Source organism: Pseudonocardia cypriaca (genome assembly GCF_006717045.1).
Taxonomy (GTDB): Bacteria; Actinomycetota; Actinomycetes; order Mycobacteriales; family Pseudonocardiaceae; genus Pseudonocardia; species Pseudonocardia cypriaca.
On record NZ_VFPH01000002.1, the window covers coordinates 1887404 to 1945074 of the forward strand.

47 protein-coding genes and 1 pseudogene (2 of these 48 running past the window's edge) are annotated in these 57671 nt (G+C 72.2%); 19 read left to right on the forward strand and 29 right to left on the reverse strand.

The genetic code is table 11. The features are described from left to right. Window positions 1–274 carry the 3' portion of a RidA family protein gene (locus tag FB388_RS26500; RefSeq protein WP_142104863.1) on the forward strand. It extends 116 nt beyond the left edge of the window, so the window shows 274 of its 390 coding nt (coding positions 117–390); its start codon lies off the left edge, out of view; the stop codon is at window positions 272–274. Between the two features lie 19 nt (window positions 275–293). Here the strand turns inward: FB388_RS26500 and FB388_RS39625 are convergent, their stop codons facing one another. The 7 genes from FB388_RS39625 to FB388_RS26530 form a co-directional block, all read right to left on the reverse strand. Beyond that, window positions 294–431 (reverse strand): MFS transporter small subunit, encoded by a 138-nt coding sequence (locus tag FB388_RS39625; RefSeq protein ID WP_170225841.1) that lies wholly within the window; start codon window positions 429–431, stop codon window positions 294–296. Then, a complete protein-coding gene (locus FB388_RS26505; RefSeq protein WP_142104864.1) occupies window positions 428–1819 on the reverse strand; it encodes an OFA family MFS transporter in 1392 nt (463 codons plus the stop codon). Before FB388_RS26505 ends, FB388_RS39625 begins: the two co-directional genes overlap by 4 nt. Before the next feature lie 253 nt (window positions 1820–2072). Then, window positions 2073–3356 (reverse strand): ATP-dependent Clp protease ATP-binding subunit ClpX, encoded by a 1284-nt coding sequence (clpX, locus tag FB388_RS26510; RefSeq protein WP_142104865.1) that lies wholly within the window; start codon window positions 3354–3356, stop codon window positions 2073–2075. Between the two features lie 180 nt (window positions 3357–3536). Then, the gene (locus FB388_RS26515) at window positions 3537–4184 is read right to left on the reverse strand and encodes an ATP-dependent Clp protease proteolytic subunit (protein WP_142104866.1); all 648 of its coding nucleotides are present in this window, start codon (window positions 4182–4184) and stop codon (window positions 3537–3539) included. Then, window positions 4181–4789 (reverse strand): ClpP family protease, encoded by a 609-nt coding sequence (locus FB388_RS26520; protein ID WP_142106301.1) that lies wholly within the window; start codon window positions 4787–4789, stop codon window positions 4181–4183. Before FB388_RS26520 ends, FB388_RS26515 begins: the two co-directional genes overlap by 4 nt. A 167-nt stretch (window positions 4790–4956) precedes the next feature. Further along, the gene (gene tig, locus FB388_RS26525; RefSeq protein WP_142104867.1) at window positions 4957–6369 is read right to left on the reverse strand and encodes a trigger factor; all 1413 of its coding nucleotides are present in this window, start codon (window positions 6367–6369) and stop codon (window positions 4957–4959) included. Between the two features lie 96 nt (window positions 6370–6465). Beyond that, a complete protein-coding gene (locus FB388_RS26530) occupies window positions 6466–7185 on the reverse strand; it encodes a (2Fe-2S)-binding protein (RefSeq protein ID WP_142104868.1) in 720 nt (239 codons plus the stop codon). Window positions 7186–7661: 476 nt separating this feature from the next. On the opposite strand from FB388_RS26530, the gene gltB reads away from it, so the two are divergent. Then, window positions 7662–12197, forward strand: a complete 4536-nt coding sequence (gene gltB / locus FB388_RS26535; protein WP_142104869.1) for a glutamate synthase large subunit — start codon at window positions 7662–7664, stop codon at window positions 12195–12197. After that, on the forward strand, window positions 12190–13644 hold the full coding sequence (locus FB388_RS26540; RefSeq protein WP_142104870.1) for a glutamate synthase subunit beta: 1455 nt from the start codon (window positions 12190–12192) through the stop codon (window positions 13642–13644). The genes gltB and FB388_RS26540 overlap by 8 nt, the downstream gene beginning before the upstream one ends. Before the next feature lie 58 nt (window positions 13645–13702). On the opposite strand, the gene FB388_RS26545 is transcribed toward FB388_RS26540, so the two are convergent. Together FB388_RS26545 and FB388_RS26550 are read right to left on the reverse strand one after the other, a co-directional pair. After that, a complete protein-coding gene (locus FB388_RS26545; protein WP_142104871.1) occupies window positions 13703–15094 on the reverse strand; it encodes a S1 family peptidase in 1392 nt (463 codons plus the stop codon). A 112-nt stretch (window positions 15095–15206) separates the two neighbouring features. Further along, complete coding sequence (locus tag FB388_RS26550; RefSeq protein ID WP_142104872.1) at window positions 15207–15833, reverse strand: DedA family protein; 627 nt, start codon at window positions 15831–15833, stop codon at window positions 15207–15209. A 310-nt stretch (window positions 15834–16143) separates the two neighbouring features. On the opposite strand from FB388_RS26550, the gene chvE reads away from it, so the two are divergent. The 4 genes from chvE (at window position 16144) to FB388_RS26570 (ending at window position 21302) form a co-directional block, all read left to right on the forward strand. Beyond that, window positions 16144–17277, forward strand: a complete 1134-nt coding sequence (gene chvE / locus FB388_RS26555; protein WP_142106302.1) for a multiple monosaccharide ABC transporter substrate-binding protein — start codon at window positions 16144–16146, stop codon at window positions 17275–17277. A 134-nt stretch (window positions 17278–17411) separates the two neighbouring features. Further along, window positions 17412–18950 carry a multiple monosaccharide ABC transporter ATP-binding protein gene (mmsA, locus tag FB388_RS26560; RefSeq protein ID WP_142104873.1) on the forward strand — a complete coding sequence of 513 codons (1539 nt, stop codon included), beginning with the start codon at window positions 17412–17414 and terminating at the stop codon, window positions 18948–18950. Then, window positions 18947–20191, forward strand: coding sequence for a multiple monosaccharide ABC transporter permease (gene mmsB / locus FB388_RS26565; protein ID WP_142104874.1), 1245 nt, complete (start codon window positions 18947–18949; stop codon window positions 20189–20191). Before mmsA ends, mmsB begins: the two co-directional genes overlap by 4 nt. A 232-nt stretch (window positions 20192–20423) precedes the next feature. Beyond that, the gene (locus tag FB388_RS26570; protein WP_142104875.1) at window positions 20424–21302 is read left to right on the forward strand and encodes a hypothetical protein; all 879 of its coding nucleotides are present in this window, start codon (window positions 20424–20426) and stop codon (window positions 21300–21302) included. Between the two features lie 73 nt (window positions 21303–21375). On the opposite strand, the gene FB388_RS26575 is transcribed toward FB388_RS26570, so the two are convergent. Continuing rightward, a complete protein-coding gene (locus FB388_RS26575) occupies window positions 21376–24516 on the reverse strand; it encodes a polysaccharide deacetylase family protein (protein WP_142104876.1) in 3141 nt (1046 codons plus the stop codon). A gap of 167 nt (window positions 24517–24683) precedes the next feature. Here FB388_RS26575 and FB388_RS26580 point away from each other — a divergent pair, with 167 nt between their 5' ends. Then, window positions 24684–27602, forward strand: a complete 2919-nt coding sequence (locus FB388_RS26580; protein WP_211362228.1) for an AfsR/SARP family transcriptional regulator — start codon at window positions 24684–24686, stop codon at window positions 27600–27602. Between the two features lie 66 nt (window positions 27603–27668). Beyond that, window positions 27669–28256, forward strand: a complete 588-nt coding sequence (locus FB388_RS26585) for an RNA polymerase sigma factor (RefSeq protein ID WP_142104878.1) — start codon at window positions 27669–27671, stop codon at window positions 28254–28256. Here the strand turns inward: FB388_RS26585 and FB388_RS26590 are convergent. Together FB388_RS26590 and FB388_RS26595 are read right to left on the reverse strand one after the other, a co-directional pair. Further along, entirely contained in the window at window positions 28235–28696 is a 462-nt protein-coding gene (locus FB388_RS26590) for a hypothetical protein (protein ID WP_142104879.1), read from the reverse strand. The genes FB388_RS26585 and FB388_RS26590 overlap by 22 nt on opposite strands. Before the next feature lie 80 nt (window positions 28697–28776). Further along, the gene (locus tag FB388_RS26595) at window positions 28777–29595 is read right to left on the reverse strand and encodes an LLM class flavin-dependent oxidoreductase (protein WP_142104880.1); all 819 of its coding nucleotides are present in this window, start codon (window positions 29593–29595) and stop codon (window positions 28777–28779) included. A gap of 76 nt (window positions 29596–29671) precedes the next feature. Here FB388_RS26595 and FB388_RS26600 point away from each other — a divergent pair, with 76 nt between their 5' ends. The 4 genes from FB388_RS26600 (at window position 29672) to FB388_RS26615 (ending at window position 34202) form a co-directional block, all read left to right on the forward strand. After that, the gene (locus FB388_RS26600; protein WP_246122421.1) at window positions 29672–30133 is read left to right on the forward strand and encodes a MarR family winged helix-turn-helix transcriptional regulator; all 462 of its coding nucleotides are present in this window, start codon (window positions 29672–29674) and stop codon (window positions 30131–30133) included. Between the two features lie 120 nt (window positions 30134–30253). Further along, a complete protein-coding gene (locus tag FB388_RS26605; protein ID WP_142104881.1) occupies window positions 30254–31006 on the forward strand; it encodes a 3-hydroxybutyrate dehydrogenase in 753 nt (250 codons plus the stop codon). Between the two features lie 71 nt (window positions 31007–31077). Continuing rightward, on the forward strand, window positions 31078–32355 hold the full coding sequence (locus tag FB388_RS26610) for an MFS transporter (RefSeq protein WP_142106304.1): 1278 nt from the start codon (window positions 31078–31080) through the stop codon (window positions 32353–32355). A gap of 41 nt (window positions 32356–32396) precedes the next feature. Further along, window positions 32397–34202 (forward strand): helix-turn-helix domain-containing protein, encoded by a 1806-nt coding sequence (locus FB388_RS26615; protein ID WP_142104882.1) that lies wholly within the window; start codon window positions 32397–32399, stop codon window positions 34200–34202. Window positions 34203–34529: 327 nt separating this feature from the next. Here FB388_RS26615 and FB388_RS26620 read toward each other — a convergent pair whose 3' ends face one another. Continuing rightward, window positions 34530–34976 (reverse strand): nitroreductase/quinone reductase family protein, encoded by a 447-nt coding sequence (locus FB388_RS26620; RefSeq protein WP_142104883.1) that lies wholly within the window; start codon window positions 34974–34976, stop codon window positions 34530–34532. Window positions 34977–35065: 89 nt separating this feature from the next. Then, complete coding sequence (locus tag FB388_RS26625; protein WP_142104884.1) at window positions 35066–35668, reverse strand: DedA family protein; 603 nt, start codon at window positions 35666–35668, stop codon at window positions 35066–35068. A gap of 192 nt (window positions 35669–35860) precedes the next feature. Between FB388_RS26625 and FB388_RS26630 the strand changes: the two genes are divergently transcribed. Then, the gene (locus FB388_RS26630; RefSeq protein ID WP_246122423.1) at window positions 35861–36667 is read left to right on the forward strand and encodes a serine protease; all 807 of its coding nucleotides are present in this window, start codon (window positions 35861–35863) and stop codon (window positions 36665–36667) included. Between the two features lie 595 nt (window positions 36668–37262). On the opposite strand, the gene FB388_RS26635 is transcribed toward FB388_RS26630, so the two are convergent. From FB388_RS26635 to FB388_RS26650, 4 genes are all read right to left on the reverse strand, one after another. Continuing rightward, window positions 37263–38063, reverse strand: a complete 801-nt coding sequence (locus FB388_RS26635; protein WP_142104885.1) for an NAD(P)H-binding protein — start codon at window positions 38061–38063, stop codon at window positions 37263–37265. A 47-nt stretch (window positions 38064–38110) separates the two neighbouring features. Beyond that, window positions 38111–39700, reverse strand: coding sequence for a benzoylformate decarboxylase (gene mdlC / locus FB388_RS26640; protein ID WP_142104886.1), 1590 nt, complete (start codon window positions 39698–39700; stop codon window positions 38111–38113). After that, window positions 39697–40890: an MFS transporter gene (locus tag FB388_RS26645; RefSeq protein ID WP_246122425.1), complete on the reverse strand. Its 1194-nt coding sequence runs from the start codon at window positions 40888–40890 to the stop codon at window positions 39697–39699. Before FB388_RS26645 ends, mdlC begins: the two co-directional genes overlap by 4 nt. Window positions 40891–41036: 146 nt before the next feature. Then, the gene (locus FB388_RS26650) at window positions 41037–41756 is read right to left on the reverse strand and encodes an IclR family transcriptional regulator (protein ID WP_246122427.1); all 720 of its coding nucleotides are present in this window, start codon (window positions 41754–41756) and stop codon (window positions 41037–41039) included. Between the two features lie 88 nt (window positions 41757–41844). Here FB388_RS26650 and FB388_RS26655 point away from each other — a divergent pair, with 88 nt between their 5' ends. Beyond that, window positions 41845–42252, forward strand: coding sequence for a DoxX family protein (locus FB388_RS26655; RefSeq protein ID WP_142104888.1), 408 nt, complete (start codon window positions 41845–41847; stop codon window positions 42250–42252). A 72-nt stretch (window positions 42253–42324) separates the two neighbouring features. On the opposite strand, the gene FB388_RS26660 is transcribed toward FB388_RS26655, so the two are convergent. The 3 genes from FB388_RS26660 to FB388_RS26670 all read right to left on the reverse strand — a co-directional run bounded on the left by FB388_RS26660 (window position 42325) and on the right by FB388_RS26670 (window position 44480). Next, window positions 42325–42636 carry a hypothetical protein gene (locus FB388_RS26660; protein ID WP_142104889.1) on the reverse strand — a complete coding sequence of 104 codons (312 nt, stop codon included), beginning with the start codon at window positions 42634–42636 and terminating at the stop codon, window positions 42325–42327. Window positions 42637–42905: 269 nt separating this feature from the next. Next, window positions 42906–44123 (reverse strand): RNA polymerase sigma factor, encoded by a 1218-nt coding sequence (locus FB388_RS26665; RefSeq protein WP_142104890.1) that lies wholly within the window; start codon window positions 44121–44123, stop codon window positions 42906–42908. Between the two features lie 6 nt (window positions 44124–44129). Then, entirely contained in the window at window positions 44130–44480 is a 351-nt protein-coding gene (locus FB388_RS26670) for a YciI family protein (RefSeq protein ID WP_142104891.1), read from the reverse strand. Between the two features lie 97 nt (window positions 44481–44577). On the opposite strand from FB388_RS26670, the gene FB388_RS26675 reads away from it, so the two are divergent. Then, window positions 44578–45234, forward strand: coding sequence for a class I SAM-dependent DNA methyltransferase (locus tag FB388_RS26675; RefSeq protein WP_142104892.1), 657 nt, complete (start codon window positions 44578–44580; stop codon window positions 45232–45234). A 41-nt stretch (window positions 45235–45275) separates the two neighbouring features. On the opposite strand, the gene FB388_RS26680 is transcribed toward FB388_RS26675, so the two are convergent. The 7 genes and pseudogenes from FB388_RS26680 to FB388_RS26710 all read right to left on the reverse strand — a co-directional run bounded on the left by FB388_RS26680 (window position 45276) and on the right by FB388_RS26710 (window position 53440). Further along, entirely contained in the window at window positions 45276–45788 is a 513-nt protein-coding gene (locus tag FB388_RS26680) for a hypothetical protein (protein WP_142104893.1), read from the reverse strand. Beyond that, entirely contained in the window at window positions 45785–47056 is a 1272-nt protein-coding gene (locus tag FB388_RS40025; RefSeq protein ID WP_211362229.1) for a hypothetical protein, read from the reverse strand. The genes FB388_RS26680 and FB388_RS40025 overlap by 4 nt, the downstream gene beginning before the upstream one ends. Beyond that, window positions 46957–47829, reverse strand: coding sequence for an ABC transporter ATP-binding protein (locus FB388_RS40560; RefSeq protein ID WP_142104894.1), 873 nt, complete (start codon window positions 47827–47829; stop codon window positions 46957–46959). Before FB388_RS40560 ends, FB388_RS40025 begins: the two co-directional genes overlap by 100 nt. Beyond that, complete coding sequence (locus FB388_RS40565) at window positions 47826–49457, reverse strand: dipeptide/oligopeptide/nickel ABC transporter permease/ATP-binding protein (RefSeq protein ID WP_142104895.1); 1632 nt, start codon at window positions 49455–49457, stop codon at window positions 47826–47828. The genes FB388_RS40560 and FB388_RS40565 overlap by 4 nt, the downstream gene beginning before the upstream one ends. Then, window positions 49454–50443, reverse strand: coding sequence for an ABC transporter permease (locus tag FB388_RS26700; protein ID WP_142104896.1), 990 nt, complete (start codon window positions 50441–50443; stop codon window positions 49454–49456). The genes FB388_RS40565 and FB388_RS26700 overlap by 4 nt, the downstream gene beginning before the upstream one ends. Then, window positions 50440–52071 carry an ABC transporter substrate-binding protein gene (locus FB388_RS26705; RefSeq protein WP_142104897.1) on the reverse strand — a complete coding sequence of 544 codons (1632 nt, stop codon included), beginning with the start codon at window positions 52069–52071 and terminating at the stop codon, window positions 50440–50442. The genes FB388_RS26700 and FB388_RS26705 overlap by 4 nt, the downstream gene beginning before the upstream one ends. 153 nt (window positions 52072–52224) lie before the next feature. Then, window positions 52225–53440, reverse strand: a pseudogene (locus FB388_RS26710) (glycosyltransferase). 270 nt (window positions 53441–53710) lie between these two features. Between FB388_RS26710 and FB388_RS26715 the strand changes: the two are divergent. The 3 genes from FB388_RS26715 (at window position 53711) to FB388_RS26725 (ending at window position 56703) form a co-directional block, all read left to right on the forward strand. Beyond that, window positions 53711–54868 (forward strand): hypothetical protein, encoded by a 1158-nt coding sequence (locus FB388_RS26715; protein WP_211362230.1) that lies wholly within the window; start codon window positions 53711–53713, stop codon window positions 54866–54868. Between the two features lie 173 nt (window positions 54869–55041). After that, the gene (locus FB388_RS26720) at window positions 55042–55641 is read left to right on the forward strand and encodes a GrpB family protein (RefSeq protein ID WP_142104898.1); all 600 of its coding nucleotides are present in this window, start codon (window positions 55042–55044) and stop codon (window positions 55639–55641) included. A 99-nt stretch (window positions 55642–55740) separates the two neighbouring features. After that, a complete protein-coding gene (locus tag FB388_RS26725; RefSeq protein ID WP_246122429.1) occupies window positions 55741–56703 on the forward strand; it encodes an aminoglycoside phosphotransferase family protein in 963 nt (320 codons plus the stop codon). Window positions 56704–56739: 36 nt separating this feature from the next. Here FB388_RS26725 and FB388_RS26730 read toward each other — a convergent pair whose 3' ends face one another. Continuing rightward, window positions 56740–57671, reverse strand: partial view of a hypothetical protein gene (locus FB388_RS26730; RefSeq protein ID WP_142104899.1) — the 3' portion only. The gene runs 7 nt beyond the window's last position; 932 of the gene's 939 nt are visible here — the last part of the coding sequence; its start codon lies off the right edge, out of view — the gene reads right to left on this strand; it ends in the stop codon at window positions 56740–56742.

The following is a 57671-nucleotide window of genomic DNA, read 5'->3' on the forward strand; positions in this document are numbered from 1 at the left end:
CACCACCATGACGATCTCCGACGACGTGGTGGAGCAGGCCGAGCAGTGCCTGGTGAACATCGAGGCCGCCCTGGCCGCGGCGGACTGCACGTTCGCCGACGTCGTGCGGGTGCGGTACCTGCTGCCCGAGCGGGACGACTTCGAGCCCTGCTGGCCGGTCCTGCGCCGCCGCTTCGGTGCCGTGCGGCCGGCCGCCACCATGCTCGTGTGCGGCCTCGCCGATCCCCGCATGAAGATCGAGATCGAGGTGTACGCGCGGCGCCCCGCCGCGTAGCGGGGAACCGCGACGCGCGTCAGCCCCCGAACAGTGCGGGGATCTTGATCACGAGCTGGTACAGGCCGTACAGGAACGGGATCAGCACCCATGCCCAGGCCAGCCACGCGACCGGCGGTGGACCGGAGTGGGCCCCTGCGGTGTCGGACTGCGTCATGCCGCCTTCGCTCCCGTCGCGCCGATGGCCTGCTCCTCCGCCGGCTCGTGGTACCGCTCGTCCACCGGCCGGATGAGCTCATTGCAGATGAAGCCGATCACGAGCAGCCCGATCATGATCGAGAACGCCACCGTGTACCGGCCGGGCCCCTGCACGCCCGCCGCGATCTGCGCGTCGGCGATCGCGTTGACGATCACCGGCCCGAGCACGCCCGCCGTGGACCACGCCGTGAGCAGGCGCCCGTGGATCGCTCCGACCTGGTACGTGCCGAACAGGTCGCGCAGGTACGCGGGCACCGTGGCGAAGCCGGCGCCGTAGAACGACAGGATCAGCATCGACGCGATGAGGAACACCGCCTGGTTGGCGTTGCCCAGCAGCGTGATGAGCAGGTAGAGCAGGGCGCCGACGCCCAGGTAGACCCGGTAGATGTTCTTGCGGCCGATGAGGTCGGACGTCGAGGACCAGACGATCCGGCCCACCATGTTCGACAGCGACAGGATCGCGACGAAGCCGGCCGCCGCGGCGGCGATCTCGGTGCCGGCGTCGGGGAAGTAGTCCTGGAAGATCGGCGAAGCGCGCTCGAGGATGCCGATGCCCGCGGTGACGTTGAAGCACAGCACGACCCACAGCAGCCAGAACTGGGGCGTGCGGATCGCGTTGTTCGCCGACACGTTGGCCGTGGTGATCAGCGCGTGCGTCTTCGCCTCGGAGGGGTGCCAGCCCGCGGGCCGCCAGCCGTCCGCCGGGACGCGCACGAGCAGCCAGCCCACCGACATGAACACCGCGTAGGCGAGCCCGTGGACGAGGAAGGCGAGCGCGACGCCGCTGGCCTGGGCGTTGTCGCCCGTCGCCCCGAACGCGGAGAGCATCGACGCCGACCACGGGGAGGCGATCAGCGCGCCGCCGCCGAAGCCCATGATCGCGAGGCCGGTGGCCATGCCGGGACGGTCGGGGAACCACTTGATGAGCGTTGACACCGGCGAGATGTAGCCGATGCCGAGCCCGATCCCGCCGATCACCCCGTAGCCGAGGACGACCAGCCAGTACTGGCCGATCGACACGCCCAGCGCCGACACCAGGAAGCCGGTGCAGAAGCAGACCATCGAGATGAACATGGCCCAGCGCGGCCCATTGCGGTCGACCGCGGTGCCGAACACGGCCGCCGAGACCCCCAGCATCACGATGCCCAGCGTGAACGGGAGCGCGGTGAGCGTGCCCGCGGCCGGGTTGCCCTGCAACATCGTGGCGGCGAGCGGGTTCTTGAAGACGCTCCAGGCGTACGCCTGCCCGATCGCGAGGTGGATGGACAGCGCAGCGGGTGGGATCAGCCACCTGCTCCAGCCCGGCGGCGCGATGATGCGCTCGCGTTGCAGGAAACCGACTGCCATGGGGGCTCCCTCGCCACCTCATCCCGACAGGACCGCGTGAACGTAGATCACGTCGGGTACCCCTGCAACCGCGGCTGGGCCATACGGTATGCAGCCGAGCCCAGCGGTCGACGAGCGGCCGACGAACGTTCCGACGAGCGGCGCGTTCGTCGGATAGGTTCCGACCGATGCGCCGTTCGTCGGAATCGGCCTGAGCGCACAACGCAGCAACGCCGGCCCGCGTGGCGCAGACCGGCGTTGCTTCGTGGAAGGTTCAGGCAGAACGCTCCCGGCGCTCCCGGCGGGCCGGGGTGCGGGGAACGATCGTGGGGTTGACGTTGCTGCGCACCGTCTGACCGGTGACGACGACCTTGGCCACGTCGTCGCGGCTCGGGATGTCGTACATGCAGGGCAGCAGCACTTCCTCCATGATCGCCCGGAGGCCGCGGGCGCCGGTGCCGCGCAGGATGGCCTGGTCGGCGACCGCTTCGAGGGCGTCCTCGGTGAACTCCAGCTCGACGCCGTCCATCTCGAACAGCTTGCGGTACTGCTTGACCAGTGCGTTGCGCGGCTCGGTGAGGATCTTGACGAGGGCGTCCTTGTCCAGCGAGGTGACCGAGGCGACGATCGGCAGGCGGCCGATGAACTCGGGGATCAGGCCGAACTTGATGAGGTCCTCTGGCAGGGTCTCGGTGAAGCTCTCGGAAGGGTCGAGGTCGCGCTTGGAGCGGATCTCGGCGCCGAAGCCCAGCCCGCGCTTGCCCACCCGGTCGCCGATGATCTTCTCGAGACCAGCGAACGCACCCGCCACGATGAACAGCACGTTGGTGGTGTCGATCTGGATGAACTCCTGGTGGGGGTGCTTGCGCCCGCCCTGCGGCGGCACGCTCGCAGTGGTGCCCTCCAGGATCTTCAGCAGCGCCTGCTGAACGCCTTCACCGGAGACGTCGCGCGTGATCGACGGGTTCTCCGACTTGCGGGCGATCTTGTCGACCTCGTCGATGTAGATGATGCCGGTCTCGGCGCGCTTGACGTCGTAGTCGGCGGCCTGGATCAGCTTCAGCAGGATGTTCTCGACGTCCTCACCCACGTACCCGGCCTCGGTGAGCGCCGTGGCGTCGGCGATCGCGAACGGGACGTTGAGCAGCTTGGCCAGCGTCTGCGCGAGGTAGGTCTTGCCGCAGCCGGTGGGTCCGAGCATGAGGATGTTGGACTTGGCGATCTCGATACCGTCGCCACTGTCGCCGCCACCGCGGCGTTCGCCGGCCTGGATGCGCTTGTAGTGGTTGTAGACCGCCACCGACAAGGTGCGCTTCGTCTGGGTCTGCCCGACGACGTACTGGTCGAGGAACTCGTGGATCTCCGCCGGCTTGGGCAGCTCGTCGAGCTTGACCTCACCCGCTTCGGCCAGCTCCTCCTCGATGATCTCGTTGCAGAGATCGATGCACTCGTCGCAGATGTAGACCCCAGGGCCGGCGATCAGTTTCTTGACCTGCTTCTGGCTCTTCCCGCAGAACGAGCACTTGAGCAGGTCACCGCCGTCGCCGATGCGTGCCATGAGTGCAGACCCCAAATCCTTCTCTGCGCTGCCCCGGCGGGTCCGGGAGGCGCGCTCTCTGGACGGTACCCGTCCTACCCGGTCCCCGGGGAGCTTCGTGCACCGGAGATTCGGTGACGGGTCGGCGGACGGTCGGCGCAGGCCCGGAAAGGCCTGGCGCCGACCCGCCTCGTGAAGTTGTCAGACCGCGGAGAGCTTGCGGCTCTGGATGATCTCGTCGACGATCCCGTACTCCTTGGCCTCTTCGGCCGTGAGGATCCGGTCCCGCTCGATGTCCTCGTGCACCTGCTCGGGGGTGCGGTGGGTGTGGTGGGCCAGCGTGCTCTCCAGCAGCCTGCGCATGCGGGAGATCTCGGCCGCCTGGATCTCCAGGTCCGACACCTGGCCGTAGAAGCCCTCGGTGGCGGGCTGGTGGATCAGCACGCGCGCGTTCTGCACGGCGAGGCGGCGCCCCGGCGTGCCGGCCGCGAGCAGCACGGCCGCTGCGGACGCGGCCTGCCCGAGGCAGACCGTCTGGATGTCCGGGCGGATGAACTGCATCGTGTCGTAGATGGCCATGAGCGACGTGAACGAGCCACCGGGCGAGTTGATGTACATGCTGATCTCGCGGTCCGGGTCGGCCGACTCGAGGCACAGCAGCTGCGCCATCACGTCGTTGGCGGACGCGTCGTCGATCTGCACCCCGAGGAAGATGATGCGCTCCTCGAAGAGCTTGTTGTACGGGTTGGACTCCTTGACCCCGTAGCTCGTGCGCTCGACGAAGGAGGGCAGCACGTACCGCGACTGGGGCGCCTCGGGCGCCCGGCCACCCGGCATCTGGAAACTCATCGGGCGCTCCCGTTCTGGTTCGTGTCGGGAATCTGGCTGGCGCGGGTGATGACGTGGTCGACGAAGCCGTACTCGAGCGCCTCCTGCGCCGAGAACCACCGGTCGCGGTCGAAGTCGGCGACGATCCGCTCGACGGTCTGCCCGGTGTGCTCGGCGATCAGCTCCGCCATCTCGCGCTTGTGGCGCCTGAACAGCTCCGCCTGGATGGAGATGTCCGACTCGGTGCCACCGACACCCGCCGACGGCTGGTGCATCAGGATCTGGCAGTGCGGCAGCACGTACCGCTTGCCGGGCGTGCCCGCCGAGAGCAGGAACTGCCCCATGGAGGCGGCCATGCCCATCCCGTAGGTCGCGACGTCGCACGGGATGAACTGCATCGTGTCGAAGATCGCCATGCCGTCCGGCACCGAGCCGCCCGGCGAGTTGATGTACAGGGAGATGTCGGCCTCGGCGTCCTCGGCCGCGAGCAGCAGCATCTGTGCCGCGATGCGGTTCGAGATCTCCGAGTCCACCTGCTGGCCGAGCACGATGATCCGCTGCTGCAACAGCCGCTCGTACACCGAGTCGGACAGCGTCATCGAGGCGGGCGCGCCGCCCCGCCGCATCGTCTCCCCGACGAGTCGGTCCGCCGTACGCGGGCCGATGTCCTCTGGCCTCACTTCACCCTGCCTTCTGCTGGTTCGGCTCGCGTGTCCATCGGTTCCGACCCTACGCGGACGAACTTCTCATCCGCCGCGTACGGCCAGGTTGTTCGCTGTGGGCGTGGCGCGCCTCAGGAAGAGGCGGCCGCCTTCTCCTCGGAGGTGGCCGGAGCGTCCTCGCTCACCTCGGGAGCTTCGGTGGTCTCCGCGTCCTCTTCGTCATCCGGGCCCAGGAGGTCGGACATGTCGACCTCGCTGCCCGACGCGTCGGTGACGGTGGCCGCGCGCACGGCCGCGATGAGCGCCTTGCTGCGGCGGACGTCGGAGTAGACGGCACCCAGCTGGCCGGCCTCCTGGATGCGGCGCACGAACTCCTCGGGCTGCATCTGGTACTGCTGGGCCTGGAAGACGATGCGCTCGGTGAGCTCCTCTTCGCTCACGGTGGTCTGCTCGCGGTCGGCGAGCGCGTCGAGCACGAGCCGGGTGCGCACGGACTTCTCCGCCGCCTCCTTGGTCTCGGCGTCGAACTGCTCGCGGCTGCTCCCCTGCGAGACGAGGAACTCCTCGAACTTGGCCTCGTCGTGGTCGAAGGGGTGCACGGCGTCGTGGAGGGCGGAGTCGATCTCGGCCTGCACGACGGACTCCGGCAGCGGCACCTCGGTGGCCTCGACGATGGCGTCGAGCACCTTGTCGCGCGCCTGCGTGACCTGCTCCATCCTCCGGACCCGGCCGAGCCGCTCCCGCAGGTCGGCGGTGAGCTCCTCGAGGGTGTCGAACTCGCTGGCCAGCTGGGCGAACTCGTCGTCGGCCTCGGGGAGCTGGCGCTCCTTGACGGCCGTGACCTTGACGGTGACCTCGGCGTCCTTGTCGGCGAACTCGCCGGCCACCAGCTTGGTGGTGAAGGTCCGCTCCTCGTCCGCCGAGAGGCCCTCGATCGCCTCGTCGATGCCGTCGATGAGGCCGCCCTGGCCAACCTGGTACGAGAAGCCGGTGGTGGTGGCGTCCTCGACGGGCTCGCCGTCGACGGTGGCCGACAGGTCGATGAGGACGAAGTCGTCCTTCTGCGCGGGCCGCTCCACACCGGTGAGGGTGCCGAAGCGGGCGCGGAGGTTCTCCAGCTGCTCCTGGACGTCGTCCTCGCTGACCTCGACGTCGTCGACGGAGACCGAGAGCGAGGCGAGGTCGGGCAGGTCGATCTGCGGGCGGACGTCGACCTCGGCCTTGAACGAGAGCTTGTCGCCGTCGGCGATCTCGGTGACCTCGATGTCGGGGCGACCGATCGGGGTGAGGTCCTCGGCGCTGGTGATGGCCTCGCTGTACTTGGCCGGCACCGCGCCGTTGACGACCTCCTCGAGCACGACGCCGCGGCCGAGCCGGGCCTCGATGATGCGGGCCGGCACCTTGCCCGGGCGGAAGCCCGGCACCCTGACCTGCTGCGCGATCTTCTTGTAGGCCCGGTCGAAGTCCGGCTTCAGCTCGTCGAAGGGCACCTCGACGTTGATGCGGACTCGCGTCGGGCTCAGCCGCTCGACGGTGCTCTTCACGGTGGGACTACTCCTCGGTTGGTACTGGGATGTGCGCGGACCGCAGGCGACGTGGGTCCGCTGGCGGGCCGCGCCCGGCCGTTCGTCCTCGCGAGTCTACGGGTCCGGCAGGCCGCTCCCCTGGCGGGCTGTGGCCGCGCCTTGCGGGCCGGAGCGCGGCGGCGGCAATCGAACGCAGTCGTCGCAGAGGCCGCCACCCGGCACCCGGTAGTAGAGGCAGCAGCTGCGGCGGCGGAACGTCCAGACCAGATCGGGGTCCCGCGGCGGCAACAGCTCCCCCGTGCCTGCGAACCGGCCGTGGGCGAGCACCGCCTCCGCCACCTCTGCCGCCCGGCCGGCCGCCGCGGGCCGCTGCACCACGAGCAGCCGCTTGGCGGCCGCGACCGTGGAGGCCGCGTTGCCCCACAGCAGCCGTTCGGCCACCGGGACCTGCGCCCGTACCGCCCCGACGAGCGGTGCGAGCAGGCCGTCGAGCAGCGCGGGGAGCTCGTCGACGCCGACGACGGCCGTGCCGTTGGTGCGGGGCGTCCAGCCGCCGTCGCCCGCACGCGTCCACCACACCGTTGCCGGACCGAGCGCCGGGACGGCCCCGTGCACCACGGCGGCCGCGTACGGAGCGGACGCCAGCTGGGCCGCGAACCCCTGGAACGCGAGCGAGGCCGCCACCCGCTCCGCGCACCGCAACGCGCCGCGGACGCGCTCGATCCGGTCGCGGACCAGCTCCGCGTCGGCCAGCGGGCGCTCGCCGGAGCCGCTGCCGAGCGTGAAGAACGGGCCGAACCCGGCCACGTCGGCGAGCAGGGAACGTGCGTCCACACCCGCAGTGTGCCCCGATCACATCCTGCGCCCGGTCGCTCACGGGGCGAGTAGGGTGGGCGGCGCCACGAGGTCACGCCGAGGAAACCGGCCGTACACATTACAGGGCGTACGGTCGATCTCGCGCGTTCGAGGCCGGTCACTGTGGTCACTGCGGCTCTCTCTGGCGAATCGCCGCTCCCACGTGCGACATTGTTCCGGCGAAACCGCACCCGCTGACGCGTGCGCGCTCGCACCCGTGCGGAGAACTCCGGGATGCCCCACGACGGCGACCGGTCGTCGTGCCGGTGTCCGAGGCCCACCACGTCCGGACGCACGGTGCTGCGCCGCACGCGGACGGGGGCGCCAGAACCGGCGGCGCGGGCAGGTCGGACCGATACTCCCCTTTCCCCTGAACGTCCACCACCACACACTCGTCTACACCGTCGTCCCGATGCTGGTGTCGGGGTGCACCGAGACGACAACAGGAGGCACTCTTGGCTGCGATCCCAGCGGGTACCTCGTCCGGGCTCTACGACCCGGAGTTCGAGCACGACGCCTGCGGCGTCGCCTTCGTCGCCGATCTCGCCGGTCGCCGCGACCACGGCATCGTCCGCAAGGCGCTCACCGCGCTGCTGCGGATGGAGCATCGCGGCGCGCGCGGCGCGGAGGCCAACACCGGGGACGGCGCGGGCATCCTGATCCAGGTGCCCGACGAGTTCTTCCGGGCCGTCGTGGACTTCCCGCTGCCCGACGAGGGCGCCTACGCCGTCGGCACCGCGTTCCTGCCCGCTGACGCGGCCGATGCGGACGTCGCCGTGGCCGAGATCGAGAAGATCGCCGCCGAGGAAGGCCTCGAGGTGCTGGGCTGGCGCGAGCTGCCCACCGATCCCGACGCCGCCGACCTGGGCCCGATGGCGCGCGACGCCATGCCGAGCTTCCGCCAGCTGTTCGTGGCGGGGCCCGCCGGCGAGACCGGCATCGACCTGGAGCGCCGCGCGTTCTGCCTCCGGAAGCGCGCCGAGCACGCCACCGGCGCCTACTTCCCGAGCCTGTCGCCGCGCACCATCGTCTACAAGGGCATGCTCGCCGAGCCGCAGGTCGAGGCGTTCTACCCGGACCTGTCCGACGAGCGCGTCACGAGCGCGCTCGCCGTCGTGCACTCCCGGTTCTCCACCAACACGTTCCCCGCGTGGCCGCTCGCCCACCCGTACCGCTACGTCGCCCACAACGGCGAGATCAACACGCTGCGCGGCAACCGCAACTGGATGGCCTCGCGCGAGGCGCTGCTGGAGTCCGACCTCATCCCGGGTGACCTCGCACGCCTGTCGCCCATCGTCACGCCGGACGCGAGCGACTCCGCCACGTTCGACGAGGTCCTCGAGCTGCTGCACCTGGGCGGCCGGAGCCTGCCGCACGCCGTCCTGATGATGATCCCGGAGGCGTGGGAGAACCACGACGAGATGGACCCGGCCCGCCGGGCCTTCTACGAGTTCCACTCCACTCTGATGGAGCCGTGGGACGGGCCCGCGCTCGTCGCGTTCACCGACGGCACCCAGATCGGCGCCGTGCTCGACCGCAACGGTCTGCGCCCCGCCCGCTACTGGATCACCGAGGACGGCACGGTCGTGCTCGCGTCCGAGGTGGGTGTGCTGGACGTCGAGCCGTCGGCCGTGGTGCGCAAGGGCCGCCTCGAACCCGGCCGCATGTTCCTCGTGGACACCGCGCAGGGCCGCATCCTCGACGACGCCGAGATCAAGGGCGCGCTCGCGGCCGAGCACCCGTACGCCGACTGGCTGCACGCCGGCCTGATCCACCTCGACGAGCTGCCGACGCGCGAGCGCGAGATCTACGACCACTCCGCGATCACCCACCGGCAGCAGTCGTTCGGCTACACCGAGGAGGAGCTCAACATCCTCCTCAAGCCGATGGCCACCAGCGGGGCCGAGCCGATCGGCTCGATGGGCAACGACGCGCCGCTCGCGCCGTTCTCGTCGCGCCCGCGGCAGCTGTTCGACTACTTCACCCAGCTGTTCGCGCAGGTCACCAACCCGCCTCTGGACGCGATCCGCGAGGAGCTGGTCACGTCGCTGCAGAGCCTGCTCGGCCCTGAGCAGAACCTGCTCGACGCCACCCCGGCGAACTGCAGGACGATCGTCGTGCCGTTCCCGGTGCTGGGCAACGACGACCTCGCCAAGATCATCCACATCAATGACGACGGCGAGCTGCCCGGCTTCGCCAGCGTCACGGCCAAGGGCGTCTTCAAGGCCGCCGACGGCGGGGCGGGGCTCTCCCGGCGGCTCAAGGAGATCTGCACCGAGGTCTCGGAGGCCATCGAGGACGGCGCACGGCTCATCGTGCTGTCCAACCGGGGCGTCACGAAGGACTTCGCCCCGATCCCGTCGCTGCTGCTCACCGGCGCGGTGCACCACCACCTGGTGCGCGAGAAGACCCGCAGCCGGGTGGGGCTCATCGTGGAGGCGGGCGACGCGCGCGAGGTGCACCACATCGCGCTGCTGCTCGGCTACGGCGCCGCGGCCGTCAACCCGTACCTGGCGATGGCCACCGTCGAGGACCTGGCCGCGCGCGGCGACATCCCCGGTGTCACACCGGAGCAGGCCGCGTACAACCTGGTGAAGGCGCTCGGCAAGGGCGTCCGCAAGACGATGTCGAAGATCGGCGTCTCGACGGTCGCGTCCTACACGGGCGCGCAGATCTTCGAGGCGATCGGCCTCGGGCCCGACGTCATCGACTCCTGCTTCGCGGGCACCACGTCGCGCCTCGGCGGTGTCGGGTTCGACGAGCTGGCCGAGGAGGTGCTGATCCAGCACCGCCGCGCCTTCCCGTCCGACGACGTCCGGCCCAACCACCGCACGCTCCCGGTTGGCGGCGAGTACCAGTGGCGCCGCGAGGGCGAGCTGCACCTGTTCAACCCGCAGACGGTGTTCAGGCTGCAGCACTCGACGCGCCAGGGGCGCTACGACGTCTTCAAGGAGTACACGCGCGCCGTCGACGAGCAGGCGGGCAGGCTCATGACGCTGCGCGGCCTGTTCCGGTTCAAGGAGGGCGTGCGGCCGCCGGTGCCGATCGACGAGGTCGAGCCCGTCGAGGAGATCGTCAAGCGGTTCGCGACCGGCGCCATCTCCTACGGCTCGATCTCCAAGGAGATGCACGAGACCCTCGCCATCGCGATGAACCGCCTCGGCGGCAAGTCCAACACCGGTGAGGGCGGCGAGGACGCCGACCGCTACACGGTCGAGGCGAACGGCGACTCCCGGCGCAGCGCGATCAAGCAGGTCGCGTCCGGCCGTTTCGGCGTCACCAGCGAGTACCTGGTCAACGCCGACGACCTGCAGATCAAGATCTCGCAGGGCGCCAAGCCGGGCGAGGGCGGGCAGCTGCCCGGCGCGAAGGTCTACCCGTGGATCGCGAAGACCCGGTTCTCCACGCCGGGGGTCGGGCTGATCTCACCGCCGCCGCACCACGACATCTACTCGATCGAGGACATCAAGCAGCTCATCCACGACCTCAAGAACGCCAACCCGCGCGCCCGCGTCCACGTGAAGCTGGTGAGCCAGGTCGGCGTCGGCACGGTCGCGGCCGGCGTGGCGAAGGCCTACTCCGACGTCGTGCTCATCTCGGGCCACGACGGCGGCACCGGCGCTTCACCGCTGTCGTCGATCAAGCACGCGGGCGGGCCGTGGGAGCTGGGGCTCGCGGAGACCCAGCAGACCCTGCTGCGCAACGGCCTGCGCGACCGGATCGTCGTGCAGGCCGACGGCCAGCTCAAGACCGGCCGCGACGTCGTCATCGCTGCGCTGCTCGGGGCCGAGGAGTTCGGCTTCGCCACCGCGCCGCTGGTGGTGTCGGGCTGCATCATGATGCGGGTCTGCCACCTCGACACCTGTCCGGTCGGCGTCGCCACGCAGAACCCGGAGCTGCGCAAGCGGTTCGACGGGCGCCCGGAGTACGTCGTCAACTTCATGCGGTTCGTCGCGGAGGAGGTGCGCGAGTACCTGGCGCGGCTCGGGTTCCGCTCGATCGCGGAGGCCGTCGGGCACGCCGAGATGCTCGACACCGACGACGCCGTGCGGCACTGGAAGACCGAGGGGCTCGACCTCTCGCCGATCTTCCACATGCCGCAGCTGCCGGCCGGCACCGCGCGCCACCGCACGAAGCAGCAGGACCACGGCCTGGAGAAGGCGCTCGACAACACGCTGATCCAGCTGTGCGAGGGCGCGCTCGCGTCCGGCGACAAGGTGCGGCTCGACCTGCCGGTCCGCAACGTCAACCGCACCGTCGGCACGATGCTCGGCTACGAGCTCACCCGGCGCTGGGGCGGCGAGGGCCTCCCCGACGACACGATCGACGTCACGCTCACCGGCTCGGCCGGGCAGAGCTTCGGCGCGTTCGTGCCCAAGGGGATCACGCTGCGGCTGGTCGGTGACAGCAACGACTACTTCGGCAAGGGCCTCTCGGGCGGGCGGCTCACGCTGCGCCCCGACCCGGCGGCCCCGTTCGCGGCCGAGGAGAACGTCATCGCGGGCAACGTCATCGGCTACGGCGCCACCTCGGGCGAGATGTTCATCCGCGGTGTCGTCGGCGAGCGGTTCTGCGTGCGCAACTCGGGCGCTCTCGCCGTCGTCGAGGGCGTGGGCGACCACGGCTGCGAGTACATGACCGGCGGCCGCGTGGTGGTGCTCGGCAAGGTCGGGCGCAATTTCGCGGCGGGCATGTCCGGGGGCGTCGCGTACGTCCTCGACCTGCCCCGGCACCGGGTCAACGGCGAGATGGTCGACATCGACCCGCTCGACGACGACGACCGCGCATTCCTGCGCGACACCGTCGCGCGCCACCACGCCGAGACCGACTCGGCGGTCGCGTGGAACCTGCTGACCCACTGGGACGACGCCGTCGAGCGGTTCGGCAAGGTCATGCCCAAGGACTACAAGCGGGTCCTGGACGCCCGCGCCGCGGCCGAGCGCGACGGCCGCGACGTCAACGAAGCAATTATGGAGGCCGCGCATGGCTGACCCGAAGGGCTTCCTGAAGGTCCCCCGCGAGACCCCGACCCGCCGTCCCGTCCCGCTGCGGCTCATGGACTGGCGGGAGGTCTACGAGGAGTTCCCGGACAACGAGCTCGAGCGGCAGGCCAGCCGCTGCATGGACTGCGGCATCCCGTTCTGCCACCAGGGCTGCCCGCTCGGGAACCTCATCCCGGAGTGGAACAACCTCGTCTACCGCCACGACTGGCGCGAGGCGATCGAGCGGCTGCACGCCACCAACAACTTCCCGGAGTTCACCGGGACGCTGTGCCCCGCCCCGTGCGAGGCGGCGTGCGTGCTCGCGATCAACAGCGACGCGGTCACGATCAAGCAGGTCGAGCTGCAGATCATCGACCACGCGTTCAAGGAGGGCTGGGTCGCGCCACAGCCCCCGACGAAGAAGACCGGCAAGAAGGTGGCCGTCGTCGGGTCCGGGCCTGCCGGGCTCGCCGCCGCGCAGCAGCTCACCCGCGTCGGGCACGACGTCGTGGTGTTCGAGCGTGCCGACCGCATCGGCGGCCTCCTGCGCTACGGCATCCCCGAGTTCAAGATGGAGAAGAACCGGCTCGACCGGCGCCTCGACCAGATGCGGGCGGAGGGCACGCAGTTCTGCGCCTCCGTCGACGTCGGCAGCGACGTCACGGCCGAGCAGCTGCGCGAGGAGTACGACGCCGTCGTGCTCGCGGGCGGGGCCACCGCATGGCGCGACCTGCCGGCGCCCGGCCGCGAGGTCGAGGGTGTCTACCAGGCGATGGAGTACCTGCCGTGGGCCAACCACGTGCAGCAGGGCGACATCGACGCCCCGCCGATCACCGCGGCGGGCAAGGACGTGGTGATCATCGGTGGCGGCGACACCGGCGCCGACTGCCTCGGCACCGCCCACCGCCAGGGCGCCCGCTCGGTCACGCAGCTGGAGATCATGCCCACGCCGCCGGAGAAGCGCACCGAGGGCATGCCGTGGCCGACCTACCCGATGGTCTACCGGGTGTCCTCGGCCCACGAGGAGGGCGGCGAGCGGCTGTTCTCGGTGAACACCACCGAGTTCGTCGCCGACTCCGACGGCAAGCTCGCGGCGCTGCGGCTCGTCGAGGTCACGCGCGACGAGACCGGCCGCTTCGTGCCGGTCGAGGGCACCGAGAAGGAGCTGCCCGCCCAGCTCGTGCTGCTCGCGATGGGCTTCGTCGGGCCGGAGAAGGGCAAGCTGCTCACCGACCTCGGTGTTGAGCTGGACCAGCGCGGCAACGTCGCCCGCGACGCCAACTTCATGACCAGCGTCGACGGCGTGTTCTCCGCGGGCGACATGGGCCGTGGCCAGAGCCTGATCGTCTGGGCGATCGCGGAGGGCCGCGCGGCCGCTGCGGGCGTGGACGGCTACCTGACCGGCCGGGACGTGCTGCCCCGCCCGATCGCGCCGACGGACCGCCCGCTCACCTGATCGTTGCCCGAACGGCGCTCTCGTCCGACCCCTCTCGGACGGGAGCGCCGTTCGTGCGTCAGCCGTCCCGGCCGTCCGGGGCGGTGCTGATCTTCCGGGTCGGTCCGTCGAAGGACATCGGTGCACGCCCCAGGACCGGGGGCCGCCGACCGTAGGGGTGGACCGGTGCGCCCGCAGGCGGCCCCGGCCGCCACGCGGGCGGCGGAACCGGACCCGGGAACGGGGGGTGCGGGGGCGGCCCCATCACGACGGGCCTCGGTCGCCGCCTGCGCGCCACCAGCAGCCCGACGATCACGGCGCTCAGGATCATGCCGCCCGTCGCGGCGCTCCCCCAGAACACGATGGTGGTCAGCCGGTTCTCGGACGCGTCGCCGTGCAGCTCCCGGGAGTGCTCCGCCTCGCTGCGCAGCTGGGCGATCCGGGGGTGCGTCGGCCCTTCCTGCTGGAGGTGGTCGACCGCCTCGATCGCGTCGGTGTACTCGCCGCCCCGGTAGGCGTCGAGGGCATCCCGGTACCGCAGGTCGCGCGGGCCCAGCTCGGCGCGCACACCGTTGCGGCCGAGCAGCTCGACGAACCCGCTGACCGGGACGACCAGGCTGAACAGGCCCGCGCCCGACGTGCGAACGCTGTTGATGCCGAGCACACGGCCGCTGTCGTCGACAGCGGGTCCACCGCTCGTGCCGACCTCGGGGGTGATGTTCGTCCGGTGGACGGGGCGGCCGCCGTCGGTCACGACCTCGTCGACGGAGCCGCCCTCGAACATGGGAGTGGCACCGGGGGTGATGCGCTCGCCGACGCTCTCCGAGTAGCCCGCGACGACCACCGGTGTGCCGACCGACGGGCCGGGCCCGGTGGTGAGCTCCACCGTGGGGAGGCCGGTCGTGTCGACCTTCAGCAGCCCGACGTCGCCCTGCCCGCTGGGGCGGTCGTCGACGACGCGGGCGAGCAGCCCGTCCGGCGAGGTGCCCGCGATACCGGTGACCCGGATCTCGCTCATGATCGGTGCACCGGGCGTCTCGCCCTCGACGGCCCACGCCGCCAGGCCGTGCCTGAAGACCTCGTCCAGCGGGAGGTCGGGACGACCCGCGACCACCTCTTCGGCCGCCGCCTGGACGAGAGCTTCTCGTACGCTCCAGTCGTTCGCGTCGACGCAGTGCCCTGCGGTGGCGATGTACCCGTCGGGATGCACGCCGAAGCCGCTGCACGTGAAGACGAAGGTGTACGGCTCGCCGTTGTTGGCGTAGCTGCCCTCCCTGTTGTGCACCCAGCCCCAGAACGTGCCGGTGACGCGCACGAGGGCCGGGTGCACCGTCGCGACCGCGCGTTCCGAGCCGGCGGGTGCGTCCGGCACCACGACCACGGCTGCTGCGGGTGCGGCGCTGAGCACGGTGGTCACGAACGCCGCGGCGAGCGCCGCGGCCGAACGCGCGAGACCCCGCAGAGCGGGCATGCGAACCTCCCGGGGGCGAGGACGTCTTGGTCGGTACCTCGCGGAGCACACCACGCCGTGCGGGGAGGGGTCCCCGACGATCGCTCGCCCGGAGCGCGACGTCGCGCTCCTGCTACGGGCCCGGTCGGACGGCGACGACGCCGAGCTGGTGCGTGATCTGCTCGCCGTCCGTTGACCGGCGGGGGCGCAGCCGCTCCACCAGGGCGAACGCGCCGGCGGTGACGGCTCCCATGGCGATACCGGCCAGCAGGCCGCGCAGGGGGTCACCGCCCGTGAGCGGGCCCAGCAGCAGCCCGACCCCCATCATGTAGCAGGCCCACAGCGCCGAGCTGGCGAGCGAGCAGGGCAGGAACCGGCGCGGCGAGAGGCCGTACCTCCCGGCGGCGGTGGTGCTGACCAGCCGCCCCGCGGGCACGAACCGCGCCCCGACGATCGTGACGGCGGGCCGGTCGGCGATGTTGCGCCGCACCCATCCCCCGAGGCCACCGGTGCCGGGACGGGCCAGCCTGCGCGACGTGCGCCCGAGCGCGAAGAGCAGGTGGTCACCCGCCACCGACCCCACGAAGGCCGCCGCGAACAGCCCCAGCGCCATCGGCACGTCCTCCATGCCGATCGCCACCGCGGACGCCGTCATGAGCAACGGCTCGCTCGGCACCACCGGGAACGGCCCGTCCAGCGCCACGAGCAGCGCGAGCGCCGGCAGCACCCACGCGCTGTGAAGCAGCAGTGCGACGTCCATCCCGCCCCCCTCGACCAGGTACCAGCGTGGTCGGCGGGGGCGCTGTGATCACTGGCGGAGACACCCCGTTCGTGACGGGGGGAAACCCCACCCCAGGCACTACGGTGACCGCGGGTGCGCAGCGGGTGACCGTTGCGGCTGCGTTATCGGACCGTGACGGCTGCGTACGCCAGAGGGGTTGACGCTACCCCCTGTTAGCGCTCACATTGGGTCGCCCGCCCACCGCGGGACGGCCCGGCTCATCTACGGGCAGGCATCTCGAGGAGGAGACGTGCACAAGAAGCTCGGATTGGTCGCCGCGGGCGCCGTCATGGCGTTCGCGCTGGCGGCCTGTGCCGGCGGAGGCGCCGGTGGCGGTGGCGGCGCCGGTGGCGGCGGCGGCGCCCCTGCGCAGCAGCAGCCGGGAGACCTGCTCGTCGGCGTGGCTATGCCCACCCAGGAGTCCGAGCGGTGGATCGCCGACGGCAACTCCGTCAAGGAGCAGCTCGAGCAGGCCGGCTACCAGGTCAGCCTGCAGTTCGGGAACAACGACATCCCGACGCAGTCGCAGCAGATCGACCAGATGATCACCCAGGGCGCCGACGCGCTGATCATCGCCGCGATCGACGGCACGGCGCTCTCCAGCCAGCTGCAGACGGCCAAGTCGCAGAACATCCCGGTCATCTCCTACGACCGGCTCATCCGCAACAGCCCGAACGTCGACTTCTACGTCACGTTCGACAACTTCCAGGTGGGCGTCGCGCAGGCCGAGGCGCTGCTGACCGGGCTCGGCATCAAGAACGCCGACGGCTCGCAGGGCACGGCCACCGGGCCGTTCAACGTCGAGCTCTTCGCCGGCTCACTGGACGACAACAACGCCTTCTTCTTCTGGAACGGCGCGATGTCGGTGCTGCAGCCGCTGCTCGACAACGGCACGCTCGTCGTCAAGAGCGGCCAGCGGGCGATCGAGCAGGCCGCCATCCTGCGCTGGCAGCAGGAGACCGCGCAGCGGCGCATGGAGGACCTGCTGACCTCCGCCTACAGCGACGGCAGCAAGGTCAACGGCGTCCTGTCGCCGTACGACGGCCTGTCCCGCGGCATCATCACCGCGCTGCAGAACGCCGGCTACGGCCCGACGACCGCCGGCGGCGCCAACCCGATGCCCATCGTCACCGGGCAGGACGCGGAGATCGCGTCGGTCAAGCTGATCTCCGACGGCGTGCAGAGCTCGACGATCTTCAAGGACACCCGCCAGCTGGCCGAGCAGGGCGTCATCGCCACCAAGGCCTACCTCTCGGGCAGCCAGCCCCAGGCCAACGACACCACGACGTACGACAACGGGGTCAAGGTCGTCCCGTCGTACCTCCTGCCGGTCGTCACGGTCTACAAGGACAACATCCAGTCCGCGCTCATCGACACCGGCTACTGGACGGCCCAGGAGGTCGCCAACGGTCAGGCGAGCTGACGCGGGCTCCAGAACGCGGCGGGTCCCGGCTGCACAGGCTGCCGGGGCCCGCCGAACCACGCACAATCAGGCCGTATCCGCGGGGGGCAACCACAACGCGCACCACGAGGACGACCTAGAGATCGAAGAGGTTCATGGACGACTACATCCTGGAGATGCGCGGCATCACCAAGACCTTCCCCGGCGTCAAGGCACTGTCGGACGTGAACTTCGCCGTGCGACGCGGGGAGATCCACGCGATCTGCGGTGAGAACGGCGCCGGCAAGTCGACGCTGATGAAGGTCCTCTCCGGCGTCCACCCCACCGGCGACTACGAGGGCGAGATCGTCTACGACGGCGAGACCGTCCAGTTCTCGGGCATCCGCGACAGCGAGCACGTCGGCATCGTGATCATCCACCAGGAGCTCGCCCTGGTCCCCTACCTGTCGATCGCCGAGAACATCTTCCTGGGCAACGAGCGCAGGGGTAAGAGCGGGCTGATCGACTGGAACCGGACCAACGCCGACGCCACCCGGCTACTCGCCGAGGTCGGCCTCGACGAGTCCGCCGTCACGCCCGTCGGCCAGCTCGGGGTGGGCAAGCAGCAGCTCGTCGAGATCGCGAAGGCCCTGTCGAAGGACGTGCGGCTGCTGATCCTCGACGAGCCGACCGCAGCGCTGAACGACAACGACTCGGCCCACCTGCTCGACCTGCTGCGCGCGCTCAAGGACCGCGGCATCACCTCGATCATGATCTCGCACAAGCTGAACGAGATCATCAGCATCGCCGACCGCACCACCGTCATCCGCGACGGCCGCACCGTCGAGACCATGGACATGAGCGATCCGGAGTCGACGCAGGACCGGATCATCCGCGGGATGGTGGGCCGCGACCTCGAGAGCTTCTACCCCGATCGGGAGTCGGAGCCCGGCGAGGAGGTGCTGCGCATCGAGGACTGGACGGTCTGGCACCCCACGCAGGACCGGACGGTCGTCGAGGGAGCCAACTTCACCGCGCGCGCAGGCGAGGTCGTCGGGATCGCCGGGCTCATGGGCGCCGGCCGCACCGAACTGGCGATGAGCATCTTCGGGCGGTCGTACGGGCGCAACATCTCCGGCCGGATCTTCGTGCACGGCAAGGAGGTGCGCACGCGCACCGTGGCCGAGGCGATCGCCAACGGCATCGCCTACGCCACGGAGGACCGCAAGCGCTACGGCCTCAACCTCATCGAGGACATCCGGCGCAACGTCTCGGCCGCCGCGCTCGACAAGCTCGCCACCCGCGGCTGGGTCAACGGCAACGAGGAGATCAAGGTCGCCGAGGAGAGCCGGCGCAGCCTCAACATCAAGGCGCCGAGCGTCATGAGCGTCGTGGGCAAGCTGTCCGGCGGCAACCAGCAGAAGGTCGTGCTGTCCAAGTGGCTGTTCACAGACCCGGACGTGCTGATACTCGACGAGCCCACCCGCGGTATCGACGTCGGCGCCAAGTACGAGATCTACCTCATCATCAACCGGCTCGTCGCGGCGGGCAAGGCGGTGGTCGTGATCTCGTCCGAGCTGCCGGAGCTGCTCGGCATCTGCGACCGCATCTACACGCTGTCCGCGGGCCGGATCACCGGTGAGGTGCCGGTGCGGGAAGCGACCCAGGAGACCCTGATGGCCCTCATGACCAAGGAGAGGGAGACCGCGGCATGACCAGGACCGCACCCCCCGAGGAGAAGGCGCCCGAGGGCGCCAGCACGTCGGTCGCGCTGCACACCGGCACGAGCAACGTCCGGGAGCTGCTCACCCGCAACATGCGGCAGAGCGGCATCTACGTGGCGTTCGTGGCCATCATCGCCCTGTTCGCGATCCTGACCGACGGCGTATCGCTCAGCCCGATCAACATCACGAACATCATCCTGCAGTACTCGTACATCCTGGTGCTGGCGATCGGCATGGTCATCGTGATCATCGCCGGGCACATCGACCTGTCCGTGGGGTCGGTGGTCGCGCTCACCGGCGCGATCTCGGCGGTCCTGGTCATCCAGCAGGGTCTGCCCTGGTGGGTGGGGATCATCGCCGCGCTCGCCACCGGAGTGGTGATCGGCGCATGGCACGGGTTCTGGGTGGCCTACGTCGGCATCCCGGCGTTCATCGTGACGCTCGCAGGCATGCTCCTGTTCCGCGGCCTCACCCAGCAGGTGCTCGGCAACATCTCGCTCTCGCCGTTCCCCGCGGAGTACCAGCAGGTCGCCACCGGATTCCTCAACGGGCTCCTCGGCGGCCCCGGCTACGACATCTTCACGCTGCTCATCGGCGCGATCGGGGTGGCCGGATACGCGGTGAGCGGGTTCCGCACCCGCCTGGCCCGCATCACCTACCAGCAGCCGGTCGAGTCGTTCCCGCTGTTCGTCACCCGGGTCGTGCTGGTCGGCGCCGTCGTCATGTACTTCGCGTGGCAGCTCGCCAACGCGCGCGGCCTGCCCGTCGTGCTGATCATCCTCGGTGCACTCGTGCTCGCATACGGCGTGGTCACCCGGCGCTCGGTGTTCGGGCGGCAGGTCTACGCGATCGGCGGCAACCTGTCGGCCGCGACGCTCTCCGGCGTCAAGGTCAAGGCCGTCAACTTCTGGATCTTCGTCAACATGGGCGTCCTGTCCGCGGTCGCGGGGATCATCTTCTCCTCCCGCTCCAACGGCGCCCAGCCGGCGGCGGGCAACATGTTCGAGCTCGACGCCATCGCCGCGGCGTTCATCGGCGGCGCGGCCGTGACCGGCGGCGTCGGCACCGTCGTCGGCGCCGTGGTCGGTGGCCTGATCATGGCGGTCATGAGCAACGGCATGCAGCTCATGGGCGTCGAGCAGCCGATCCAGTCCGTCGTCAAGGGCATCGTGCTGCTGCTGGCCGTGGCCTTCGACATCTACAACAAGCGGCGGGCGGGCTCGTCGCGCTGATCCACGGTTCGAGGACGTGAGCGGGGTTCCGGCGGCGCCGGGCCCCGCTCACGCCTTTGTCAGGCCGTCCCTTGCCCGGGCGGGCCGGCGGCCCCCGGTCGTCGGTGGTTGTCCACACGCTCGACGTCGACAAGAGCGGGGATTTGCAGGCGCCCAACCCCGCTCATGTCTACGCCGAGCGGGATTTCCGAAATGGGCTCGAGAAGCAGTGCGGCTGGGCGATGCTTCGCGGGTGCGGGACGTCGGGGGGTGGCCGGTCGCGTTCCGCGGCACCGCCGCGGTTGCCGCCGGCCTGGTCACCCCGGACGTGCTGCGCGGCCCGCGGTTCCTGCGACTGTTCCCCGACACCTACATCACCGCACCCGACCACGGCCCACCCGATCTGAAGCTGCGCTCGAATGCCGCCTACCGCTACGTGGAGGGGAAGGGGGTGCTGTCGGGCTACTCCGCCGCCGAGGTGCTCGGCGCCTCCTGCGGGCCATGGGACGCCCCGGCCGAGGTCACCGTGCCCCATCGCGGCCAGCGCAGCCGCCCCGGCCTGCTCGTGCACCGCACGAGCTTGCATCCAGGTGAGATCACCGAGATGAAGGGCCTCAAGGCCACCAGCCCGCTGCGCACCGCGTATGACCTGGCGCGCCGCGGTGACCTGGTGGAGCGGGTGGTGGCAGTGGACCGCCTGGCCAACGTCCACCGCTTCGACCCGGACCTGCTGCTGAACTTCAGCGCCCGCTACCGGGGCACCCGCGGGAACGAACTCGTGCCCACCGTGCTGGCCCACGCCGATCGTCGCGCCGGGTCGCCGATGGAGACGCGGCTGCGGATGCTGATCGTGCAGGCCGGGTTGCCGAAGCCGCAGGTGCAGTGGGCGGTGCAGGACGAACGCACTCGGACCGCCGTCTGGCTCGACCTCGCGTGGCCGGAGCTGATGATCGGGATCGAGTACGAGGGCGAGGGCCACACCGAACCGGAACAGGTGCTACGCGACGTCGGGCGCTACACCGGCCTGGTCGACAGGCGCTGGCGCATCTACCGCTACACCAAGTTCGAGATCCTCCGGCGGCCCGGCCTGATCGTCGCGCAGCTGACCCGCGCGTGGGAATGCGCGGGGTAGACGTGAGCGGGGTCTGGAGCCGCTGAAACCCCGTCACGTCTACCTCGAGCGTGTGGATGGCCGAACAGCCGGCTTATCCCGGCAGGACGATCCGGTAGTCGAAATTCCCACCCGCAGGCGCCACGATCTCCAGGTCGTCGGTCATCACGCGGTGCAGCCGCAGCGTCTCGACGGTCGGCTCGTCCTGCGGCGCCCGGGCGGCGGCGGAGAACTCGCAGCCCGACCCCAGCTCCAGCCGCACCGCGAGCCCGGCCTCGTTGACGACCTCGGCGCTGCGCCCGTCCGGGGCCACCGTGGCGGTCTGGCGCCTCCCCTGCATCGCGGACGCCCACAGGTCGACGCAGAACTCGTTCGCGACGCGGTGGCCCGGGAGGGTGCCGGTGTAGGCGACGTGCACGACCCGGCCGTCGAGCCGCACCGTCTTGCGGAACCGGCCGAACGCGTCGACGTCGTGCAGCACCACACCGCGCTCGCCCGCGCGCTTGGCGCGGTGGTCCTCGGCGAGCCGGTCGTCGAGGGCCTGCAGGTTGTCCGGCGCGTCCTCGAGCGGGCTGCCGTCGCCGTACTCGAAGGTGACGGCGACCGCGTCGCCGCCCGGGATCTCGTCGTAGGCGTTGAAGTTGTCCGGGTAGTACCAGTCGAACGCGTCGTCGCCCGCCGGGCTGGTGCCGGTGGTGCCCTGGCTCGGGTCGACGTCGCAGGCGACGTAGGCGTGGTTCGGGGTCCACACGGTGTTCTGCAGGACGATGCCGTCGCACTGGACCCCGCTGTCGGACGCCCAGTCCATGTCGAGGAACTGGTAGGCCTTGCACGTCCCGCTCACCGCGTACGGGCGCCCGTCGACGAGCGAGAACAGGTGGGTGATGCGACCGCCGTTGCGGTCGAGCACCGCCAGCGCCTGCGCGTTGTAGAGCACGACCGACGGCAGCGGGTCGTGGTCCCAGTGCAGCCCACGCGCGCGGCGCCACGGGGGCGGCGTGCCCCGGTCGACGACGTCCTCCAGCTCGGCCACGCGGTCGACAACGGGACCGGCGTCGCGGAAGGCGCTATCGGGTCCGCGCTGCGCCCACGCGGCCCAGATCGCGGCGGCGAGGTAGACGTGGGTGTTGCGCAGCTGCAGCGACTCCGCGGCCACGAAGTCCTCCGGCTCGGTGCCGCCGGGCCGGTCCTCCGGGACGCGGGCGCGCTTCGACCACTGCGACTCGTGCAGGTTGAGCGTGAAGTACAGCCGCGCGAGGTCGAACAGCTGGTTGCGGCAGTCGGCCTGGCAGGACGCGATGGCCCGCTCGGCGCGCTTCGAGATCGCCTCGAGGTCCTCCCCGAGCCACGCTGCCGGTATCCGGGCCCACGCCGTGTACCAGGTGTCGAACGCGAGGCCGAAGTCGTGACCGGGCACCGGAGCCAGGTCCAGCTCCCACTCCTTCTCGATGTACGGGTCGGACGCGCGCACCAGGTCGAGGTCGCCGACGCAGTCGGCGTCGCCCAGATCGTCGGTGGTGACCACCTGCACCCACGGGTGGGCGGCCAGCCACGACAGCGCCGCCTGGTACTTCTGGTTGAACTGCAGCTCGTTGCCGTTGTAGACGCCGTCGAACCAGCCGTTGCCGCTGGCCTTGTCGGCGTCGTCGGAGTAGACGAGCAGGTTGCCGCGCCGCAGCTGCGGCTGCGCGGCCAGCTCGATGAACTTGCGCCGCAGGTCGTAGTCCACCTTGCCGCGGTCGGCGTCGTGGTCGCTCGCCCCGAGCAGCCGGTCCTTCATCTCCGGGTCGATGAACAGCACCTTCAGCCCGGTAGTGCGGTCGCGCCACAGGTACTGCCAGTTCACCCACCGGCCGTCGGTCTCCCGGCCCATGGCCGGGCTGGTGCTGCGGACGACCGTCGCGGTGTCCTCCTCGCCGTTCTCCTGGTGCCCGCCGTCGACCACCAGGTACTCGACGCCCGCCTTCTGCAGGGCCTCGACGACGTTCGGGCGGTCGGTGACGATCCGCGAGTCGGGGTAGTAGACCGGCCGGGTCTCCCCGACGATCTCGCGCATCGCGTCGGAGCCGAGCGTGATCGCGTCGAGGTTCGTGGCGGCCGTGTAGTAGGGCAGCCGGTGCGCCCCGAACCCGGCGACGACCGGCACGAGCAGGCCGTCCCGTACGTCCTGGCGCATCCGCTCCAGGTCCTCGGGGCAGTCGTGGGCGAGCAGGTCGAGGAGCCCGCCGTTCATCGCCCACATCTGCGGGATGCCGTAGTGGCGGTGCGCGTCCAGGGTGAACGCGTACCCGTCGCCGGTGTTGCTCTCCTTGCTGCCGGGGCGACTGCTGTAGCTCGCGCCCGGGTCGCGCATCGTCACCTGCGCGTACGTCTTCGGCGGCGTGTAGTCGTCGTCGGCGGTGGCGAACAGGTCGTTGAGGCCCTGGATCGCGAAGTTCACGAACACGACCCGGGCGCTCCCGACCTCGGCGGGTGCGGCGAGGTCGACGTCGACGGCCCGTCCGTGGTGGGTGACGACCACCGGCGGCAGGTCGTCCCCGGTGCGCGGCACGGCCACCGTGACCGAGTCGGCGGAGATGTCGACGAGCGGCAGCGGGTCCGGCTGCGGCGTGCGCAGGTCGATCATCCGGTCGCCGATCTGCACCGCGAGGTCGGGCCGCCCGTCCTGCCGGTGGGCGAACAGGTCCACGACGTCGACGCGGATCTCGTCGCGCTCCGGGGTTCGCCGGTGGTAGAGCACCCACGCGTCAAGCGCGCCGCCCGGCTGGGGGATGAAGATGCGGCGGATGTCCTCGCGGGTGAAGTCGGGCGCCACCGCGACGGTGGTGTGGTCGGCCGAGTGGAGCTCCCCGTGCGGGGTGGTCACCTCGAGCGAGTACGTGATCCGCGCTCCTGCCGGCACCGCAGGCAGCCTCGCTTCGAGGTACTGGCTGTGCCCGCCGCGGAGCCTGTCGTCGAGCCCGACGTAGTAGGGCATGTGTTCGAAGCGGAACTGGCCGTGGGTGCGCATCTGGTGGCGCATCCAGTTCGCGAAGCCCTCGCGGATGTGACGCATCCGGGCGCGGGGCGTCCACGACCGTCCGTCCACCTCGGCCCGCAGGCGGTATGCCACGATCGGGACGTTCGGCTCGTCGGTGTCGATGCGGAACGGGAGCAGGACGTCCAGGGCCCCCGCGGGCCCGGCGACGACCCGCGGGTAGGCGTCCGGCGTGAAGTGGACGATGCCTGCGGACATGGCGACTCCCCCTGGTCGGATGGCTCCGGCTCGAAGTCGCTCGCGCCGCGTGTCCGGTCCGTTACGGATCCGATCCCATGAGCTGCACGTCATTGACGCGGGCTCGCCGGGGCGGCAACGCTTTCGGGACGGGAGTCCGGGGCCCGCACGAAGGAGTGGCGACGACGGTGACCGGCGCGAGCACACGAGCCCCAGGTGTCGTGCTGCGTGTGCTCGGCGATTTCACCGTCACTGTCGATGATCGCGTGGTCACCCTCGGTGGCCCTCGGCAGAAGGCGGTGCTCGCGCGCATCCTCGCGGGCGCCGACGAGGCGGTCTCGGCCGAGCAGCTCGTCGACGACGTCTGGGGCGAGCGGTCCGCCGAGTCGACGGTCGCTTCCGTGCACGCCTACGTCTCGCGGCTGCGGCGGCTGCTGGGCGGCGCGGCGATCCCGCGGCGGGGCGGGCGGTACCTGATCGACCGGGACGTCGTCACGGTCGACGCGGACCTCTTCGTCGACGACGTGTCCCGCGGCCGGGCCGCTCTCGCCCGAGGCGCGGACAGCGCGGCGGCGGCCATCCTCGGGGCGGCGCTCGCCAGGTGGCACGGCGCGGACGCGTTCGGGACGATGCGGGACGCCCACTTCCTGGCTCCCCTCGCGGCGAGGTGGGAGGAGTTGCGTGTGCTGGCCGCGGAGGCGCTCGCCGACGCACACGCCCGCTGCGGCCGGGCAGGCGACGACGTGACGCTCCTGCACGAGCTGGCCGAGCGGGACCCGCTGCGGGAGTCCGTGGCCGTGCGCCTCGTGCGAGCCCTGTACGCGGCGGGGAGGCAGGCCGACGCCCTCACCGCGTTCGAGCGGTGCCGGCACGCGCTGGCCGAGCAGCTCGGCGTCGACCCCACCCCCGAGCTGCGCCGCGTGCACGCGGCCGTGCTGGCCCAGGAGCCGCTCCCCTCGGCCGTCTCTTCGGCGCTACCGACCAACCTGCCGCCGCGGAACCGCTCGTTCGTGGGACGGCACGACCTGCTCGCCCAGGTCGGCGGCGCCCTGGACGACGACACCAACCGGCCTCGCGCCGTGGCACTGGTCGGCCTGCCCGGCGTCGGCAAGACCGAGCTGGCCCTCGAGCTGGCCCATCGCAGGCGCCGGGCCGGGCGGGTCGCCTGGTGGATCGCAGCCGAGGACCCGGCGGGCACCGCCACCGGGTTGGCCGATCTCGCGGCCGCGCTCGGGATCGCCGCCTTCGAGCGGGGAGAGGACACCCACGCCGCGTTGTGGGACGAGCTCGACCGGGCCCCTGGCTGGGTGCTGGTGTTCGACAACGCCGACGACCCCGCCCTGCTGGAACCGTTCCTGCCGGCCGCCCGCCACGGCGACGTCGTGATCACCTCGCGCAACCCGGCCTGGCGGCGCCTCGCCCGCCCGGTCACGGTGGCGCCGCTGCGCAGGGCGGAGTCGGTCCACTACGTGGTGGGCCGCACCGGCGACGCCGCGGCCGCGGCCGACACGCTCGCCGGGCAGCTCGGTGACCTGCCGCTCGCCCTGGAACAGGCGTGCGCCTACATCGAGCAGACCGGCATGTCCGTGGCCGACTACGTGGATCTGTTCCGGGAGCGGCGGGACAGCCTGCTGCTGCACGATCCGCTGGACTCGCGCCCCACCGTCGCCACGACGTGGGGCCTCGCCTTCGACCGGCTGCACCAGCGATCGCCGCGGGCGGCCGGGCTGCTCGAGGCGATGGCGTTCCTCGCCCCGGACGCGATCGCCGTCGCGACGCTGCGCCGGCTCGGCCCCGACGGGTTCACCGACGAGCTCGACCTGCAGGACGCGATCGCGGAGCTGCTGCGGCTGTCACTGGTCGACCGCGACGCGGGCGTCGTGCGGGTGCACCGGCTGGTGCAGGACGTGGTGCGGGCCCGGATGCCGGTCGGCATGCGGCAACGGCGGCTCGTCGAGGCCGCGGGGGCCTGCACGGTGGCCGACACCGAGGACGTCGCCGCGCACCTGATGAGCATCGCCACCCACGCCGAGGCGCTCGCCACCGTGGCCGACGGGCTGGTGGAGGCGCTGGCCGAGCTGGCGCACCGGCAGGCGGCGCGTGCGCTCTACCCGGCCGCACAGCACGTCCTCGAGACGGCGTTGCGCCTGCAGGACCGGACCGGAGACCCCGTGCTGCACGGCCGGCTCGTCTGCCAGCTCGGCGAGGTGCTCGACGCCGCCGGGCACCTCGCGCCCGCCCTCGAGCTGCACCGGCGGGCCGTGCGGATACTCGACTCGACCCTCGATCCGGACGACGTCGTGCTCGCGCACGCCTACAACCGCCTCGGCCACGTCCTCAACTGCGCCGACGACGCGGTCGCCGCGATCGAGGCCCACGAGCGCGCGCTGCTGGCCCTGCAGAAGGCCGGGCGGGACGACCTGGTCCCGCCGGTGCTGGCCGACCTCGGCTACACGTTGTGGGCCGCAGGCCGGCTCGGCCCCGCCGGCGAGGCGTTGCGGGCGGCACAGGTGCTGCTGGAGGGCCAGGGACGGCGCGACGGGCCCGCGTGGGCGCACGCCACCGCGGGCCTCGGCATCGTCGAGCAGGACACCGGCAACCTGGAGGAGGCGGTGGCGCTCCAGCGCACCGCGCTCGAGGTGTTCGCCCAGGTCTGCGGCCCCGACCACCCCGACACCGCGCAGACCCTGGACAAGCTCGGCTACGCGCTGCGGCTCTCGCGCCGCGCGGACGAGGCCGTGGAGGTGCACCTGCGCGCCGTCCGGCTGCTGGAGCGCGTCCTCGGGGCCGACGACTCGCGCGTCGCCATGACGCTCACCAACCTCGGTCTCGCCTACGCCGACGCCGGCCGCATCGGTGAGGCGGTCGAGGCACAGGCACGGGCGCGGCGGATCTTCTACGCAGCCCTCGGTCCCGAGCACGCGAGCACGCTGCTCGCCGGCAGGCGGCTCGCCGTCGCGCTCGCCGCCAGCGGGAACGAGGTGCGGGCGCGCAGGCTGATGAACGAGGTCCTCGAGGTCGTGGAGCGCAGGCTGGAGGACAACCCCGCCGAGTGGGCCCGGGTGGCCGCCGACGCGGCGCGCGTGTTCGGAGCGGACACGGTCTAGGCCTTTGCAAGGCCGTTGCAAGCGCAACAGGCGACTGTGTGCCCCTGCTCGTTCTGGGGAGGCAGCATGGTCAGCCCCGATCCGACCACGCACGCGACACCGAGCACCGCCCAGCTGGTCAGGGACGCGTGCGACCGCCATCCGGAGGCGTGGCGCGAGCTGACGTCGCGGTACGAAGGCCTCGTACGCGCCGTCGTCGGCTCCTACCGGCTCCAGGAGGCGGACTTCGCGGACGCGGTCCAGAACACCTGGCTCCGCGCCCTCGAGCGGCTCCACAGCGTCCGCAACCCCGACAGCCTCGGAGGCTGGCTCACCACCGTGGCCCGGCGCGAATGCCTCGCACTGCTGGCCCGCTCGCGCCGCGAGGCACCGACCGGCGTGGCGGACGACCAGCTCGTCGTGGAGGAGCCCGGGCCGGAAGCGCTGGTGCTGGCCGAGGAGGCCCGGCGCGCCGTCGCCCACGCGGTGACCGAGCTGCCTCTGAAGCCGCGGGAACTGGTCAACGCCCTGTTCTCGACGCCGGAGCCCAACTACGCCGAGGTGTCCCGGCAGATGGGGCTGCCGATCGGGAGCATCGGGCCCACCCGGCAGCGGGCGCTGCGGACGCTGCGGTGCGGGCTCGCGCGGGCCGGTCAGGACGTCCGCGCCAGCTGACGAGCTGCCCGGCCGCGGAACCAGTCGCTCGCGGCCGGGCGGAACATCAGCGCCAGCGCGGAGAACACCGCGACGAGGTGCGCGACGCGCAGGGTCGCGGCCACCAGCGCGGGTGCCTCGGCTGTCACGAGGAACAGGCCGGGTGAGCCCCCGCTGAGCAGCCACGACACCGGCTCGGCCACGAGCGAGAGCGTGCCGATCCCGCCGAGCAGGACGGCCACCGTCCAGCGGACCGCGTTGCGCCCGGTGCGCAACGCGAGCACCAGCACCGTGAGCACGGCGTAGATCCCGAAGCGCGCCGCCAGCTGGGCGAGCGTGGGCGGCTCGGGGAGCAGCAGGTGGACGAGCGCTTCGACGACCCCGGCGCCGATCGCGGCGAGCCAGAGCACGACGGACATCTGGACGGCTGCGGGCGCGGTGCGCGCGGCGGTGACGGTCATGCGATGAAGTGTTCGCCGCATCGGGTCGGCAATCCGACCGGCGGGCCCCCGAACCGGAAGGGGGGATATCCCCGCCCTGCTCAGCTCCCGGTGAGCAGTTCCACGACCGGTGCGAACTGCTCGAAGAACGCGCCGTTGACGCTGATGTAGGAAACGCCGTACGCGTCGCGGCGGCGCTGCAGCTCGTCGGCCATCTCGGCGGGGGTGCCGCGCAGGAGGGTCTGCGAGTCGTTGGCGACGAGGGTGGCGTGGTCGGCACCGATGAAGTGCCGGGTCCACGGCGGGATCTCGTCGCCCACGACGAACAGGTTGATGGCGATCTCGAGGTCCCGGTCGCCCGCGGCGTCCCGGAGCTGGGCGACCATCCCCGCGTGGTGGTCGCGTCCGGAGAGCGGGGGTGCCGCGAGCGTGACGATGTCGGCCGTGCGGGCGGCGAGCGCGAGCGCCTTCGGGCCGCCCGCGGCCACGAGGACCGGCGTGTGCCGGTCGCCGTCGAGCTCGCGCAGCTGCTCGATCGACTCGGCCACCGCCTGCAGCCGCTCCCCCGCCGACCCCCACGGCCTGCCGAGCGCCTCGGCGAACCGCTGCGCCTCCGGGCGGCCGCTGCCGATGCCGAAGTCGAAGCGGCCCCCGGTGAGCACCGAGAGCGAATGCCCTTCCCACGCCGCGGCGCGCGGCGCCCGCAGCGGGCTGGCCAGCACGAACGTGCCCACGCGCAACGTGGTCGTCGCGCAGGCCGCCACGGCGAGCGACGGGAACGGGGACAGCAGCTGCAGACCGTCGGGCATCAGGAGCGTCGAGTAGCCCAGCTCCTCCACGCGCTTCGCCGTGGCGGCCCACTGCTCCCCGCCACCCTCCGGCGTCGCCACCACCCCGAAGCGGAACTTGTGATCGGACATTCCCCCACCTCCAGAACCGTTACACAGCTGAACGATTATTTGGAGAGTACCGTTCCCACTCTGTACGGTCTACCCCGTGGCACTGGAGAACCCGCCCGGGTCGGCCTTCCTCCTCGCCGCGGTCGGCTCCCACGCCGCCGCGCGCTTCGCCGAGCGCGTCGCCGACCTGGACCTCACACCCCCGCAGGTCGGACTGCTCGGGCTCATCGCCGCGTCACCGGGCCAGAGCCAGCAGGCCGTGGCCCAGCTGCTCGGGATGCCGCCGAGCCGGCTGGTCGGGCTCGTCGACGCGCTCGCCGACCGCGGGCTCGTCGAGCGCAGACGCAACCGGACCGACCGGCGCCTCCACGCGCTGCACATCACCGACGAGGGAACGGAGATGCTGGCCCGCGTCGGGAAGGTCGGCCGCGAGCACGACGCCGCGCTCTGCCGGAGCCTCGACGCGGCCGAGCGCGAGACACTGCGCGCCCTCCTCTCCCGCATCGCGGCCGACCAGGGGCTGCGCCCGGGGATCCACCCCGGCTACCGGGGCGTGTAGCCCGCAGAACGAGGGAGTTCCGCGGAACGCCGTGAATGTGTGCCGAACACATATGCGGGCGGGATCAGTGGTGCTCGACTACAGGGACAAAGCTGCTCCGCCGCCGTACCGTCCTCCGGCATGACGTCCGTTCCGTCGCCGCCGTTGGCCGGCCGCCGTGCGCTGGTCACGGGTGCCGCCTCGGGCATCGGGGCGGCGCTGGCGCGGCGGCTCGTCGCCGACGGGGCACAGGTGGTGGCCGTCGACCGCGACGAGGCCGGGCTCGCCACGCTCGAGGGCGTGGAAGCGGTGCCCTGCGACCTGTCGGACCTCGCGGCCGTCGACGCGCTGCCCGCCGATGTCGACGTCCTGGTCAACAACGCCGGCCTGCAGCACGTCGCCCCGATCCCCGAGTTCGACCCCGACCGGTTCTCGCTGCTCCTGCGCGTGATGCTGGAGGCGCCGTTCCGGCTCGCCCGGCGCGCGCTGCCGCACATGTACGCCCACGGCTGGGGCCGAGTGATCAACATCTCGAGCGTGCACGGGCTGCGCGCGAGCCCGTTCAAGTCCGCTTACGTCAGCGCGAAGCACGGTCTGGAAGGCCTGTCCAAGGTCATCGCGCTCGAGGGCGCCGAGCACGGGGTCACGAGCAACTGCATCGACCCCAGCTACGTGCGCACGCCGCTGGTCGAGCGGCAGATCGCCGACCAGGCCCGCACCCACGGGATCGACCCCGATGCCGTGGTGGAGCGGGTGATGCTCGCGCCGGCCGCCGTGAAGCGGCTCGTGGAACCGGACGAGGTGGCCGAGCTGGCGGCCGTGCTCTACGGGTCGGCGTCCGCGTCGATCACCGGAACGTCGCTCTCGATGGACGGCGGCTGGACCGCCCACTGAAAGGAAACGGAGACACCGTGGTCACCGACAAACAGTCATCCGGCAACATCATCAAGGTCGTGGCGGCCAGCATGGCCGGTACGGCCGTCGAGTGGTACGACTTCTTCCTCTACGGGGTCGCGGCGGCCGTCGTGTTCCCGGCGGTCTTCTTCCCGTCGAACGACCCCGCGGTAGGCACCCTGCTCGCGCTCGGCACGTTCGCGATCGGCTTCGTGGCCCGGCCGCTCGGCGGGCTGGTCTTCGGCCACTACGGCGACAAGCTCGGCCGCAAGAAGCTGCTGGTCATCAGCCTCGTGGCGATGGGGATCGCGACGTTCGCGATCGGGCTGCTACCCGGGTACGCGACCATCGGGATCGCGGCGCCGCTGCTGCTGGTGGTCCTGCGCCTCGTACAGGGCTTCGCGATCGGCGGGGAATGGGGCGGGGCCGTCCTCATCGTCTCCGAGCACGGCGACCCGGCGCGGCGCGGCTACTGGGCGAGCTGGCCGCAGGCAGGCGTGCCGATCGGCCAGCTGCTCGCCAACGCGCTGCTCTTCCTGCTCGCCGCGATCCAGAGCGAGCAGGACTTCCAGTCGTGGGGGTGGCGGATCCCGTTCCTGCTCTCCGCGGTGCTCGTGCTGATCGGCCTCTACATCCGGCTGTCGATCGAGGAGTCGCCGGTCTTCCGAGAGGCCCAGGCCCGCGCCGCCGAGCGCGTCGCGGCGGGCGAGCGGGAGGTCGTCCCGATCGTCGACGTGTTCCGCCGCTACCCCCGTGAGGTCTTCACGGCGATGGGAGCGCGGTTCGCCGAGAACGTCTGCTACTACATCTTCACGATCGTCATCACGACCTACATGACGAAGCGGCTCGGGGTGTCCAGCTCCTTCGTGCTCGGCGCCGTGCTCATCGGCACCGCGGTCCACCTGGTGGTCATCCCCGTGTGGGGCGCGCTCTCCGACCGCTTCGGCCGCAAGCCGATCTACCTGCTCGGAGCCGCGGGCGTCGGGATCTGGGCGTTCGTGTTCATCGCGCTCATCGACACGGCCAACTTCGCGCTCACCGCGCTCGCCGTCGTCGTCGGGCTGGTGTTCCACGCCGCGATGTACGGGCCGCAGGCGGCGTTCCTCTCCGAGCTGTTCGGGACGAAGGTCCGCTACTCGGGCACGTCGGTCGGCTACCAGCTCGCATCCGTCGTGGCGGGCGGGCTCGCGCCGATCATCGCCGTGGCGCTCTACACCTCGTTCGACTCCGGCTATGCGGTGTCGGTGTACGTGGCGCTCAGCTCGCTGCTGACGATCCTGGCAGTGGCGTCCTACGGCGAGACCCGCTCGCGCGACCTCGCCGAGGACCACGCGATCGCAAAGCACTGAGCGCGGCTCGCGGGGCGGGAGGCGGTGGCATCATCACCGCCGTGTCGCGCACGGCGCTGGAGCTGCTGCGCCTGCTCGCCCAGGACGCGCCCGCCGAGCGCATCGAGGAGCAGGCGCGGGCGCTCGCGGCGGCCGACCCGGAGTCCGGGGCGGTCGCGCGGGAGCTCGCCCTGCGCGTCCGGGCGGGGATCGACGCGCACCGGCGCCGGGAGGCGGAGCTGTCGGCGCTGGTCGACATCGCCCGCGACCTCGCGTCGCTCCCGGAGCCGGGCGGGGTGCTCGACACGATCGTCCGCCGCGCCCGCAGCCTGCTCGGCGCGGACTGCGCGTACCTGACGCTGGCCGACCCGGAGCGGGGCGACACGTTCATGCGCGCCACGGACGGGTCGATCTCCGCCCGGTTCCAGACGCTCCGGCTGCCGCTGGGCGCGGGCCTCGGCGGCCTGGTGGCGCAGACGCGGCGGCCGTACTGGACCGCCGACTACCCGGCCGACACCCGCTACGACCACACCACCGAGATCGACGCGGCGGTCGACGAGGAAGGGCTGGTCGCGATCTGCGGCACCCCGCTGCTGGTCGACCGCGAGTTCGTCGGGGTGCTGTTCGCCGCGCACCGGACGCACCGCCCGTTCGCCAGCACCGAGGTGGCGCTACTGGGCTCGCTCGCCGCGCTCGCCGCCGTCACGCTCGTGCAGCTGCGCCGCGCGGCGGAGACGGCCGACGCGCTCGCGGCCCTGTCCAGCGCGCACGCCGGGATCGAGCAGGCCGCCGCGGCGCACGACCGGTTCGCCGGGGTGGTGCTCTCCGGCGGCGGGGTCGACGACATCGCCGCCGCCCTCGCCGAGCTGCTCGGCTGCTGGGTGGCGGTGCTGGACGTCGACGACCAGCGGCTCGCGGCCCACGGCGCGGTGCCCGACCGGCTGGTCGAGCTCCCCGCGGTGCAGCAGGCGGCCGACGCCGCTCGGCTGGTGAGCGCCGACGGCGCGGCCGCGGTGGCCGTGCGGGCGGCCGGCCAGCGCCTGGGCACCCTCGTACTGGGCGGGCGCGCCGCGCTCGACGACGGGCAGGTCCGCACCGTCGAACGCGCGGCGATGGTGACGGCGCTGGTACTGCTGTTCCGGCTGCGCGAGGCCGAGGCCGACCAGCAGGTCCGCACCGACCTGCTCGCCGACCTGCTGTCCCGGCCGGCAGGCGAGGTGGACACGACGCTCGTCGAGCGCGGGCGGCTGCTCGGGCTGCGGCTGCGCACGCCGCACGTCGTGGCCGTGTGCCGGGCCGGTCGAGCTCTCGGACCAGGGCTCGTGGGCACGAACGAGGAGTGGTCGGTCGCCGTCGTGCCGGGGCGCGACCCCTCCGCCGTGGCCCACGAGGTGGCCCAGCGCGCGGGGCGGGACGCCGGGCCGGTCGGCGCGGCGGGGCCGGTCGTACCCGCCGCCGGCCTGCGTGAGACGTACGCCGACGCCCGGCGCACCGCCGACGCTCTCAGCGCGCTCGGCCTGCCTGCTGGCTCCGCCCGTGACCTCGGCTTCGCCGGGCTCGTCACGGGGGACGCCGCGGACGTCGAGGCGTACGTCGAGCGCGTGCTCGGCCCCGTCGCGGCCCACGACGCCCGTCGCGGCACCGACCTGCTCGCCACCGTGGAGGCCTACTTCGCCGCCGGGGCGAGCCCGACCCGCGCGGCAGGTGCGCTCCACGTCCACGTGAACACCGTGACCCAGCGCCTGGAACGCGTTGCGGCCCTGCTCGGCGAGGACTGGCAGTCGCCCGACCGCGCCCTCGAACTGCAGCTGGCCCTGCGCCTGAGCCGGCTGAGGCAGTTGGACAGTTCAGGAAAGCCACGTTCCTGAACGTGGGGTACAGCCCATGTATGTCTGGCGGCTGAACGCCGTCGCGAAGCAGGCGGACAGCCGCCAGTGACACCACAGTGGCTTTCCTGAACCTCCCGGGCGCCCCGGCGGCGACGCGCGGCGCGGCGCCGGATGGTTCCCGCCCGTCGTTCGACGGCGACCGTTCGGCGTCGATTTGGGCACGAGCCGATCACCGATCGTGATCGCCCACTCGACGGACCCGACAGCTCCACCCGCAACCCGCTCACGGGTCGCGCGTTGAGCCCGGTGACCGGGGCCGGCGGAACGGGGAGCCTCCGCCGGCACCGGTTGATCTTCTTCTCCGGCTCAGCGGAGCCGGAACACCGGGTAGCCGGGGGCGATCGCGAGCAGGGTCTCGTCGGACGCGGTGTGGTCGACGCCCTCGAAGAACACGCCCACCTCGAACTTCCAGCGCCGCAGGTACGCCCGCAGGATCTCGGGCTTGTCGGCGTCGGCCAGCTCGTCGGCGGCGAACGCCTCGGTCCGCCTGCCGAGCCGCAGCTCCCCGGTCCCGCCCGCGGCACGCAGGTTGCGCACCCACTGCGTGTGCCCGCGCGGCGCCACCAGGTACCGGGCTCCCTCGTGGCCCAGCAGGTTGACCGGCACCGTCCGCCACTCCCCGCTGCTCCGGCCACGCACGGCGAGCACCCGGGAGCCCCAGATGCTCACGCCGCGAGCGGTCAGCCACCTGACCACGGTGTTGAACAGCTCGGTACCGCGGCCGGTCCGGACGTAACGCGGGCTGCCGTTCATGGTGATCTCCTGATCCGCTTTGAGAGCAGTGCTCTTGTTGAGAAACAGTGCACCAGCCCAAGTGCTTCTTGTCAAGAGCAGTGCTCTCGTCAGGAGATCGCGGGAACCCGGGTGCGTCGCAGCTTCGACACCAGCGCGAACCCCGCGGCCGTCGCCACGGCCATCGCCACGCCTGCGAACAGGCTGAGCAGCGGGTCGCCCCCGGTGACCGGGCCGAGCGCCAGCCCGATCAGCAGCATGTAGGCGCTCCACGCCGCCGAGCTCACGATCGACCACGGCAGGAAGCGGCGCACCGGCAGGCCGAAGCGCCCGGCGGCGGCGGTGCTCACCAGGCGTCCGCCGGGCACGAACCGCGCCCCCACCAGGGCGATGCCGGGGCGGCAGAGCATGTGCCGGCGCACCCACGCCGACACCTCGTACTCGGTGTCGACGGTGCGCGACAGCAGCTTGTGCGAGCAGCGGCCCAGCCAGAAGACGACCGAGTCGCCCAGCACCGAACCGGCCAGCGCGGCGACGAAGAGCCCGAACACCATGCCCACGTCACCTCCGCCGAAGGCGGTGGTCGCCGCCGACATCAGGATGGTCTCGCTCGGCAGGATCGGGAACGGCGCGTCGACCGCGATCATCACGACGAGCAGCGGCAGCAGCCACGAGCTGCGCATGACCGCGTCGCACACGGTCAGGACGTCCAACAAATGCAGTCCTCTCGGGCGCGCTCGCCCGAGAACGCGCGACTGAAGGCCGGGGGGAGCGGCGTCCAGCCTCCCAGACGACACCGTGCACCGGCCGTGCGGTCCCCGTCACCCCGTCGCGCTACAAGGACGGCGCAGGTCAACGAGTCGATCTACGCTCGCCGCGTCCGCCGACCCGACGGGGAGTGATCTGTGGGATTCCGCCGTTTCGCCGTGCTCGGCCTCGCCGTCGTCGCCATCGCACTCGTGGGCAGCCCGGCACACGCGGCGCCGTCCGCAGCCGCGATCACCCCGGGCGTCCGGATGATCAGCCCGGTGGACCAGCGGGTCACGAGCTCGTGCACGGCGGCGTTCGTCTTCGCCGGCGACGACGCGACGTACCTCGGGTACGCGGCCCACTGCGCGGGCGCGAGCGAGTCGATGGGCCTGTCCGGCTGCGCCGAACCGACGCTCCCGCTCGGCACCGACGTGACGATCCTGGCCAACGACGGCTCCCGCGCATCCGGCCGCCTCGCCTACACCTCGTGGGGCACGATGCAGGAGCGCGGCGAGTCGGACCCCGCGCGGTGCATGTACAACGACTTCGCCCTCGTCGAGGTCGACCCGGCCGACGTCGCGCGGGTCGACCCCACGGTGCCCGTGTTCGGCGGACCCGTCGGGCTGGACACCGACGGGACGGCGTTCGGCGAGCGAGTGGTCAGCTACCAGCCGCAGAACGGCGGCACGAGCGCCAAGCAGGGACGCAGCCTCGGCACGGGCGGCGACGGGCTCGCCCACCGCGTCGAGACCAGGCCACCCGGCCGTCCCGGCGACTCCGGCAGCGGCTACCTCGACGGCGAGGGCCGCGCCTTCGGCGTGCTCTCCACCCTGTTCACCGACGGCAGCGCCACCAACGGCGTCACCGACCTGGCCCACGCCCTCGACTACGCGAACACCTACGGCGGGATCGGGCACGTGGCGCTGGTGCCGGGCAGGGAGCCGTTCCGGCTCCGGGACTAGATCCACCCGCAGGCCGAGCGGCAAGGCATCCTGTCGCAAGGTCTGCCTTCCCCGGGCCTCCTGGCGGCACCGTGCATTGTGCGGGGCCGCTTCGGGGGCAGGCCCAAGGGCCTGCCCTTCGTGCGCGCGGCGCCGCCAGGAGGCCGGTGTCGGTGATCTGGTTGCCTTCACGCACCGGGTTCGTCTTCGCGCACCCCGTGTCGGTCCATGCAGCCCGTCGACGGGCAGCGTGCGCCGAGTAGAGGTGCGTGGCCGGCGAAGAGCAGCGCGAGCAGCACACCACGGTGCCGCCCGCGACCGGGAAGTACTGCTCGCGCCGGTCAGGCCCCTCGTGATCGGCGGCTGGGCGCGTTTCCCGACGCAGGGCGTCGGTACTCGCGCCGAAACGCTGATCATGCCCGTGAGACCGCCTTCGGTGGCGCCGCGCGCCAGAAAGGGCAGGCCCGGGGTCTGCCCGCGAAGCGGGCGCGGAGCGACGCGCAGCGCCCTTGAGGCGTGAGGGGCAGCCCCGCACGATGCGCGGCGCCACCGAAGGCCTGGTAGGGGTGTGCCTGTGCGGGCGTGACACCTCCGAAGGCCTGGTATGCGCCCGGTTTCACGAGAACTGGTCGACCTTCTTCCGCGCCCACTGCGCGAACGTGGTGGCGGGACGCCCCGTGATCTCCTCGACGAGCCGGTTGGCCTGTTGCGGGTGCTGGGCGAAGTCGCGCATCCCGTCGACGTACCACCGCGCGAACTCGCCCATCGACGGCTCGAGCACGGCGACGGCCTCGTCGTGGCCCACCTCGACGAACGGGATCTGCCGGCCCAGCACGGCGCCGATGTGGCGCACCATCTCGGCGCGCGTGAGCGTCTCGGGGCCCGTGAGCAGGTACTCCTTCCCGGCGTGCCCGTCCTCCAGCAGGGCCTTCGCGGCGACGGCTGCGATGTCGCCGAGGTCGATCGGGGCGTTCGCGGCCTCCGGGTAGCCGTCGCGCACCTCGCCGGTCGTGCGGATCTGCTCGGCCCAGATCAGCAGGTTGTCCATGAACTCGCCGGGCGACAGGTGGGTCCAGGCGGCGCCCGACTCCTCGACGGCGACGGCGACCGGGCCCCACCAGGAGTCCTTGGGTCCGGACACGTCGACGATGTGCCGCACGCCCGCCTTCGCGGCCAGCGTCGTGACCTCGCGGACGGTCTTCTCCAGCGGAGCGAGGTACATCTTCTCGACGCCGTCGAACACGCCGCGGAGCGTCTCGACGCGGCCGAGGTAGCCGCGCACCACCTCCACCTGCTGCGGCAGGGCCGCCTTCTCCGGGTTGTTCGTCAGGGCCCTGACGTTCGTCGCCCCGGCCGCCAGCAGCTCGTCGACGACCAGCCGGCCGATGTTCCCCGTCGCCCCCGTCACCAGGATCATGGCGCGACGCTACCGCGTACGCCGTACCGAATACAAGGTACGCAGTTTCAGGACGGTTCGACCGCCACCTCCAGCACGAGCGGCCGCGACCGCTCGCCCAAGGTGGGCACCACCTCGTCGAGAGCCGCCACGAGCCCGGCGTGGTCGCTGACGCGGCGGGCCGGGCAGCCGAGAGACTCGGCCAGCCCGCCCACGCTGACCTCCTCGAACCCGGGCCACGGCGGCTTGCCCCCGCGCTGGGCCGCGAGCCTGTCCATGATCGCGTAGCGGCCGTTGGCGAGCACCACGAACAGCACGCCGACCCCGTAGTGCGCCGCGCTCCACAGCGCCTGGATCCCGTAGAGCGACGAACCGTCGCCGACCACCGCCACCACCGGACGATCGGGCGCCGCCATCCGCACCCCGATCGCGGCGGGCAGCCCGAACCCCAACCCGCCCATCGCGGCGCTGAGGAACCCGAGCGGGCGGCGCGCGGGCAGGAGCCGGTGCAGGTCGGGACGGCTGGACGGCGTCTCCTCGACGACGACCGTCTCGGCCGGGATGCGGGCCGCCAACGCCGCCATCACGTGCTCGGCCCGCAGCGGCTCGCCGTCGCCCGGCTCGGCCGGCGCCGAGGCGCGGGAGACGGCGGGCGGCGGCGCGTCGGGCCGGTCCGGCACCCGCTCGGCGAGCAGTGCGCAGACCGCGGCCGGGTTCGCGAGCACGGCGAGGTCGGCCGGGCTGTGGTGCGCGTCCTCCGGGTCGTCGGTGACGAGCGCGACCGACGTACCCGCGAGCACGAGCGGCCCCTCCTCGTACGGGTACTGCCGGAACACCGGCGCACCCACTGCGAGCACGAGGTCGTGGCCTGCGAGAGCCTGCCGCAGCTCGCCCCGCCCGGCGGGCAGGTGCCCGGCGAACTGCGGGTGGTCCTGAGGGAACCCGGCGCGCGCTGCGAACGGCTCCTGCCACACGGGGCACCGCAGCCGCTCCGCGAGCCGGACGAGCGCGTGCCAGGTGTCGGCGTCGTCGGCGTCCGCCCCCACCACGAACGCAGGCGACGCCGACCCGGCAACCAGTGCCGCGAGCTCGTCGACGACAACGGGGTCGACGGCATCCGCCCGGTGCAGCACCGCGGGAGCGGGTACGGGCCCGTCCTCCGCGGGCGCGGACCAGTCGTCGCTGGGCACGATCACCAGGGCCGGTCCCCTGCCGGCGCGCGCCTCGTGCCACGCCCTGGCCACCGCACCGGGCACGTCCTGCGGCCGCGCCGGGGTGCGGACCCACACCGGGTAGTTCCCGGCCAGCCCTTCCAGCTCACCCGCGAGGAACGGCTGCAGCGCGAGGTGGCGCCGGTCCTGCTGGCCGACCAGCACGACGAGCGGCACGCGGTTCACCCGCGCCGTGGCGAGTGCCCCGACCGCGTTGCCCAGCCCGGCCGTGGTGTGCACGTTGACCAGCGCCGGGCGGTCCAGTGCGGTCGCCCATCCGGTGGCCATGCCGACCACGGAGCCCTCGTGCAGCGCGAGGACGAACGTGATGTCGTCGGGCAGGTCGGTGAGGAACGCGACCTCGGTGGACCCGGGGTTCGCGAAGATCGTGGTGAGCTGGTGGTGGCGCAGGACGTCGAACGTGGCGTCCCGGACGGTGCGGGTCACGCGGCCCCCTTCGTCGCGCTGACGCCGACCGTGGCGACGGAGACCGCACCGATCGCAGCCACCACGGCGAACACGTAGAAGCCCCACGGGTAGGCGATGCCCGCCGTCAGGAGCGCCCCGCCGATCAGCGGGCCGCTGATGGCGCCGAAGCGTCCCACGCCGCTGGCCGCGCCGATCGCGGTGCCGCGCGCCGTCGCCGGGTAGAGCTGGCTGACGTAGGCGTAGACGAGCACCTGCGCGCTGAACACGAACACGCCTGCCAGCAGCACGCCGATGTACACGCCGATCCCGGGCAGCCGGATGCTCAGCACGGCGAGGAAGAGCGCCGCGGCGGCGAACCAGGCGATAACCGCGGGCCGGACCCCGATCCGGTTGGCCACCTGCCCCGCCACGAGCAGGCCGAGGATCGCGCCGACGTTCAGCACGAGCAGCAGCGCGAGCGCCGCGCCCAGCTCGTACCCGGCCGACCGCATGATCTCGGGCAGCCACGTGTTCAGGCCGTAGACCAGCAGCAGGCCCATGAACGACGTGACCCAGAACGCGATGGTGGCGCGCAGGTACCCCCCGCCGAACAGGATCGCGACCGGGTTGTGCCGCTCGCGGGGCTTCTCCTGCAGGAACGACGCCGACTCGGGCAGGTACCGGAAGATCAACGGGACCAGGACGAGGGCGGGCAGCGCGCCGATCACGAACATCGCCCGCCAGCCGAGCGCGGGGATGACGATGATCCCGAGCAGCGCGGTGATCACGGCACCGACGTGGTAGCCGGTCATCAGCACGGTGGTGGCGCCGCCGCCCTTGCCGACCTTGGCGTACTCGTTGACCAGCGCGATCGCCACCGGCAGCACACCGCCGAGCCCGAGGCCGGCGAGGAAGCGCAGCGCACCGAACGTCCACGGGTCCGGCGCGAGCGCGCAGAGCAGCGTGAGCACCGAGAAGCCGGTGACCGTGATCAGCATGGTGCGGCGGCGCCCGATGATGTCGGTGACGGTGCCGATCGCGATCGCCCCGACCATCACGCCGACGAGACCCACCGACGAGATGAGCGCCCCGGCGTTCGGCGTGAGCCCCCAGACGCCGTCGCGGAGCATGGGCGACAGCACGACGCCGAGCACCACCAGGTCGAAGCCCTCGAGCGCCACCGACGACCAGGCGAGTGGTGCCACCCAGCCGGCGCGTTCCCGGGTCACGTCGTTCCCGGTATCTGCCGGATTCTGCGTTGGATCCGCGGCCATGGGCCGGGAGTATCTGCACCCGCGCCGCCCGTGTCAGGAGTTCCTCGCACTCAGCGGAACATCGACCCCGGGGCTGAGCGCGCGGCCCACGGCCGCTGCCGTCAGGCGCACCGCCGGTACCAGCGGCTGGAGGTTCGCGGCGCTGCTGGGCACCACGACGGACACACTGGCCACGACCTCCCCGCCGGACCGATGATCGGCGCGGCGACCGACGCCGCACCGTCGGTCATCTCGTCGCGCGAGAGGCAGTAGCCCGCCCTGCGCACCTCGGCGAGCGCGACCGCCAGCTCGTGCGGGTCGGTGATGGTGCCCGACGCCATGCGGGGCAGCCCGCGCGCCACCACCTCGGCGACGAATGCGGGAGGCGCGTACGCGAGCAGGACCTTGCCCGGGCCGCTGGCGTGGGCGGGCATCCGCCTGCCCACCCGGGACCGCACCGGCACCTCCGCGTGCCCGGGCAGTCGTTCGAGGAACAGCGCCTGGTGGCCGTCGAGCACGACGAGGTGCACGACCTGGCCCGTGACGGCGCCGAGATCCTGCAGGAACGGGAGAGCGGAGTCGCGCAGGTCACGGGCGAGCGGCGCGAGCGCGCCGAGCTGCCACAGCCGGATCCCGATCCGGTACCGACCGCGGCCGGGGCGCTCCAGCGCACCCCAGGCGACGAGCTCGGCGACCAGCCGGTGCGCCGTGGCGGCGGCGAGCCCGGTGGCGGCCACGATCTCGCCGAGCGTCTGCTCGGGGCGTTCGTCGGAGAACGAGCCGAGCACTGCCAGGGCCCGGTCGAGCACCGACCGCCCCGGCTCGTAGGCCCCGCCCGCCATGGCCGCACCCTTCCGACCGATGAGTTCTCGCGCGCGCCCTGGTCCTACCCCCGACAGCCACCTTCGCGCCACCCCGGAGGAACCCCGGATGACCACCGTCGCCCCTGCCGCCCCGGCCCGCTCCCGAGGCGCCCACCGCGCCATGTGGGTGCTGCAGATCCTGCTGGGCCTCTTCTTCGTCGTCGCATCGGCCGCACCCAAGTTCTGGGGCGAGCCGTTCGCCGTGCAGATCTTCACCGAGATCGGCGCGGGACAGTGGTTCCGGTACTTCATCGGCGCCGTCGAGCTCGCAGGCGGCATCGGCCTGATGGTGCCGCGCCTGGCCGGGCCCGCGGCCGTCGGCCTGATGGCCCTGATGGTCGGCGCGGCCTACACCCAGGCGGTGGTGCTCGACGCGCCGGAGATGGCCGTCACGCCCGCCGTGCTCTTCGTTCTCGCCGCGGTCATCGCATGGGGGCAGCGCGCCTCGATCGCCGCGTGGCTCCCCGGTCGCTGATCCGCCGCGAAAGGAGAAACGGCACCCCGGCGGCGGGGTGCCGTTTCTCGTCACGTATTCCGGAATTGCGCGTCAGCGCCTTGCCGAGGTCTCGCAGGTGATCGGGGCGTCCGCCGCACTCGGATCCGATGAACCCGCACCGAGGATGCCGAGCACGTTGCCGAGCCCGAGCACGGCCGTCACGTCGGGACAGATGTTCACGCCGTTCAGCAGGTTGACGTCGCCGAGGTTGAGCAGGCCGTCCTGTGGCGCGTCGTCACCGGTGATGACCTGTTCCGCATCGTCTCCCCGATCCTCGCCCGTTGGACTGGCGTGGGCGATGGGGGCGAGCGCCAGCATTGCCGCCAGGCTCGCGGATGCGACGATTCCTGCTTTCTTCCACACGTTCGTCTCCCGAATGGTTCAACACCCTGCGGACGCAACTGACAGACAGAAAGCTAACCTCGGGTCCGGGACCGCTACCACGGCTGTCCCACCATCGTGTGCCCTATTCGAGGCGGCCCGTTTAACACCCCGCGAGCGGGGAAGCGGAATTGTTCGCCACTCTTCGTGACCATTTTCGACAGGTCAGCGGCGCGCCGCCAACTGCTCGTCACGCTCCGTGGTGGACCGCGGTCCGCCCGCACGGGCGATCACACGGCACGTCCGGGTGATCACGCGCCGAGCTCGGCCCGCCTCCGTCGCAGGAACGCGCGCTCGGCCGCGTTGCCGGCCCGGTCGATCGCGGCGTCGTAGGCCGGGCGGGCCTCGGCCGTACGCCCGAGCCTGCGCAGCAGGTCGGCCCGCACGGCGTGGAACAGGTGGTGGTCGCCCAGGTCCAACCTGTCGACGAGCTGCAGGCCCGCCGCGGGCCCGTCGACCTCGGCGACGGCCACCGCCCGGTGCAGCGCCACCACCGGGCTCGGCGCCACCGCGAGCAACTGGTCGTAGAGCGCCACGATCTGGCGCCAGTCCGTCGCCTCCGCCGTGGGCGCGTCGCTGTGCACGGCGTTGATCGCGGCCTGGATCTGGTACGGCCCCGGCCGCCCGCGGCGCAGGCACCGCCGAACCAGCTCCTGGCCCTCTGCCACCAGCCGGCGGTCCCACAGCCCGCGGTCCTGGTCCGCGAGCAGGACGAGGTCACCGGACGGTGTCGTCCGGGCGGGCCGCCGGGACTCGACCAGCAGCATCAGCGCGAGCAGGCCGAGGGCCTCGGGCTCGTCGGGCATCAGCTCGACCAGCAGCCGTCCGAGCCGGATGGCCTCCGCGCACAGGTCCTCGCGGACGAGCCGCTCCCCCTCGCTCGCCGTGTACCCCTCGTTGAACACGAGGTAGACGACGGCGAGCACGGCGCGCAGGCGGTCCGGCAGCTCGGCCTCGTCCGGCACGCGGTACGGGATCCGGGCCTTGCGGATCTTGCCCTTGGCCCGGACGATCCGCTGCGCCATCGTCGCCTCTGGCACCAGGAACGCGCGGGCGATCTCGGCCGTCGTGAGGCCGCCGAGCAGCCGCAGGGTCAGCGGGACCCGGGCGGTCATGGCGAGCGCCGGGTGGCAGCAGGTGAAGATCAGCCGTAACCGGTCGTCACGCACGGCGAGCTCCTCGTCCGGTTCGTCGTCACCGGCGTGCAGCAACGCGGCTTGCGCGTGCCGGTCCGGGCGGGAGGCCTCGCGGCGGAGGCGGTCGATCGCCCGGTTCCGGGCGGTGGTGATGATCCAGCCGGCCGGGCTGGGCGGGAGGCCGCTCTCCGGCCACCGCTCGGCGGCGGTCGCGAAGGCGTCCTGCACCGCCTCTTCTGCGACGTCGATGTCGCCGAAGACGCGGGTCAGGACCGCCACCGCCCGCCCGTACTCCCGGGTGAAGACGCCTTCGATCTCCGCGGCCGAGAGCACGGGCCCTCAGCAGGTGCCGAAGTGCAGCGGACGCACCTCGATCGGGAGCGTCAACGCCCGCGCGACCTTCCGTCCCCACCCCAGAGCGGCGTCGAGGTCGGGCGCCTCGATGATCGTGAACCCGCCGAGGTGCTCCTTGCCCTCGGCGAACGGCCCGTCCGTGACGAGTACCTCGCCCTCCTGCGCCCGGAGCACGGTGGCCGTGCTCGGGTCGTGCAGGCCCGCGGCGAACACCCACGCGCCCGCCGCGCGCATCTCCGCGTTCACCTTCTCCAGGTCCCGCATGATCGGCTCGAGGACCTCGGGCGGCGGCGGGTCGCCTGCGGGCTGGTAGATGCCGAGCATGTATCGAGCCATGGTGTCTCCTCCTTCTCGTGGTGGTTCACCCTCCACACGAACGGCGACGCGCCGGATCGACAGATCCTGTCGGACTTCCTCGCTACCGTCCGCCCGCGTGACCGAGCCGGCCTTCCTCACCACCACCCGGGCGTCCTACGACGCCGTCGCCACCGACGCCGCCGAGCGCTGGAAGGACGAGCTGGCGGGCCGGCCGCTGGACCGAGCCGTCCTCGCCACGTTCGCCGAGCTCGTGCTCACAGCTGGCGGCGAGCCGGTCGCCGACATCGGGTGCGGCACCGGCCGCGTCACCGGCCACCTGCACGGCCTCGGCGTCGACGTCTTCGGGATCGACCTGTCCCCTGGGATGCTGACGATCGCCCGCCGTGACCACCCGGGTCTCCGTTTCGACGTCGGCTCCATGACCGCCCTCGACGTGCCGGACGCCGCGCTCGCCGGCCTCGTGGCGTACTACTCCACGATCCACATCCCCGACGAGCTGCTGCCGCAGGTGTTCGCCGAGTTCCACCGGGTGCTGGCGCCGGGCGGCCACGCGCTGCTCGCGTTCCAGGTCGGCGACGAGCCGCTGCGGCTGTCGGAGGCGTGGGGCCACGAGATCTCGCTGGTGGCCTACCGCCGCCGCCCCGAGCAGGTCAGCGCGCTGCTCACCGCCGCCGGCCTGCCCGTCCACGCCCACGCCGGGCGGGAGGCCGACGCGGGCGAGCGCACCCCCCACGCCTACCTCCTGGCCCGCAAACCGCTCGCCGACGGATGATCGCGGCGATGAGGGTGGCCCTCTAGCGGAGTGTTATCCGGCTAGGGCTCCGTGACGTCGTAGACCTGGTCCGGTGCCACGGCGAGCAGCCGGTCGGCCATCTCCTGCTTGAGCACCGCGAGGTGCGCCTCCTGGGCCGCGGACCGGTTCGGTGTGCGGGCCAGCGTGATGAACTCGTCGGTGACGAAGCCCTCCCGGATCTGGAGGGTCACCGTGCGGTCGCGGTAGCTCCACCGGAACACGTACCGGGCGCGGACCCGGCCGAGCTCGGGGCGCTCCATCTCCGGGCGGACGGCGTACCGGTCCTCGGTGACGGCGCGCGTGACCAGTTCGAACGCGTCCCGCGCGCCCGGGCCGGGGAACGCGGTGTCCAGCCGGATCTCCCGGCGGACCGGCGGACCGGAGGGGTCGAGCAGCGGCCAGGCCCTGCGCATCACCGTGAAGCCGTGCGCGACCCCGCCGGGGAAGCCGGGGCCGTGGTAGCGCATCAGGTCGGCGAGGCCGAACTGCAGCAGGCGCCCGCCGTCGAGCACGTCGATGGTCGGTTCGCTCATCGGGCCGCCTCCTCGGCGACCCAGGGCAGGAAGCCGTCGAGGAACCGTTCGGTGGCCGGCATGAAGTGGCTCCCGTAGTGGTGCATGGGATCGAGCGTCGCGATAACCAGGGTGCCCGGGGTGCTGACGCGGTCGACGTAGAGCAGCGCCTCCCCGGTCGGCAGCGTGACCAGCACCTCCGCGCCGTCGGGCGGGTCCAGCACGCCGTGGTAGTGCCACGTGCAGTCCCGGAGCGTGAGGTGGTCGAAGAGCGGGTGCTCCGGGTCCGGCGCGCGCAGGCCCATGTCCGCCCCCGGCTCCAGCCACCACCAGAAGTTCGTCGGTCGGTGCTCCCAGCGGACGCCGGGCAGGAAGTCCGGGACCGGCTCGCCGCCGGAGAAGGCGATCACCGTGCCGTCCGCGTCGAGCAGGTCGGAGATCGGGCCGGTGGCGGCGTGCAGGGCGTCGTGGTGCAGCCGTTCGGGGATGATCAGGCCGTCGAGGGCCGTGAGGTCGGCCTTCGCCAGTTCGGGCAGGTAGCGCAACCCGCCACCGAGGTGCCGGGCGTACTTCGGGGTGGTGAGAGCGCGGTGGTGCGGCGCGGAGCCGCCGTAGACCGCCGCTAGGCCGCCGTCGCCCACCGGGAGGTCGGCGGGGGCGGCGGCCGGCCGGGACCCGGGCGGGTCCGCGGGTAGTGCCGCACGCCGGGCCCGCGCCTCGTCCCGTGCCCATTCGACGAGCTGTCCGGCGAGGCGGCCCGCCGTGTTGTCCGCAGCGTCGTAGCCGAGCAGGTCACCGCTGGCGTGCACGACGATCGTGCCGTTCGTGGACGTGCGGTCGACGTACGTCACCGGCTCGCCGCCGGCGAGCCGCACGAGCACCTCGGCGCCCGGTGGCAGCGGGTGGTGCCCACGCGCGAAGAACCCGGCGACGCCGCGGCGGAAGGTCAGGTCGTCCGGCTCGACACCCGCGAAGATCGGGTGGTCGGCGAGCCACGCCACCCGGTACGCCTCCAGCGACGGCCGCGGCAGCGGGACGAACGGGGACGCCCCGGGCAGCCAGTCGCGGTGCAGCTGCCCGCCGAACAGGAGCACGCCGCCGCCGTCGAGGTAGTCGCGGATCACCCCGCGGTGCCGGGCGAGGTGCTCCTGGTCGACGGTGGCGGGGACGACGAGGAGCGCGTAGCGGCTCAGGTCGGTCCGGTCGAGGGCGTAGCAGTCCACCCGCTCACCGAGGTCGGCGCGGCCGGGGGCGCGGATGTCCATGTCGAGCAGCGCGACTTCGCGCACGGGTCCTCCTGGGGTCGGCGGTGGGTGGCGGCGGCCACGAGCGCGGCGGTGTGGTCGTGGCGGGGCGAGGCGAGCACCTCGGCGGTCGGGCCGGTCTCGACCACCCGGCCGCGGCTCATCACGACCAGCCGCGCGCAGCCGTGCTGGGCGAGCGCGAGGTCGTGCGTGATGTGCAGGACGGCGATCCCCCGCTCGGCGGCCAGCCGGGCGATCAGGTCGACCAGGTCCCGGCGCAGCGAGGCGTCCAGCATCTGGGTGGGTTCGTCGGCCAGGATGAGGCGCGGTCCGGACACCAGCGCCCGTGCGAACGCCACCCGCTGCCGCTCCCCACCGGACAGCTCGTGCGGGTAGCGGTCCAGGTGGCGACGGTCCAGCCCGACAGCCGTCGCGGCCTGCGCGACCCGGTCGAAGCGGTCGCCGATCCGGTGGACGACCAGCGGCTCCGCGATCACGTCCCCGACGCGCAGGGTCGGCGGCAGCGCCGCGTACGGGTCCTGGAACACCAGGTGCATCGTCCGCCGGATCCGGCGCAGCTCGGCTCGCCCGGCCCCGGCGACGCCAGCCCCGGCGACCCGGATCGCACCGCGGTCCGGGCGCACCAAACCCGCTACGGCGCGGGCGACGGTCGACTTCCCGGCACCCGACCCACCCACGAGCCCGACCACCTCCCCCGGTGCCACGGTGAGGTCGACGTCGGTCAGGGCGGGGATCCGGCCGGCCCGGCCGCGGTAGGTCACGGTCAGCCCGGTGATCTCGAGTGCGGGAACCGTCATCGGGCCACCAGCCGCGGCGCGGACTCGACGAGCAGCCGCGTGTACGGGTGCTCCGGCGCGTTCACGACCCGCCCGGCCGGGCCGACCTCGACCAGCCGACCGGCCCGCATCACGGCGATCCGGTCGGCGATCCGCTCGATCATCGGCAGGTCGTGCGTGACGACCAGCAGCGCGAGCCCGAGCCTGCGGCGCAGACCGTCGAGCAGGCCGAGGACCTCGGCCTGGACGATCGCGTCGAGGCCGGTGGTGGGCTCGTCGGCGACCACGACGGCCGGGTCGTTCGCCAGCGCCATGGCGATCACGACGCGCTGGCGCATCCCTCCGGAGAACCGGTGGGGGTGGTCCCGCCCCCGCCGCGCGTCGATCCCGACGAGTTCGAGCAGCTCGGCGGCGCGCTCGCGGGCCGCGTCCCGCTCGATCCGCCGGTGCACCCGCACCGCCTCGACCAGCTGGTCCTCGATCGTGTGGACGGGGTTCAGCGCGCTCATCGCCTCCTGCGGGACCAGCGCGATCCGGTTCCCGCGCATACCGCGCAGCTGCTCGGCCGACAGCGTCGCGAGGTCGCCACCCTCGACCCGGACCGCGCCGCTCGTCACCGCGCCGGGTGGGAGCATCCCGACGGCCGCGGCGGCCAGCGTCGACTTCCCGCTCCCCGACTCCCCGACCAGTCCGACCAGTTCGCCCCCGGCCACCTCGAGGTCCACTCCGTCGACCGCGGGCACCGCCGCGCCGGCGTAGGTGACGCGCAGGCCGTCGACGGCCAGCGGCGGACCGCCGGCGTGCACGACGAGCCGCAGGGCGGTGGGCGGCCGCGGTGCCACCCCGCGAGCTCGCAGTGCCGGTCGGGCGCGCTCCTCGAACGCGTAGCCCAGCAGTGCGAACGCGAGCACCGTCAGCGCGATCGCCAACCCCGGCGGGAGCACCCACCAGATCCAGGCGTCGGTGAGGAAGGCGCTCCGAGCGTGCGCCAGCGACAGCATCGTGCCCCAGCTCTTCGCGGTGATGTCACCGAGCCCGAGGAAGGCGAGCGACGCCTCGAGCAGGATCGCGGTCTTGGTCGCGAGCACGAACTGCGGCACGACCAGCGGCGCAACCGCGGGGAGCAGGTGGCGCCGCGCCACGTGCCACGGACCAGCGCCCATGGCGCGCAGCGCCTGGATGTGGTCGCGCTCGCGCAGCGACAGCACCTGCGCGCGCAGCTCGCGGGCCACGCCCGCCCACATGACGGCGGCAATGACGAGGATCTGGGTGCCGATGCCGGGCCCCGCGAACACGCCGATCACGATCGTCAAGGGGAGCGCCGGGAGCGCCAGCACGACGTCGACGGTGCGCATCAGCACCGGGTCGAGCCGGCCGCGGGCGTAGCCGGCCGTCACGCCGACGGCGGCACCGACCACCGTCGCCACAAGGGCGGCGGTGACCCCGACCAGCAGGGACACGCGGGCGCCGTACACCAGCTCGGAGAGCAGGTCGTGCCCGACGTCGTTGGTGCCGAGCAGGTGCGCGGCCGACGGCGCCGAGAACGGCCGCCCCGCCCGTTCCGCCGGGTCGTACGGCGCGAGCAGCGGCGCCGCCACGGCCACCAGGGCGAGGACGGCGAGGATGCCCAGCCCTGCCGCCCGGGTCATGACGCCGCCCCTTCGGACGCCCGGCCGACGCGCGGGTCCAGCAGCGGGTAGGTCAGGTCGGCCAGCGCGTTGGCCGCCACGATCCCGACCGTGACCAGCAGGAACGCCCCCTGCAACAACGGGTGGTCGCGCGCGGTGACCGCGTCGTACATCAGCCGGCCGAGCCCGGGATAGGCGAAGACGGTCTCCACCACCACGGCGCCCGACAGGAGCGCGCCCAGCACCATCGTCAGGTTCGTCCAGACGGGCAGCAGCGCGGTGCGCAACGCGTGGTGCAGCGCGATCCGCCCCTCCGGCACCCCCTTCGCCCTGGCCAGCCGGACGAACGGCTCGTCGAGCACGCTCACCATCGCCGCCCGGGTGAGCAGGAAGAACCCGCCGAAGGTGGCGAGCGCGAGCGTCGTGGCCGGCAGGACCGTCCGGTGCACCGCGTCGACGAGCCACGCCACGCCCTCCGCGTCGATGGCCGCCGCCCCGTATGAGGGGAACCAACCCAGCCCGACCGCGAACACCGCGATCAGGACCATCCCGATCCAGAACCCAGGCATGGAGTCGAGCGCGAGCACCGCTGCGACCGCGCCCTTGTCGCGGCGACTGCCCCGGTGCCACGCCGCCCACGCGCCGGCACCCACCCCGACGAGGAGCGCGAGCAGGGTGGAGACCCCGACCAGCGCGACCGTCCACGGCAGGAACTCCGCGAGCACCTCGGTCACCGGGCGGTTGAACTGGACCGAACGACCGAGGTCGCCCCGCAACAGGCCCGTCCAGAAGGCCAGGTACTGCTCCGGCAGCGACCGGTCGAGGCCGTAGCCCGCCTGCACCTCGGCCAGCGCCTCCCGGGCGAGCCCGAGCGCATCGCCGCCGTACAGGTACTGGACCGGGTCGCCCGGCGCGAGGCGCGGCAGCAGGAAGTTCAGCGTCGCCGCCGCCCAGAGCACGAGCGCGTACTGGGCGGCCTTCGCGGCGACGGCCCGCGGCCTCGTCACGACCCGGCGACCACGATCGCCTCCGCCCGCTCGGCGACGTCATGGGGCAGCAGGGACCACTTGTGCACGATCCCGAAGCCCGGCGACTCGGCCCACCCGGCGAACGCCTCCGGCCGGAACGCCCAGTGCTCGTCCGGGTAGTACAGCGGGATCGACGTCGGCTGCTGGTTGAACATCCGCTGCATCTCGAACGCCACGTCGCGCCGGTCGTCGACCGTGGTGGTGGCCTTCCACCGCTCGAACAGCGCGTCCCACTCCGGGTAGGGGATCTCCGGCGCGTCCCAGAGGTAGCCGGAGCGGTGGGACATGATGAACTGCGTCGGGTCGGCGACGCCGTGCGCGGTGATGCTGCTGACCTGCAGGTCGAAGTCGCGCGACGTGGACAGATCGGCGAACGATCCGGCGTCCAGCCCCTGCGCGGTGGCCGCGATGCCGACCTCGCCGAGCTGCTCGGCCACGATCTCGGCCGCCCGGACCTGCGTGGGCTCCACGCCGGACGTGATCACCGTGTACCGGAGCGGGCCCGCGGGGCCCTCGCGCACACCGTCCCCGTCGCGATCGAGGTAACCGAGCTCGTCGAGCAGCGCGCGGGCCCGCGCCGGATCCGACGGCGTCGAGAGCGTCGGATCGCTCCAGGGCGAGTCCGGGTGCGGGTAGCCCTTGTCGGCGACGCGCCCCTGACCGAGGTAGACCGTGTCGAGCAGCTCCTGGCGGTCGAGCGCGAAGCTCACCGCCTGCCGGAACCGCGGCTGGTCGAATGGGGCTCGCTCGAAGTTGAGGCGCAGCTCCGGGAAGCGCAGCGGCCGCGTCTGGATCACCCCGACGTCCGACGAGCGCGAGAACTCGTCGATGAGCTCGGGCGACACCGGCCGGAACGCCGCGTCGATCTGGCCCGCCCGCAGAGCGGTGAAGGTCGCGGACGGATCGGCGATGATCGGCATCACCAGCTCGCGGACGACCGGGGCCCCGGCGAAGTAGTCCGGATTGGACTCGAAGCGGTAGCCCGTGGTCGGGTCGAACTCGACCAGCCGGTACGGGCCGGTGCCCACCGGGAGCGCGTCGTGCTTCTTCGCCTCGGCGGGCGGCACCTTCGACCAGACGTGCTCGGGCAGGATCGGCAGGTCGGCGAGCGTGACCGGGCCCAGGTCGGGGCACGGGAACGCGCAGGTGAACCGCACCTTGTGCGGGTCGAGCACCTCAACCGACGAGACGTCGGGGATCTCGTTGATGTGGTGGGTGAAGCGCCCGGTCGGCGCCTCGTGGGCGTAGTGGAACGTGAAGGCGACGTCGTCGGCGGTGAACGGTTCGCCGTCGTGCCAGCGCACGTCGTCGCGCAGGGCCACCTCCCACGTGCTCGGGTCGACCATCCGGACCTCGGACGCGAGCCACGGCTGCGGCCGGTCCACGTACGGCGACGGCGCGAACAGCTTGTCGTAGACCAGCTCGCTGATCTGCTCCTGGAAGGAGACGAAGACGTTGAGCGGGCCGCCCACGGCGGCCGGAACCGCGATCGTGAGGCGCTCCGCCGTGATCGGCCCCTCGCCTGCTGACGGCTCCGCGCCCCCCGCACACCCGCTCGCCAACAGCAGTGCAAGAACGGCTGGGACCCACCGTCTGCCGATCGACACGCCGTCACGCTCCAGTCGCGTAAGTTAGCCTCACCTATCCAGTTGTGTGCGGACCCTAAGTTGCGCGTGCCCCGGCCACAAGGCCCGCTCCTCGGCGGGTGACGGGGAGTACACCCGCCGCAGGTGCCTGGCACGATGTGTTCGACTTCGGAACTACTCGTCCAGGTCGTTCCGCCCCTGGTCGATGAGGCCGATGAGCTTCCTCGCCGCCACCGGAGCACCGTCGGTGCGGATGGTGGCGCTCACCTCTGCGGCCCGCGCACCGGTCTCACCGCGCAGAGCGAGCTCAAGCGCGTTCGACAGGGACTCGACGGTCGGCGTCGGACCGTCGTGCCCCACACCGATACCCAGCTCCGTCACGCGCCGCGCCCAGTACGGGCTGATCCACGAGCTGCGGCACGATCACCTGCGGTGCGCCCGCCAACGCCGCCGTCGTCGTCGTGCCGGCGCCGCCGTGGTGCACGACCGCTGCCACCCGCCGGAACAGCTCGCGGTGGTTCGCCTCACCGACGGCGAAGCAGTCGTCCCCCTCGCCGACCGGTGCGAGGTCCGCCCAGCCCCGGGAGACCAGCACCCGGCGCCCCTGCGCGCGGATCGCCTCGACGGCGGCCGCCCCGGCGTCGGGTACGCCGGCCATCTGCATGCTGCCGAAGCCCACGTAGACCGGGGGTTCGCCCTCCTCCAGGAACTTCACCAGGTCCGCCGGCAGCGGCCGGTCGTCCGGCATGAGCCACGCACCGGTCTGCACCGGGTCGAACCCCAGCACGTCCTGCAACGGCCAGAGCACGGGGTCCACCGCGACCCACGGCCGAGGGGTGAGGACGTGGTCCCGGACGTTGTCCACCGGCGGCAGACCGAGCGCGGCCCGGTGCGTGTTGAGCGGCTCGCGGTACATCGCGTCGACCCGCTCGGCGTCGATCTTCCACAGCACCCGGAGGTCGGTCTCGCCCGGGGGGAACGGCTTCCCCGGCCGCCGCCCCGGCGGGTAGTGCAGCGACGGCATCCCCAGCTGGTGGAAGCAGGCGAGCACGTAGTGGATGCCGAGGTGCTCGGCCACCGACCGCACGCCCGCGGGCATCAGGCCGGTCGCCACCACCGCGTCGCAGTCCTCGGCCGCCTTCCCGACCACGTCGAAGTGCACGGCGACCAGGGCGGCGGCCACCTCCGTGGGTGACGGCTTCGACGCCACCAGCTCGCGCACCGCGAAGCCCATCGGCACGAACGGCACACCGACCTCGGCCAACCGCTCCGCGAAATCCGGCGGCGCGCACATCCGCACGTCGACGCCCTGTGCGCGCAGCTCGAGCGCCAGCCCCAGCAACGGCTCGACGTCCCCCCGAGACCCCCACGTCGAAAGCAGAACTCGCACTGCAGCACTCCCCGTTTCCCAGTTCCGGCGTTCGGCCGCGAATTGTGCGGCAAGAATGGGGTCTTGCCGCAAGGCCAGGGGCGTGTTATACGTTGAAAACGGGAGGGGTTTGTCTCCTTCCATTTTCGTCTCCCGCAGACTCAGGCGCCGCCGTCCAGTCCTCGCGAAGCGATCGCGAAGGAGCGCGGCCGACCCGGCGGTTCAGTGGACGCGGCGTGGGGCACTCTCCCGTTCCGCCGTGACCGCGAATCATGCCCCGGGGAGTTGCCGATGACCGACGACGCGCAGATGCGGGGGCAGGCGCCGGAGGTGGGTCCGGAGCGAGGGGTTGTCACCGTCGGCCTCGTCGCGACGCCGCCCGACCAGCCTGCACGGGTCGCCGAGCGGCTCACGCGGGAGCTTCCGGGGCTGCTCGCCGCTCGGGTCGATGGAGACGTGCGCTGGGAGGTCCGATCGGGGTGGGGCGTGGTTGCCCCTCGGCGTGACGGGGGTGCGGACGCGCTTCTCGACGATGTGGCCCGGCGTCGGGAGGGGTGCGGGTGGGACCTCGCGGTGTGCCTGACCGACCTGCCCCTGCACGCCCAGCGGGTGCCGCTCGTTGCGCACTGCTCGGCGCGACGCCGGGTCGGTGTCGTCTCGTTGCCCGCACTCGGCCTCGGGCAGCTGCGCGCTGGGCGTGTCGCCGTCGCCGGCTTGGTCGAAGGCCTGCTCGCCGCCGACGGGCGGTCCGGCCGGCCGATGGCGGACGAGCAGGCGGCGCGGATGGTCGAGGACGTTGCGCCCATCCGCCGGTTCGTCGACGACGAGACCGACGACGGCGAGGTCGGGTTCGTCGCGTCCCGGGTGACCGGTCGGCTGCGCCTGGTCGCCGGCATGGTCCGGGCCAACCGGCCCGGCCGGGCGCTGCTGGGGATGTCCAAGCTGCTGGTGGGAGCGTTCGGGACGGCGGCCTTCTCGCTGGCCACGTCCTCCATCTGGCAGATGGGCGACGCCCTCGACGGGCTGCGGCTGACGGTGATCATGCTGCTGTCCCTCGCTGCCTTGGTCGGCTGGCTCGTGGTCGCCCACCACCTCTGGGAGAAGCCGTCGCCGGACACCTCGGCCGAGCTCGCCCGCCTGTTCAACCTGGGCACGGTGATCACGCTCGGCCTGGCGGCGCTGGTGTCGTACGCCGTGCTGTTCGTGGGGACCGTCGGCGCCGCGGCGCTGCTGATCGACGCCTCCGTGCTCGAACAGAACCTCGGGCACCCCGTCGGCCTGCGCGACTACCTCACCCTGGCCTGGATCATCAGCTCGATGGCGACGGTCGGCGGCGCCATCGGGTCCGGCCTCGAGGACGAGGAGGACGTTCGTGCTGCGGCCTACGGCTACCACCCGACGCCGCGCGGGTGGCACGACGAGCAGGACGAGGAAGCGGACGGTCGCTGACCGCCCGGCCTCCGAGGCCGCCACGGCCTGGTGACGAGCTTCTCGTGACAGGGGGTCTTCCCCGGTTCGGGGGGCGTCGCGGAACCTCCGGCATACGTCCACGTGAGACGAGGTGCGGTGGGGCTCGCAAGCGGTAACTGCCCGCGAAAACCCGTCACGTCACACTGGACTACATGAGCGACGACTACGAGTTGATCGGCGGCCAAGAAAAGCGTGACATCAGAGTCGTCGCCTACGACGTGACCTGGTCCGCGAGGTTCGTCAACGAACGCGATCGCATCGTTGCCGCGCTGGGCGCCGTGGCGCGCCGCGTCGACCACATCGGTTCGACCTCCGTGCCAGGTCTGGCCGCGAAGCCCATCGTCGACATCGACCTGAGCGTGCCCGATGTGGAGGACGAGGGGTCCTACCTGCCTGCCCTCGAACGGGCCGGCTACCACCTGCGCGTCCGCCAGCCGGGCCATCGAATGGTGCGCACCGTCGACCGGGGTGTCCATGTGCACATCTGCGCCGAGGGCAGCGAATGGGAACGTCGCCACCTGCTCTTCCGCGACTGGCTGCGCCACGACAAGGCCGATCGCGAGGCGTATGCGAGTCTCAAGCGCGAGCTCGCCACACGCGACTGGCCGGACATGAACGCTTACGCGGCCGCGAAAGGCACGTTGATCGCCGAGATCACCGCCCGCGCGCAGGAGTGGGCAAGCGCCGTGAGCTGGAACCCGGGCCCGCCGCACCCGTCCCCCGGAGTGTCGGGCGCGAATTGGCGCGCCTGATCGCCGGCCAACCGCGCTCAGCGACGGTGGCGATCGCGCGATTAGTTGCCTGAACTCCGACCCCTAGGCTGAGCCCGGTTCGGCGGTGATGATCACCGCGTGGTTGATGTTGCCGGGTGGGTGGCCTCGTTGGACGGCATGACCGAGATCGAGACCGAGATCACCGCGGGTCTCGTCCGCGACCTGCTGCGGGACCAGCATCCGGACCTGGCCGAGCTGCCCCTCCGTGAGGTGGAGGGTGGCTGGGGCAATCAGATGTGGCGCCTCGGGGACGAGCTGGCCGTGCGGATCCAGCGCATGGAGACCGACCCCGATCGCCAGCTCAAGGAGCGCCGGTGGCTGCCGGTGCTCGCCCCACGCCTGCCGCTGCCGATCCCCGTCCCGGTGCGGAGTGGTGCGCCCTCCGAGCGTTTCCGCAAGCTCTGGACGGTCGTGACGTGGGTGCCGGGCCTGCCGCTGGACCACGAGTCGATCACCCGCGGCGAGCACGCTGCCGACACCCTGGCGGCGTTCCTCCGGGCGCTGCACGTGACAGCGCCCGCCGACGCACCGGTTGGTGGGGGCTTCGCCGCGCATCCCAAGGACTGCGCGGGCGGCTTCGACCACTTCTTCGACTCCCTCGACGCTGACGCGATCGGCTCCGACGCCGCGGACGTCCGGTCCATCTGGGACGACGCCGTCGCGGCCCCCGCGTGGGAGAGCCCGCCGGTGTGGGTGCACGGCGACCTGCATCCCGCGAACGTCGTCGTCGCGGACGGGACGCTGGCGGGAGTTGTCGACTTCGGCGAGCTGTCCGTCGGCGACCCGGCGTCGGACCTGGCGGCCGCCTGGGTGCTGCTGCCGGAGGGCGCGGCCGCACGCTTCTTCGCCGCGTATGGAGAGGCTGACGAGGCGACGGTCCGGCGCGCCCGTGGGCTGGCCGCGCTGAAGAGCCTCTTCCTGATGCTGATGGGCCAGAACGGGGACCGCGGCCTGCCCGGCGGCAAGCCGGCGTGGGGCCCGGCGGGACGGGCGGCGCTCGACCGGGTCCTGAGCGAGCGTCTGACCCGATTCCGCGAGTAGGTCGTCCCCGTACGGGCCGCCTCCGCCGGCCGGGCTTCATGAGCGCCACGACGGGTGAGTGATCACGCCCTCCGGGAGCGGCCATGTCGTCGTGGAGACGCTCATCCGGGTGTCGTGCGGGAACCAGTCGTGCTCGTCGGGTGGGAGCGGCGTGCGCACGAAGCACCGGTGCAGCAGCAACTCCCTGCGCCGCTGCAGCGACCGCTCGGCATCCGGGCTGGGACGGCCGACTCGCGGCACCGGCGCGTCGGTGCCGATGTCGGTGTCGCCGTCCCAGTTGAGGTGCAGCCCCTCCGCGTCCGAGTAGAAGCGCGGAAACGCCGTTCCCCACTGGGAGTTCCCGCCCCAGCCGTGCGAAAGATCGTTGGTGCCGCGGGGGTGACGGCTGAAGGTGAAGTACAGCGTGGAGGTGGTCGCCGTGACCGGGTCGATGAGGTGGCCCGGCGCGCGCACCCGGACCCCGGCGCGGGAGAACAGCAGATCGCCGTACCAGTGGCCGGGCCACAGCACATCCTCGACGGTCGCGGTCGTCGCACTGTCGTCCGCCACGACGGCGAAGATCTCGTGGTGGAACGGGGAGAACGATCCGCTGTGCTCGAACGGCGTGAGGCCGATTCGGGTGAGGAAGTCGGTGCGCGCTGTGGACGCCGGCCGGTCGAACCGTCTCCCTCCGGCCGTCCCGAACTCGGGCGGCACCGACCCCTGCGGGCAGGCCTTCTCGAGGAGGTGGTCGCTGATCCGGCTCAGGGCGTACATCTCCCGGATGCGCTGCAGCTGCTCGTCCTCGACGGTGTAGTGGCCCCGAGCGGGCAGGCGCTCGCGCCGCCGGAGAGGCTCCAGCTCGGAGAGCCACACCGCGGCCGCCTCGGTCACGCCGTCGAGGAACCCGCGGCGTTCATCGAGGCGCTCACCGTGATCGAGCAGCGAGTGGTAGACCTCGCGGAAGTATCCGTAGCCGCCTGTCCCGA

Bases quoted from the DNA above. Each gene is read 5' to 3' on its own strand.
- clpX (WP_142104865.1), bottom strand. From the start codon at position 3,356: ATGGCACGCATCGGCGACGGCGGTGACCTGCTCAAGTGCTCGTTCTGC.
- FB388_RS26575 (WP_142104876.1), bottom strand. From the start codon at position 24,516: ATGTCCGCAGGCATCGTCCACTTCACGCCGGACGCCTACCCGCGGGTC.
- FB388_RS26595 (WP_142104880.1), bottom strand. From the start codon at position 29,595: ATGTCCGATCACAAGTTCCGCTTCGGGGTGGTGGCGACGCCGGAGGGT.
- FB388_RS26635 (WP_142104885.1), bottom strand. From the start codon at position 38,063: ATGATCCTGGTGACGGGGGCGACGGGGAACATCGGCCGGCTGGTCGTC.
- FB388_RS26680 (WP_142104893.1), bottom strand. From the start codon at position 45,788: ATGAGCGAACCGACCATCGACGTGCTCGACGGCGGGCGCCTGCTGCAG.
- FB388_RS40565 (WP_142104895.1), bottom strand. From the start codon at position 49,457: ATGACCCGGGCGGCAGGGCTGGGCATCCTCGCCGTCCTCGCCCTGGTG.
- FB388_RS39625 (WP_170225841.1), bottom strand. From the start codon at position 431: ATGACGCAGTCCGACACCGCAGGGGCCCACTCCGGTCCACCGCCGGTC.
- mmsB (WP_142104874.1), top strand. From the start codon at position 18,947: ATGACCAGGACCGCACCCCCCGAGGAGAAGGCGCCCGAGGGCGCCAGC.
- mmsA (WP_142104873.1), top strand. From the start codon at position 17,412: ATGGACGACTACATCCTGGAGATGCGCGGCATCACCAAGACCTTCCCC.
- FB388_RS26610 (WP_142106304.1), top strand. From the start codon at position 31,078: ATGGCCGGTACGGCCGTCGAGTGGTACGACTTCTTCCTCTACGGGGTC.
- FB388_RS26715 (WP_211362230.1), top strand. From the start codon at position 53,711: ATGACCGACGACGCGCAGATGCGGGGGCAGGCGCCGGAGGTGGGTCCG.
- FB388_RS26545 (WP_142104871.1), bottom strand. From the start codon at position 15,094: ATGCCCGCTCTGCGGGGTCTCGCGCGTTCGGCCGCGGCGCTCGCCGCG.
- FB388_RS26620 (WP_142104883.1), bottom strand. From the start codon at position 34,976: ATGAACGGCAGCCCGCGTTACGTCCGGACCGGCCGCGGTACCGAGCTG.
- FB388_RS26550 (WP_142104872.1), bottom strand. From the start codon at position 15,833: ATGGACGTCGCACTGCTGCTTCACAGCGCGTGGGTGCTGCCGGCGCTC.
- FB388_RS26540 (WP_142104870.1), top strand. From the start codon at position 12,190: ATGGCTGACCCGAAGGGCTTCCTGAAGGTCCCCCGCGAGACCCCGACC.
- FB388_RS26505 (WP_142104864.1), bottom strand. From the start codon at position 1,819: ATGGCAGTCGGTTTCCTGCAACGCGAGCGCATCATCGCGCCGCCGGGC.
- FB388_RS26605 (WP_142104881.1), top strand. From the start codon at position 30,254: ATGACGTCCGTTCCGTCGCCGCCGTTGGCCGGCCGCCGTGCGCTGGTC.
- FB388_RS26515 (WP_142104866.1), bottom strand. From the start codon at position 4,184: ATGAGTTTCCAGATGCCGGGTGGCCGGGCGCCCGAGGCGCCCCAGTCG.
- FB388_RS26720 (WP_142104898.1), top strand. From the start codon at position 55,042: ATGAGCGACGACTACGAGTTGATCGGCGGCCAAGAAAAGCGTGACATC.
- FB388_RS26670 (WP_142104891.1), bottom strand. From the start codon at position 44,480: ATGGCTCGATACATGCTCGGCATCTACCAGCCCGCAGGCGACCCGCCG.
- chvE (WP_142106302.1), top strand. From the start codon at position 16,144: ATGGCGTTCGCGCTGGCGGCCTGTGCCGGCGGAGGCGCCGGTGGCGGT.
- FB388_RS26520 (WP_142106301.1), bottom strand. From the start codon at position 4,789: ATGCGGCGGGGCGGCGCGCCCGCCTCGATGACGCTGTCCGACTCGGTG.
- FB388_RS26585 (WP_142104878.1), top strand. From the start codon at position 27,669: ATGGTCAGCCCCGATCCGACCACGCACGCGACACCGAGCACCGCCCAG.
- FB388_RS40560 (WP_142104894.1), bottom strand. From the start codon at position 47,829: ATGACGGTTCCCGCACTCGAGATCACCGGGCTGACCGTGACCTACCGC.
- FB388_RS26590 (WP_142104879.1), bottom strand. From the start codon at position 28,696: ATGACCGTCACCGCCGCGCGCACCGCGCCCGCAGCCGTCCAGATGTCC.
- FB388_RS26655 (WP_142104888.1), top strand. From the start codon at position 41,845: ATGACCACCGTCGCCCCTGCCGCCCCGGCCCGCTCCCGAGGCGCCCAC.
- FB388_RS26650 (WP_246122427.1), bottom strand. From the start codon at position 41,756: ATGGCGGGCGGGGCCTACGAGCCGGGGCGGTCGGTGCTCGACCGGGCC.